Origin of the sequence: Streptomyces sp. NPDC058464 (genome assembly GCF_042721035.1) — a bacterium.
GTDB lineage: Bacteria > Actinomycetota > Actinomycetes > Streptomycetales > Streptomycetaceae > Streptomyces.
In genome coordinates this window covers 1-40,489 of record NZ_JBHXMA010000068.1, presented here as the reverse complement: position 1 = coordinate 40,489, position 40,489 = coordinate 1, and the positions used below count along the sequence as shown (strand labels likewise).

Genomic DNA, 40,489 nt, shown 5'->3' with positions numbered 1-40,489 from the left:
GCGGCACCGAGGCCGGCCCGGAAATGCGGGTCAGGATGCGGCCTGACCGACCTCGGCCTGGTCAAGCCGACCGGGCTTGGGGATCAGCAGCACCAGCAGCGCGGCTGCTGCGGAACCGCCTGCCGCGAGCCAGAATCCGTTGGTGAAGCCGGAGTCGCGGTAGAACTGGGTGCCATGCATGATCTTGCCGCCACGGGCCATCAGGGAGAAGGTGAGCGTGGTGAAGATCGCCTGGACTATTCCCATCATCAGGGCCTGGGCGCCATTGGCGAGAGCCTGTTCCTTCGGCGAGACCGCTTCAATGATCATGATCGGGGCGACGGCGACGATCAGGCCGGCGCCTGGGCCCGACACCACACCCATGATGATCAATTGGGCTGCCGTATGGTGCAGGTGCGAGCCGAGGCCGTAGCCGACGGCGGCCAGCACTCCGCCCGTGGCCAGCAGGATCCGCGCGTCGAACCGTCGTGCGAGCACACCGGTCGCGATGGCGGTCGCGATGATGATCAGACTCAGCGGGGAGGTAACCCACGCGTTGTGCGTCGCCGTCCAGCCCAGGCCGTCGGAGACGGTCGGGATCTTCGGCATCAGTGCTAGCAGTTGTGTGTCCGTGCCGACCGCGTAGGTTGCTGCTGAGCCGACGGCGGTGGCCAGGAACACCGCCCAGACCTGGCGACGGGTCATCAGCGAGGCCGGGAACAGCGGGTGCTCGATGCGACGCTCGGCGAGCACGAAGACCATCAGTGCCAGCAGGCCCCCGCCCATGTAGGCGAAGAACGTGCCGCTGGTCCAGCCCCAGTCCGTGCCCTGTCCGATCGAGTAGACGATCGCGGTCAGGCCCGCGCCCAGCAGCAGCCCGCCGATCCAGTCCATCCGGCTCTGCTCCTCACGGACCGGGCTCTCGGGCACGAAGGCCACCAGGATCACCACACACAGCGCGGTGGAGACCACCATGAACCACAGCGCACCGTGGAAGCCCCAGGTGTCCAGCAGCCAACCGGACAAGAACGGGCCGCCCAGGGCGACGATGCCGATACTGCCTCCCAGCAGTGCGCTGGCCGGCCCGACCAGGCGACGTGGGAACACGTCACGGGCCGTCGCGTAGGCCACGGCCGCTGCCGCGCCGTAGATACCCGCGATGGTTCGCCCTACCAGCAGCATCGAATAGTTCGTCGACAACGCTGCGATCAGATCGCCGACCAGGCCGAACGCGGCGACGACGACCAGGACGCGCTTCTTGCCGTAGAGCGCGGCCGCCTTGACCGCAAACGGCAGCACGAAGGTGCCCACCAGGGCCCCGGCCTGGGTGAACCAGACGATTTCGGTGGTGCGGAAGTGGATCGCGATCTGAGCCTGGGCGTTTCCACTGAGCAGAACGACGATCGGGTTCAGTGCCACCGCCCAGAGGAGGGAGATCAGCACGAGCGCGTGGCGCATGCCGAACCCGGTGCCTTCCTCTGTTGGTTGTGGAGCGGTCTCGGTGTGGGACATCGGTGTCCTTTCGAGCGGGCGGGGTGGAGCTCGCAGGGCCGGATGGCGGCTCTTACGGTTTCGGCTGCCGAGTCCATCGAGGCCCGCCGTATCGATGCGGACCTCGCTCATCGCGATCAGTCGGCTCAGCGGCAGCGACTCAGCTCTAAGTGAAGCGCATCACTGAAGCGCTTCAGTAAGCTAGCATCGGATGCATCGAAAGCAACAAGGCCTCGTAATGCTACGAATTCATAACGCCACGGCTGGAGACGCAGTCCACTTCACCGGCCCGACGGCATTCGCGCTCTCCATGGCCGTGACCAGACCCCGGCGCCAACGGTGGCCGACTCGCAGGAACAGGGGCCGGCCTGGGATAAGGTCGAGGACGCCGACAACCTCAGAGGACCATGACACGCCCCCCGAAACGGACCACCGGCGTCGACGTCGCCCGCGCCGCCGGCGTTTCCCCCACCACTGTGAGCTACGTGCTCAACGACCGGCCCGGGCAGTCCATCCCGGAAGAGACCCGGCGCCGTGTCGTGGAGGCCGCCCAGCGGCTGAACTACCGGCCGCACGCCTCGGCGCGTGCCCTCGCCGCCGGGCGGAGCGACATCGTCCTGCTCACCATCCCCGACCTGCCGATCGGCCCGAGCATCAGCCGCTTCGTGGAGGAACTCGCCGGCTCACTGGCCGGGCACGGCCTGACCCTGGTCACCCACCTGCTGGGCGCACACGGACGTCCCCTGCTCGACGTCTGCGCCACCCTCGGCCCCTCGGCCGTCCTGGGCCTGGCCCCCTTCGATCAGGACACCGTCCAGGCATTGCACCGACTCGGGGCGACCGTCGTCCTGCCCACGAACGTGGACCAACCCCCTCCCTGGGAATCGGTCGGCCGGCTGCAGGCCGAACACGTCATCCAGCGCGGACACCGGCGCATCGGCTACGCACTGCCCGAGAACTCCTCGTACCGGCAGATGGCCGAGGGCCGCCTGCTCGGCGTCACGAACGCCTGCGCCGCCGCCGGCATCGCCCCGCCTGTCGTCGTCACCATGGATCTGGAGATCACCAGCTCCACCCGGGCCGTGACCGCCTGGAAGGGTCAGGACGTGACGGCCGTGTGCACCTTCAACGACGAGACCGCGATCGTCCTGCTGGCCGGCATGCGCGAACACGGCCTCCACGCACCCGACGACCTCGCCGTCATCGGCGTCGACGACCACCCCATGGCCCGCTTCGCCAGCCCCCCGCTCTCGACTGTCTTCTTCGACGTCCTGGAGGCGGGGCGGCACCGTGCCGAAGCCGTGCTCGCCGCCCTCGCGGGCCGCGAAGGCAACTTTCCCATCTCGCCCACCAACCCACAGGTCATCGCACGCTCCTCCACCTGATACGCGGACAGGCAATCACGGGAATGTGGTTGCCCTGCCGTTCAAGAACGGGGGCGTACCTCGTATTCGCGGGCCATGCAACGGTATTTCATGTGCCGGCCCAGGGGGCGCTCGACGGTCCAGCGGCGTGGGACCACGCAATACCCCTGCCAGCGGGGGCGCGATGGACGGCGGAACACTCGCGACGACGCGTTCGATCAAGATCTGACCTGCGACCGGGCCGTGCACGCTCACTGCGGCGGCCTTCCCCACGTCGATACTCTGCCCAGTCGGAGGACCAGAGATCTTGATGCTCGCGGTCGACACCGGCCAGGTCGCCATGAGTCAGGTGCCCGCTTGTCCGAAGATAAGCGCGGACGCGGCCTCCCATTCCCGGACCAGGTCGGCGTTGTCCGGGTCGCGCAGCCATTGCAGCTCCAGACCGTCCATCGTGGCCAGGATCTGCCGGGCCAGCGATTCCGGGTCCCTGCTGAGAGGCTTGGCCAGCTCGGACAGAGCTGCGAGCGCTCGTCGGTGACGGGCGAGGAAGTACGCGTGCGCCGGGTGGCGTGGCTCCAGTGACTCGGCGGCGAGCACGGCGTGCAGCCGGACGATCTCGGGCTGCACCGCGTTGCGCCGTACGATCGCGGCGCACACTTGCGGCAGGTCGACCACACCCTGCGTAGTGCCGTCCACCGGGGCACCCGTCAAGTCGCTGTCAGCCGTGCCGAGTTGCACGGCCAGTTGCAGTGCGTCCTCGATCTCGGCGTGCTCCAGGACCGACGCGAGCAGTCCGTCCTTCGAACCGACATGGTGCAGCAGCCCCTGGACGGTCAGGCCGCAGCCATCGGCGACGTCCTGCATCGACAGGCCCCAGAAGCCCCGCTCGGCGATCAGGCGCCTCGTCACCTCCACGATCTGCCGCCGCCGCTGGGCGGCCGGCAGTCGAAGCCGGTCACGCCGGTAAGCCGGGACTCCCTCAGCCATGTTCACACGGGCCTTCGTATCAGGACATCTCTTGTCGGCACACATCCGATGTTGTAATTTACAGCTTACCTCTTACCTAATAGGTACTCGGTATCGATGGGAGTGCTCCGATGCACCAGTCCTCCCGGGCGGCCGCTCTGCAGGGATCCATCCGCCAGATCGGCTACGTCGTCCGCGACCTTGACGAGGCAGTGGGCAATTGGCTGTCACTGGGGGTCGGTCCTTGGTACGTGATGCACGGACAACCCCTGCACGCGCTCTACCGCGGTCAACCCTGCACAGCCCCCCTGTCCCTCGCTCTCAGCAACTCTGGTGATCTGCAGATCGAACTGATTCAGCCGGACGACGAAACGCCCAGCATCTACACGGAGTTCCTGGCCTCCGGGCGGGAGGGATACCAGCAACTCGCCTGGTGGGTCGACGACCTCGACACGGCGGTCCAGGCCGTCGTCCGGGCCACTGGCTGGCCGGTCGTATGGTCCAGCGACGACAGGAAGAGCCCGATTCAGTACGCGTACCTCGAAGCACCCACCGGCCCGGCACAGGTCATCGAGATCATGGAGCGTTCCGCCGGCACGGACGGCTTCGCCGAGATGCTGCGTACCGCCGCAGCCACGTGGGACGGCAGTGAGCCGATCCGCTGCATGTCCCCGAACGGCACGTCCTGACGTCGGCACCGTCACCATCGGAGGAACGAAGAATGCCTGATTCTCGCCCGTCCAATGAGGTTCGTTGGGCGATCGTCGGGACTGCCGATGTGTCCCGGCAGATCGCCGCGGACTTCGCGACCGTTCCGGGAGCGAGCCGAGCGGCGGTGCTGTCCCGCTCCTTCGACCGGGCTCGCGCCTTCGCCGCCGAGTTCGACTTCTCGCGCGCCTTCGACGACATGGACGCCCTTCTGGCCGACTCGCAGGTCGACGCGGTCTACCTGGCGACCCCGCACGCGCTGCATGCCTCGATGGCGCTGCGGGCCATCGAGGCCGGCAAGCATGTCCTCGTCGAGAAGCCGCTCGGGGTGAACGCGGCCGAGGCCCGGGAGATCGCCGGAGCGGCGCAGCGCCGTGGCGTGTTCGCGATGGAAGCGATGTGGATGAAGTTCAATCCGAGCTTCCGGGCCTTCGTCGACCAGGCCCGCGCCGGCCGCATCGGCGACATCCGCGCGGTACGCGGGTACTTCGGGCTCCCGTTCGGGACGGCGGACTCGGACCGCTGGTCGGCCGAGCGAGCCAGCAGCACCCTGCTCGACCAGGGGATCTACCCCGTCACGCTGGCACTTGAGCTGCTCGGCACGCCCAGCGGAATCATCGCCGACGGTGACATCCGGGCCGACGGCGTCGACCTGACCGAGTACATGACGCTGCGGTACGACGGAGGCCGGGTCGCGCATCTGGCCGCATCCATGGTGCAGTTCATCGAACCGACCGCCTCGGTGAGCGGCACCGCCGGATGGATGACGATCCCCGCACCGTTCATGAGGGCCACCCAGTACGCCACCCATGCCCTGGACGGCACGTTCACCGGCGAGCTCTTCTCGTCACCCGACATCTCGCGATTCGACCGCGAGGGCAACGGCTACATCCCCATGCTCCGCGCGGTGACGGAGGCGATCCTCCGCGGCGACACGGAACACGAGTGGCACCCCCTTCGCGCCACCGTCGAAGTCTTCGACGTGCTCGACGGTATTCGGTCCGCTCTGGTGTCCTCTCGGACTGCACGCGCATGACCACTGAGGCTCAGTCAGCAGGAAGCGGGTCTGTCGGGATCGCAGTCGGACAAGGCAGCGAACCAGGTCGGCGCCTGCCCCTGCGGAGGCCGACCAGCTTGCTGAAGAGCGTTACTGGCAATTACCGCCGCCTGTCCGGCCGAAGGCCCCAACATGACCGGCGTTTCCCGTCGGGCGCGCCTGACGACCTGCTCGTCGAACGACGTCCCGCCCAGGAACGTAGACCGGTCCATTTTCGTAAACATCCCGCACTGCATCACGCAGTCCGGTCCGCCTCGGAACGGGACTGTGTCCTGGATCCCTCGCCACGGGGGAGGGCAGCCCGCCGTCAGGGCTGAGCGGCCACAGAAGGGTGGGCAATGCACCGGACCCGGCCGTGCTCCGCGGGTCCGGCGCTCAGCTCCCCGTGCGATTCTCGGGCAGGTTGCGGCTGCGTGCGGCCTGCGACGAGGCTCTGACTCGCAGCTCCGGGTGGATCTGGTAGTGGCGCGCAGTCGTTCGCCGGCCGGAGATCCGCTCCATCAGCAGCTCGATCGCCATCGCACCCATCTTCTCACCGAACTGCGAGACGGTGGAAAGCGACACCAGCGGGTGGCCGGCGACCTGGATGTCGTCATACCCCACCACGGAGACATCCCTGGTGGTCAGTCCCAGATCCGCGAGCGCGCGCAGCACGCCGATCGCCAGCGTGTCATGCCCGGCGAAGATGGCGGTGATGGAGGGATCACGGCTCAGCAGTTCGCGTGCCACAGCGTAAGCGTCGTCCTGTGCGTCACTGCAGTATTCGATGATCGAGTCCAGGCCGGCGTCGGCGGTCATCTGCTCGTACGTCAGCAGGCGGAGCGAGTGCGGGGCGCGCGGCTGGACCTCGGGCTGCATCCGCATCGTGAGGTGCGCGATCCGCTCATGCCCCAGAGTGCGCAGATGGTCGAGGGCCAACGTCGTACCTGCGACGTCGTCATTGGTGACCGTGTCGTAGTTGACGGAGTCGTCGTGCCGTCCGATGAGGACGATCGGAAGCTCAAGGGCGAGGGTCTCAAGCCAGGCCGGCGTGACCTCGGGCGAGATCGCTATGAGACCGTCGACCTGGCGGTCGGCCAGATTCTCCAGGACCGGCGCACCGCTGAGCTCGCCGATCCCTGGGGCGATCATGAGTTGGTAGCTCGAACCGGCCAACTGCGCCGCCGCACCCTGCATGATCTGGGTCAGGAAGTCGTTGCCGAGGTTGGGGATCTCCAGGCCGATGCTGAAGCTCGACCCCCTCATGGCCCGGGCCGCGATGCGGGGCCGGTAGCCCAGCTCCTGGATCGCGGCCTCCACGCGCGTCCGCATGGCATCGCTGACCCCGTACGCGTTGCGGATCACCTTGGACACCGCACCCTTGGACACCCCTGCAGCCCGGGCCACATCGTCCATCGAGGGGCGCCGAGCAGCACCGGCGGACGCATCCGATCCCACGGTTGCCCTCCTTCTTGAAACCATCCGCGAGGCTACCACCGCGCATCCGGCTCATGCCTCACGCTTGTAGACCGGTCGCCGCCGAATCCGATCACGCTCGCCTGCGCGCCGCTGCTGAGCAGCGCCTTTGCTAGAGTCCTCCGCCCCATCGGCGGCCCCGAGGCATCGCGAACCAATTTTTGTGAACCGGTTGACACTCGCACTCCCGAGTCCTACGGTCACTAGCACATTGCCGGACGAGTCCTGTTTACGGGGCAATAACGTCCAGGCTCCACGTTTGGAATCCAACGGAGCATTTCATGCGAAGAAACCGTGCATTCGCGGTCGCCGGTGTGGGTGCGGCCGCAGCGCTGGCACTCGCCGGATGTTCGACCGACTCGAATTCCGCCTCGGGATCCGCCTCCGGCAGCAAGACCCTCACGGTCGCCGGCTGGTCCGGTGACGCCGTGATGAAGGCGGTCGTCGCCCAGTTCGAGAAGGACAACCCGGGAGTCAAGGTCAAGTTGACCGGCTATCCCTGGCCGGCCATCCTCACGCAGATCAACACCCAGCTCGTCTCGGGCACCGCAGCCGATGTCGACGTCGTCTTCCCCGGCAACGGAAACCCGATCACGGCCCAGACCCTGGCCAAGGGCAAGTACCTCGCAGACCTCTCCGCCGAGAGCTGGGCTTCGAACTTCAACGAAGCGACCAAGAACGTCATGAGCGCCGACGGCAAGGTGCTGATGGTCGCCAACAACTCGACGATCATCCCCGCCACATACAACACGCAGGCACTCAAGGCCATCGGCAAGACGGCGCCCACCACGTGGAGCCAGGTGCTCGGCCTCTGCTCGGCCGCGAAGGCCAAGGGCAAGGTGGCCTACGCGATGGCCGGCCTCGCCGGCGGTACTTTCAACTACCTTCCCTACACTCTCACCGCCACTCTTGTGTACGGACCGAACCCGGGCTTCTCGGCCCAGCAGGCAGCCGGCAAAGCGACGTTCAGCGATTCCCAGTGGACCACCGCGCTGACGAAGTACCAGCAGATGCTCAAAGCCGGGTGCTTCACCAAGGACTCGCTCGGCACGAGCCTCGATGTCGCGCAGAAGCAGGTCGCCACGGGTGGCGCCCTCGGCATCGTGACGGTGAGCAACCAGATCGTGGACATCCAGAAGGACGCGCCGAGCGGAACGACGTTCGAGACCGCCGCGCTCCCGGCAACGGACGACCCCTCGCAGACCGTCCTGCCGGTCGGCCTGGGGGCGGGGTACGGCGTCAACGCCAAGGGCAACGTCGCGTTGGGGAAGAAGTTCCTCGACTTCTACATGTCCAAGAAGGGGATGGACGTCGCGGTCAAGGCCGGATCCATCTTCCCCAGCACCACGGTGGAGGGATTCAAGCCCACGCCGGCTCTGGCGGGTGTCTCGGATCAGGTGCACAGCGACAAGACCGCCGCGTTCCCCGACCAGACCTGGCCCAACGCCAACGTGACGCAGGTCTACCAGGACGAGCTGCAGAAGCTCCTGGGCGGACAGGCCTCGGTCAAGGACGTGCTCGCCGCAATGGATGCCGCTTACAAGGGATGAGCTGGAAGAACGGGACGGCGCGGCGCGAGGAACGCGCACCGCGCTGTCCTTCTGCAAGAGACAGCAAGGAGTCTCGACATGGCAACAAGTGCTGATCCCGCGCGCGCTGACGCGCCGGCCTCCGGATCGAGGCGTCGGTACCGCAGTTACGCACAGTCGGTGTGGTGGTTCGTTCTGCCCGCAGCCGCGCTCTACGCGTTCGCGGTGATCGTTCCTGCGGTCCAGGGCAGCCTCTTCGCGTTCACCGACTGGGACGGTGTCTCGTCGGCCAAGCACTGGGTGGGCTTGCACCAGTTCCGATCGATTTTCGACGACACGAACAGCTTGACAGCGATCAAGAACACCCTGCTGATCGCAGTCACGGTGACAGTGGTCCAGAACGCCATCGGCCTGCTCATCGCCCTCGGTGTGAACTCACGGATCAAGTCGCGGAACTTCCTTCGGGTTCTCTTCTTCGCACCTGTGGTGATCACGTCGATCGCGGTGGGTTTCCTCTGGCAGAACCTCCTCGCCCCGGAAGGTGCACTCAACCAGGTTCTCAAGGACATCGGCCTCGGTGGATTGCGGCAGAACTGGCTCGGCGACCCGAAGGTCGCGATCTGGGCGATCATCGCGGTCGTGATCTGGCAGTTTGTCGGATACTCCATGGTCATCTTCCTCGCGGGGCTCCAGGGAATTCCGGACGAAGTGATCGAAGCGGCGGCGATCGACGGCGCCGGCCCGGTCCGGCGTTTCTGGTACATCGTCCGTCCGATGCTGGCTCCGGCGTTCACGATCAACCTGATGCTCTCCCTCATCGGGGGCTTCAAGCTGTTCGACCAAGTCTTCGTTATGACCCAGGGCGGACCCGGCGGTGCGACCGACACAATTTCGACGCTGATCTACAAGAACGCCTTTCAACTGGGGCGATTCAGTAACGGCGCTGCCCTGGCTGTCGTACTCACCCTGTTCGTGGCTGCGGCATCGGCGTTTCAGTATCGGATGATCTCCAGGAACGAAGGCTGAGATGTATCGCTACACATGGAGGACAGGGGTCCTCGAAGTCGTCATGATCCTGACGGCCCTGGTGTTCATTTTCCCGGTCGTCCTGCTCTTCAACATTGCCTTCAAGGCTCCTGGCGACCAGAGCTCGACCCTTGCACTTCCCAAGCATCCGACCTTCCAGAACTTCGTCGACGCATGGCATCAGGGCGCTCTCGGCGGTGGGCTCATCAACAGCGCGATAGTCACGATCTTGACCATCATTTTCCTGGTCGCCTTCGCTTCGTCCGCGGCTTACCCCCTCTCCCGGCTGCGCTCGCGGTGGTCCACCGTCAGCTACTTCGCGTTCCTTGTGGGCCTCCTGCTTCCCATGCAGCTCGCTCTGCTCCCGCTGTACCAGACGATGCGCGACATCCACCTGCTCGGCTCGCTCAGCGGCGTCATCCTCGCGAACGTCGGCCAATCGATGCCGTTCACGATCTTCCTGTACGCCGGCTTCATGCGCGCCCTGCCCCACGACTTCGAAGAGGCTGCCGCGCTCGACGGCGCAAGCGCATTCCGCGCCTTCTGGTCGGTGGTATTCCCGCTGATGCGGCCGATCACGGGAACGGTCATCATCCTGAATGCGGTGTTCACCTGGAATGACTTCCTGCAACCGCTGCTCTACCTGTCGGGTTCAGGGAACAAGACGATCACTGTCGCCGTCTACGGATTCGTGGGTCAGTACGGCGCCCAGTGGAACCTTATCTTCGCCGGGATCATCATCAGCATCGTGCCGATCCTGATTACGTACTTCGTGCTGCAGCGCTACATCGTCCAAGGATTTGCGGGCGGCCTCAAGGGCTGAGTTCATCGTTATCCCCCCACCGCGATTTAGCGAATTGGAATTTACGTGACCATCTGGACGGGGCGCTTCATCGCGCCCGAAAACGGCATCGAATCCGCCCCGCGGTTCCGACGGGAGTTCTCCACCGAGCCAGGGCACGGAGGACTGGTCGCCGCCACCCTGCGACTGTCCGCATTGGGCATATGTGAGGCCTGGATCAACGGGCGGCCCGTGACGGACGCCGTACTGACTCCAGGGTGGACCAGCTACGAGTGGCGACTGCACTTCGTCGAGCTCGACGTGACCGATCTCGTCGACGAGATCTCGACGCTCGCGATCACCGTCGGCAACGGCTGGTACCGCGGACGTCTGGGCTGGATCGAGACGAATCGCTATGGCCCGGACATCGCTGCCTTCGCGGAACTGCGGCTGACCTACGCCGACGGGCACGAAGCGGTGGTCGCGACCGATGAGTCGTGGATGTCCGGTCCCGGACCGGTGGTCGCCGACGACCTCTACAACGGCCAGGCCATCGATGCCCGACGCGAGGACGACGCCTGGCTGCTCCCCGGATTTCAGGCCGACGGCTGGGCCGGTGTCCGCCTGGTGGACTACGACAGCGCCCGCCTCAGCCTCGACCCGGCGCCGCCGGTACGGCGAATCGCCCACCTGCAGCCGCAGAGAACATGGCGCAGCTCCTCCGGCGCCCTCCTCATCGACTTCGGACAGAACGTCGTCGGCTGGCTCAAGCTCCGTGTGCGCGGACCAGAGGGGACGGTCATCACGGCACGGCACGCCGAGGTCCTCGAAGACGGCGAGCTGTGCGTACGGCCACTGCGTTCGGCTCTGGCGACCGACCATTTCACGTTGAGCGGCGGCGACGACACCTTCGAGCCGACGATGACCTTCCACGGGTTTCGCTACACCGAACTCAGAGGCTGGCCGGAGGGGCTTCCGGTCGATGGCGCGGTGACCGCCGTCGTCGTCTCGTCCGATCTGCGCCGGACCGGTGAGTTCGAGTGCTCCGATCCGGATCTGACGACCTTCCACGCGAACGTCGTCCGCGGAATGCAGGGCAACTTCGTCGATGTCCCCACCGACTGCCCGCAACGCGACGAACGCCTCGGCTGGACGGGAGACCTCTCGGCGTTCGCACCGACGGCCGCCTTCCTCTTCGACGTGAAGGACTTCCTCCTCGACTGGCTGCGTGACCTCGCGCTTGAGCAGTCCCACGCCGACGTCGTCCCACTCGTCGTTCCCGACATCCTCAAGCACGCCGTCGACGCGGCAGCCGACCAACCGGCCGGCCCACCCGCAGGCCACCCGGTTGCCCTGTGGAGCGACGCTGCTGTCTGGGTTCCCTGGACACTGTGGGAGGCGTACGGCGAGATCACGATCCTGAGCGAGACCTTCCCGACGATGCTCGCCCACGCGCGGAGGGTCCGCGCGGCGCTGTCCCCTTCGGGCCTGTGGGACACGGGCTTCCAGTTCGGCGACTGGCTCGACCCGGACGCCCCTGCCGAACACCCAGAACGCGCCAAAGCAGACCCCGGTGTGGTGGCAACGGCGTGCGCGTACCGGACGATGATGCTCGTCGCACAGACGGCACAGCTGCTCGGCAAGTCCGCGGAAGCCGCGGAATTCTCCTCTACAGCCGCGGACATCCGGGCCGCGTTCCGTCGCCATTACGTCGGCGATCAGCGCATCAAGAGCGACTGCGCCTCCGTTTACACGCTGGCTGTCGCGTTCGGGCTGCTCGACGAAACGGAACGAGCCTGGGCCGGCGACCGGCTGGCTCAACTCGTCGAAGCGAACAGCCACCGTATCTCGACCGGCTTCGCCGGAACGCCCTTCGTCACCGGCGCTCTGAGCTCGACGGGGCACATCGACACCGCGTACCGCCTGCTTCTCCAGCGTGAGTGCCCGTCGTGGCTGTACCCGGTCACCATGGGCGCGACGACCGTCTGGGAGCGCTGGGACTCCATGCTGCCGGACGGTCGCATCAACCCGGGCGACATGACCAGCTTCAACCACTACGCGCTCGGGGCGGTCGCCGACTGGATCCATCGCGCTGTCGGAGGCATCGCGCCCCTGACCCCCGGTTACCGCGAGGTCCTGGTGGCACCACTGGTTGCGGACGGCATCGACTGGGCTCGGTGTGCACTGCAGACCCCCCACGGCCGAGTCGCTGTGGAGTGGCACCGCCTGGACGACCGCGTGACGGTCTCGGTGACCGTCCCCGTGGGCAGCAGCGCGGTCTTTCGCTGGCCGGGCCACGCCGACCGCGAACTGCCGTCCGGACATCACACCCTCGACGTCGAGTTCTCGCGGTCGCCCGTACAGAATGGAGTGGCTGGATGAACCGCCCGCCCGTGCGCGCCGACGCCCCCGAACGCCCGCATCTCGAGCCCTACCTCGATCCGAGCAGGCCTGTCGACGAACGCGTCGCCGACCTGATCGCACGCATGACCTTGGCCGAGAAGGTCGGCCAGATGCTTCAACTCGACGCCCGCGGTGACCTTGACGACCTCGTCCTCGGCTTGTTGTGCGGCTCGCTCCTGCACGCTTCTCCCGAGAAAAGTGTCCATGCCCGCGAACTGGTGATGCGGACACGTCTGCAGATCCCCTTGCTCATGGCGGAGGACTGCATCCATGGCCACTCGTTCTGGCCGGGTGCGACGATCTTCCCGACCCAGCTCGCCATGGCATGCAGCTGGGACCGTGAGCTTGTCGGGCGCGCCGCGCGAGCGACAGCCGTGGAGGTGTCGGCCACCGGAGTGCACTGGACCTTCTCGCCCGTGTTGTGCATCGCACGCGACACGCGGTGGGGAAGGTGCGACGAGACCTTCGGTGAGGACCCGTACCTGATCGGCGAGCTGGGCGCGGCCATGATTCAGGGATACCAAGGGGAAGGATTGGACGACAGGACTGCGGTTCTTGCGACGGCCAAGCACTTCGCGGGGTATTCGGAAACCCAGGGAGGCCGTGACGCGAGCGAGGCCGACCTGTCTCCCCGCAAGCTCCGCTCGTGGTTCCTGCCGCCCTTCGAGAAGGCTGTGAACGCCGGGTGCCGCACCTTCATGATCGGCTATCAAGCGGTAGACGGTGTGCCGATCACAGCAAACAGTTGGCTGTTGAACGATGTACTCAGAGGCGAGTGGGGCTTCACCGGAACCCTGGTGACCGACTGGGACAACGTCGGTCGGATGGTGTGGGAGCAAAAGGTGTGCGCCGACGACGTCGAGGCGGCCGTCGTGGCAGTCACAGCGGGCAACGACCTCGTGATGACGACACCGGCGTTCTTCCACGCCGCCCAGGCCGCTGTGGCGCAGGGACGCCTCGCAGAGTCCGCGATCGATGCCGCGGTCGCCCGACTGCTCCGGTTGAAGTTCGAGCTCGGGCTGTTCGAAGATCCACGCCTCCCCGACCGCTCGCGGCAGGAGTCGGTCATCGGCTCCGCCGAACACACCGCTCTCAACCTCGAACTGTCGCGGCGCTCACTCGTGCTCCTGCGCAACACCGGGATCCTGCCGCTGGACGGGGGGACAGCACCCAGCGGGGCCGCGCGGGCGTCCTCGGCGACACCACGCACGATCGCAGTCCTCGGACCGCTCGCCGACGACCCCCATGCCCAACTGGGCGACTGGGCGGGCGCATCCGGACAGGTGGACTGGCTGCCCGACGGGCACCCCCGCGAGTTGACCACCACCGTGCTCGACGGATTCCACCGCGTTGTCCCCGGTGACTGGACCGTCGTCCATCGACGTGGTGCGGAGGTCGGCCGCCTGATCCCGGATCCGGCCGGCCCTGTACTGCCGGACGGCCAGCCGCGACCTGAGTTGTTCGTGCCCGCCGAGGTCGACGAGGCGGAACTTGCCGAGGCGGTGGCGGTCGCGTCCCAGGCGGACCACATTGTCGTGGTCGTCGGCGACACCGTCGGTCTGACCGGAGAAGGTCGCTCCACCGCGTCGCTGGAGCTCATGGGCGGTCAGATCGCCCTCCTCGATGCCCTACAGAAGCTTGATCGGCCCTTCGTCGTCGTCCTCGTCCAAGGCAAACCCTCGACGCTCCCCGCTTCGGCCCTGGGAGCAGACGCCATCATCCAGGCCTTCAACCCGGGGATGCAGGGTGGCCGGGCGATCGCCGAGCTCGTGCTCGGACACATCGAGCCGACCGGGCGACTGCCGCTCAGCGTTCCACGCCACGCCGGACAGCTGCCGATCTACTACAACCAGGTCCGGGGACAACACGGTTACAGATACGCCGATCTGACACAGGATCCGCTGTTCGCCTTCGGCGAGGGCCTCAGCTACACGTCGGTGCACTACTCGGAGCCGAAGATACAGAATCCTGTCGTCCCGTCCACCGGCACGGTGCGAGCCACGGTGACACTGACCAACACGGGCCGGCGTCCGGCGCGAGAGACAGTGCAGGTGTACGTCCGCGACCGCGTGACAAGCGTGACGTGGGCCGATCGCGAGCTGAAGACCTTCACTCAGGTCGACGTCCAGCCGGGTGATTCAGTCGAGGTGGAGATCCTGGTTCCGGCCGCTGACTGCAGCCTCGTCGATGCCTCGGGACGCCGTGTCGTCGAGCCAGGTGAGTTCGATCTCCTGGTCGGGAGTAGTTCACGCATCGAGGATCTTCGCGCCGCTACCTTCACCATCGAGCGTCCGGGCGGAGCGACTTCTTGAGTCCCGCCGCGGCGAGGCTGTTTCCCTCGTCAGACCAGTCGACTTGGTCCCGGACCCGAGGGATCACCTCGAACCGAAAGTGCAGACCGGCGAGTTCGCCGGAACCGATCCCGCGCAGGCACCAGCCATACAGGACACCTGATGGTGTTCCGTCTTCATCGATCTGGTTCGGCGGCGGGCCGCACCTGAGTAGCTGGTGGCGGTCGGATCTTGAGGGGTGCGCGTCGAACGGGAGTCCAGAGCGAACCATGAACAGGCTTGGCAACGACCGCCCGAGGCACGTAGGTGGACTGGGTCCGCCTGCACTGCCTCCGGGCGGGATGCGGACCTCTTCTCGTCCTCCTTCACAGCTGGTCGCGGACCTCGCACTGTCGGCATGCAGATCGACGGCCTGTCCGTCGGCAAACTGAGCGATCCGGCAGAAGGGCAGCATGTCGAGTCCGGTGGCCGTGGCATCGCCGTGCGCTCCGGATACCGGGCAGGGAATCGGTCGACAGTCCGGACAGGTTCTGGCCTGAGCTTGAGGTCTCAGGTCCTCATGAGCCGCCTCGCTTGGCGCGGAATGAGGTGCGGCCGTTTCGCCGCACCATTGCCACGGTGGTGGCGAGTCTGCCGCGACTCAGGTCGGGTTGCAGGCCGTTCCCGAGGCGGTGTATCTGGTCGGTGTGCCAGCTGAGGTCCAGTACTCCGTCGAGGGACTTGAGGTCGGTGATCCTTTCCAGCAGGCTTCGCATGCCGTAACGCAACTGGTGTGCCGTGAGTGCGTCGGCTTCGCCCGCGAGCATGAGCCGGGCTGCGTCTGGTGTGGTGATCGTCGGGCGGCCGATGCCGACCATGTCGCATTCGCCGTCCTGTACGGCTCGTTGCATGGCATCGCGGGTGCGGAATCCGCCTGTGACGGCGATGGGGATGTCGCCGACGAGTTCGCGAACAGTACGGGCGTACTCCAGGAAGTACGCCTCGCGTGCCCTCGTGCTGGGGGCGGCAGAGCCGCTCATCGCCATGGACTCGTAACTACCGCCGCTGACTTCTATGAGGTCGACGTGTTCGCGGGCGAGCGCGGCCAGCACGGCCTGAGACTCCTCCTCGGTGAAGCCGCCCCGCTGGAAGTCTGCGGAGTTGAGCTTGATGCCCACGGCGAAGCTGGGGCTGACACGGGCACGGATCCGCCGGACGACCTCAAGGCCGAAACGCATCCGTCGTTCGAGGTCGCCGCCCCAGTGGTCGTCGCGTCGGTTCGACAGCGGTGACAGGAACTGAGAGATGAGATATCCGTGGGCCCCCTGCACCTGTACCCCGTTGAAGCCGGCTGTCTCGCACACGGCCGCGGCCGCGGCGAAGCGTTCGATGATCTCCTCGATTTCTGCCGGTCGCAGCTCCCGCGGCGTCTTGGCTCCGGGTAGCTTCGGTGCGATCGGGCTGGGTGCCACCGGCGTGTGTCCGAGCGCCAACGGGTTGGCCTGACGTCCGGGGTGGTTGAGCTGTGCCCAGATCGGAACACCGGCGTCCTGGGCCGACTTGGCCCAACGTGAGAGGGCGTGGAGATCGCGCTCGTCCTCGATGACTATGTTGCCCGGTTCGCCGAGCTGGGTGCGATCGACCATGACGTTGCCAGTGATCATGAGGCCATATCCGCCTCGGCTCCACCTGGAGTACAGACGGCCAAGGCGCTCGTCCGGCGCGTTGTTCTTGTCTCCCAGTGCCTCGCTGAGCGCGGACTTCATCAGGCGGTTGGCCAGCACTTGGCCGTTCGGAAGAGTGAGGGGGGTGTCCAGCATGTTCATCGGGGCTTTCCTTGGGTGTGGCCGGCGCAGCCGGGACGGCAGGCAGGGTCGGGTTCAGGCCAGCGCGGGCCGATGGATCGTCACGCGAAGGCGGGAGGAGGCTGGTAGCCCTCGAGCTCTCGACCCAGGAGTTCCGCGAACTTGATGGTGGTGAGGTCGCCGCCGCTCGGACCCATCACCTGCAGCCCGACGGGCATACCGTCCCTGCCCGTTCGGACTGGGACGGTCGTCGCCGGAGAGCCAGCCACATTGGCAATGGCGCTCCACTTGACCTGGTCCCAGTAGGGGCGGGCCCGCCCTTCGACCTGGATCCGGCGTCCGAATCTGTCGATCGGCTTGTTGTGGTGAGGCGGTGCCGTGGTCGGAGTAACTGGCATGAGCAGGACATCGAATTCCCGGAAGAACTCGGTCCACCGCTGCCGGAGCTCATGGCGTACGACGTCCGCCTGCAGCCAGCTGTAGTGCGACTGGAAGGTTCCTCGCAGGGCGTACAGCGCCTCACCGCCAGGATGCTGGGCAACACGCGCGAGGAGCGCAGCGTTGGAGGCCGCTGTCAGTCCGGACCGGTCGTAGGTGAACGCACCGAAGAGAAGGCGCAGGAAAACGTCATGGCTGGTCGCCATGTCGACAGGGAGGACGGTGGGCTGCAACTCGACCTTCGCGTCGGCGGCCTTGAGGGCGCTCAGGGCATCGTCCACTGCGGCTTCGACGTCATGGTCGACGGGACACTGCGCGTCCTCGCTCCACACCGCGACCCGGAAATCACCCAACTTGCTCGCTCGGGGTGGTGCGAGGGTGTAGCTGAAGCCGCCGTCGCGCTCAGGCGGTCCGACCGTCGCGTGGAGGATGGGAACAAGATCGCGCGCCTCGCGCACCTGGGCGCCCGCACAGGCGAGGTCGATCTCCCCCCATCGCCCTACGCCTGGTCCGCCCGGCACGTGGCCGATGAGCGGGATGGAGCGCCAGGTGGCCTTGTGCCCGTAGAGGCCGCTGAAGTGTGCTGGGATCCGGGTCGATCCGCCGATCTCCGAGCCGAAGTCGAAAGCGGTGAGCCCTGCGGCTGTCGCCACGGCGCCACCCCCTGCGGAACCTCCGGACGTGCGGGCGGTGTTCCACGGGTTCAGCGTCGGCCCGAACACCGGGTTGTCCGCCTGGACGTCCTGGTTTCCCGCGGGCATGTTGGTCTTGCCGATGATCACCGCGCCCGCCGCACGCAACCGTCGTACCGCCTCAGCGTCCTGTTCGGGCACGTATTCCTTGAGGTCGGGCCGACCACAGACCGTCCGCATACCGGCGGTCTCGTAGCTGTCCTTCAGTGTGATCGGCAAGCCGTGAAGCGGGCCGATTTCCGCCCCGCTCGCGCGTTTCGCGTCGGCATTCCTGGCCTCGCGCTGCGCCCGCTCGACGTCCACGGTGACGATCGCGTTCAGCGTTCCGTTGTGGGCGCCGATCCGGCTCAGGTAGATCTCAAGCAGTTCCTCGCTCGAAACCTGGCCCGAGGCCAGCGCACTCAACTGGTCCGCGGCTGACTGGAAGGGGAGGTCATGCACGAAGAGCCTCATTTCTGTATGCGCGGATTCGGCGGGCCCAGAAGTGGAGATGTGGCCGCACCGGCGTCCCGAGAGGGAGATCGCGTCCGCGGTGTGCGCTCCATCGAGGAGCGCCGCTCCGCCGCGACCGCCCGAAGCGTGTCGATGCCGGCCGTCGACACCTGTCTGCTCGGAGCTCCTGGGGTGCTCGGCCGGAAGGTCCCTCGCCATGCGAGGAAGGGGGCGGGCGAGGTTCCGTGGCGGCGAGTTTTCGCCCCGACAGCACGAACGCCCAGCAACCTCAGGAGGTCAGGAGATCTTCGCCCTTGCGGGCGTCGAGGCTGGCGACGATGCTCTGGACCTTGCTGTCGCCGATCAATCGGGACTCCATCGCAGGCGCGAGGACGCCTCGCAGCGCCGAGACGGCGGACCAACGGCGGGGGCGGACGACGCGCGCGTCCCGGCGACGCAGTCCGGCGACGATGGCGCGCGCCGCCTGCTCGGGGCTGATGCGCTTGTGGAGTACTTTCGGCAGGCCGTTGAGGAGTGCTTGTGCCGCGGGGTCCTGGTCGACGCTCTGCCGGATCATGTCGGTGTTGATCATGGCGAAGTAAGCTGTCGTCACACTGGCCTCGTGAGCGGCGAGTTCAACTCGCAGTCCCCGGCCGAGTTGCTCGACGGCCGCCTTGCTCATCGCATAGGGGATCGTCCCTGTGCCGTTGACGTAGGCGAACACCGACGACAGCAACACCAGGCGACCCTTGCTCTCAATGATGTGTGGCAGCGAGGCGTGGACGGTGTTGAGTACCCCGCGGACATTGACATCGAAGAGCTGATCGATCACAGGAGGCGAGGAAGCGCGGAGTGTTGCACCCCTGGCCGCCACACCTGCGTTTGCGATCACGATGTCGAGGCAACCGGTTTTCTCCACCACGTTCTCGACGACTCTGGACATGTCGGCAAGATCGGTGACATCCCCGCGCAGCGCGGTGACTCCCTTGTTGACGCCCTGGCCGGCGCTCGATTGATGGAGGTCGACCACGAAGACCAGGGCCCCCTCCTCACTCAGGCGCCGCGCAGTCGCGGCACCCAGCCCCCTGGCACCGCCGGTCACGAGTGCGACTTTCCCTGCTATCGAGTCATCTCGCCTGTTCCCTGCCATAGCGCCTCCCTGAACATCGTCGTCCAGACCCTGAAGGCAAAACGCCGGCGGGTCGGCGGAGCTTTACATTCCAGTCATAATATTACGACCGTAAGACATTGCCAAGGGTGACGTAGGTTCTTGAGGGCATGTGACGGCCGCCACTCGTGTCGTCCGCTTGTCCGGCGCGTGCGCAGGGGAGCGTAGGCGACCAGCCGGAGAGGGGGCTTGTCGAGCCGCTCGCGTTGCCGAAAGAAACCGCCCGCCCGAAGGCCACAGGGAGACCAGAGAGCTCGCGCTGGCATCGCCACCGGCCAGATCCAAGGCCGGGTCGACCCCGCGCTCATCGGTCGCCGCCGCACGGCCCTCCCGAACGCGCCGAGATGGGCAGCGTCGGATTGCTCAATCAGTCCCCCTAGCTGCATCACATGGTCCTCTCCCTCCGTGCGCGCCTCCCCTTTCACGCCGCTCTTCGCAACCGAGCGGTCTCCACCAGGTCCACGAAGGCGATCGCCTCCGCGACATCCTTGGCAAACGCAGCAGCGCCCCAGCACCGCGGCTCGTCCTCGGACCGACCGAGACACCCGCCCACCGGCATGCGCCCGGCTCATCCGGCGGAGCTGGGGAAACGGCCATGGCCGCGGACTCCCCTGCCGAAACAACGCCCTCGGACACGGCAGCACCCGAACTGCCCGCCCAGTTATGAGCCTGCGGCGGATCCTTCCCACAGAACACCCCCCTCTGTCGCCACCCGCTGCCCGGCTGACCGTTCAACCAAAGGGTTGAACCGGAAGACAGCATCCGGACGACGCGCAACGGCGCAGCTCATCGGCAGACTTGCCGCGCCGCCGCATACGAAGCGCGACGGCAGAACCAGCAGGAGGATCCCCACCACCATGCCCAGGAACTTCAGCAGGCGCCGGCTGCTCACCACCGGAGCCGGTGTCGCACTCAGCGGTGCCGCCTCGGCGGTCACCACCAGCGCGCAGGGTGCTCCCCCGGTCAGCGCCTCACTCACCGGTGTCCGTGAAGAGACGCGCTCCCTCGACGAGCTCTACGAGCAGGCCATCGCCGAAGGCGGCAAGCTCGTCCTGTACCAGGGCGGGGACGTCGACGGCCAGGCGGCCGGGGTGCGGGCCGGCTGGGCCGCCCGCTTCCCGAAGGTCGAGCTGACGGCCGTCGTGGACTACAGCAAGTACCACGACGTCCGTGTCGACAACCAGCTCGCGACCGACACCCTGGTCCCCGACGTCGTCCAGCTGCAGACGCTCCAGGACTTCACCCGCTGGAAGCGGGAGGGCAAGCTGCTGCGTTACAAGCCCGCCGGGTTCTCCAAGGTCCACAAGGGTTTCAAGGACCCGGACGGCTCTTGGACCGCGCTCATGGTCATCGCCTTCAGCTTCATGTACGACATCCAGGCCGCCGGCTCCAGCGCGCCCACGACCCCACTGGATCTGCTCGACGAGCGCTGGAAGGGCGCCATCGCGTCCTCCTATCCGAACGACGACGACGCGGTGCTCTACCTCTACCACCTGTACCAGCAGAGGTACGGCTGGGACTGGGTGGCGCGATTCGCCGCGCAGCAGCCGCAGTTCGGCCGGGGTACGAACACTCCGGGTGTCGCCGTCAACAGCAAGCAGAAGACCATAGGTGTCGGCGGCTCGGGCAGCACGGTCTCGACATCGACCACCGTGAAGTGGGTCGTGCCAACTGGTGACCACCCCTTCATGGCGTGGGGGCAGCGGGCCGCGATCCTGAAGAAGGCCGCTCATCCGGCGGCCGCCAAGCTGTACGTGAACTGGCTGCTGTCCGAGGAGCACCAGATGGCCAGCTTCAACGGCTGGTCGGTGCGTACGGACGTCACCCCGAACGCGAACCTGAAGCCGGTCTGGGAGTTCCCGAACGCCCACGTCGACGGCTTCCCGCAGTTCATGGAGGACCGTGCCGAGGCCGAGCGGCTGAGGCAGACCTTCGCCCTCTACTTCGGCGAGGTCAAGGGCGACCCGTCGCCGGGCTGGCTCGGTCTGCACCCTGGGCGCTGACACCAACGCGTGGGATCACGGCCCCACCTGAGCGCTTACGGTGATCACACAGGCCACGGCTTACCATTCTGGCCCTGTTGTCGTCGCCGCCCGGCCCGCCCCAGGGAGCCGTAGCCGTGTCCCTCACCGCCCCTGCCGTACGCCGGCCCTCCGTGGCGGAGCGCTACCTCCCCCACCTGGTGTTCCTGGTTGCCCTCGCCGGCACCCTCGTACGGCTTTTCGAGCTCAACCACGAACTCTGCTGGCGTATCGCACCGCCCACCGCGGGGCTGGCCCTGGCGTACGCGACCGGGCTGGCCCAGTGGGACCAGCTGGGCCGCCGGGCCCGAACCGCTTGGCTGGGCCTCCTCCTGCTGCTGTGGACCTGGGTGGCCTGGAGCCTTCCGGTGCCGCTCGCCTTCGGATACGCGTGGCTGGCCGTGCCGTTGGCCGTCCTGGCACTGCGGATGCCGACCCGAGCGACACGTGCCACTGCGCTCGGTGTGCTCACGGCAGTGCTGTTCGCGGTCCTGTTGCGGGCGGGCGGCGGCCTCGATCCCGATGTGCTCGCACCGCCGGTCGCCGCCCTGTGGGCAACCGTGCTCCTCTACCGCACCCAGCAGCGACTGACCTGTGAACTGGCTTCCACACGGGGCGAGTTGGCGCGACAGCAGCAGGAGGCCGGGCGCCTCGCCGAGCGGGCCCGGATCGCGCGGGACCTGCACGACACGCTCGCCCAGGAGCTCTCGGGCAGCCGCATGCTGCTCCAGGCCGCCGAGCGGGACTGGGAGCGACGTCCGGAAGCCGCCCGCCGACACGTGCGGACGGTGGCCGGCTCACTCGGCGAGCATCTCGCACAGACCCGGGGCATCATCGACGACCTCACCCCACCTGTGCTCGCCCGGGAGGGCCTGGAGGCGGCGCTGCGCGACCTGTGCGCCCGCGCCGGCACCGCGACCGGGTCGCCCGAGATCTCCTTCCGCACCCAGCACGACCTTTGCTCCCTGCCCACGGAACAGGCCGTGGCCCTGCTGCGGGTGACTCAGGGGCTCCTCGCCAACGCTCGCGAACACGCGCGGGCCGGACACATACGCGTCACCTTGGTCTACGGCGACAAGGCGACCGCGGCCGTCGAAGTCCGCGACGACGGAGTGGGCTTCGACCCGACGGCCGTCCGCCCGACGGACACCGGCCGCGGATTCGGACTGACCGCGGCACGTGACCGGCTGGGTCTGTTCGGCGGAACCCTCACTGTCGACAGCGCTCCAGGACACGGCACCCGCGTACGGGCGGCCCTGCGAGCCGAGGGACGAGTCCCGGTCGGCGCTCCATGAGCGAGGCTCCCGATTCGCCGCTGCGGATCCTCGTCGTGGACGACCACGCCGTCGTACGAGCCGGGCTGCGGGCCCTTCTCGAAGGCGAACCCGGCTTCGAAGTCGTCGGCGAGACCGGCGACGGCATCGACGCGGTACGTCAGGCGGAGCGGCTGCGTCCCGACGTAGTGCTGATGGACCTCCGGCTGTCGGACGCGGGCGCCACGCACAGCGGCCGCCACGGTATCGACGGCATCGAGGCGACCCGCCGGATCCTCGCCGGCTCCACGAATGCCCGGGTGGTTGTGCTCACCAGTCATGGCCACCAGGCCGATGTGCTGCGAGCCGTTGAGGTCGGCGCTCGCGGCTACGTCCTCAAGGCGGGCCCGCCCGAGGAGTTGTTCCGCGCGGTACACGCCGCGGCGGCGGGAGGCATGGCGCTGGCGCCGGAAGTCGCGGCGCAGTTCGTCGGGCGGCCGGCCGAGCGGGGTCCTGTGCTCAGCGAGCGCGAGGTCGAGGTCGTCCGGCTCCTGGCTCAGGGACACAGCAACCGGTCCATCGCAGGCGCCCTGCACCTGGCTGAGGCGACGGTCAAAACCCACCTCATCCGTATCTACCGCAAGCTCGGCACCGAGAACCGCGCCGGCACCGTCACGGAAGCGGTCCGACTCGGCCTGATCGAACTCAACTGAGCCTGATACGGGCTTCGGTCTTCGGAAGAGCGGCAATCGCCGGAGACTCCGCGGAATCCGAAGCCACCGTCTCGTGAAGTTCCCGGCAGACCTGCCCAGCGCCCGGGAGCACGACGCACTGGCTCGCGTTCCAACTGAGCAGCCATCCAGTGCGACGACAAGGCCGGAGCCCTGCTCGCGATCAGCTCGAACGGCGGTGACGGCTCGCCAGTCGATCTGGCGAACCGTCGCGGCCCGCAGGATTGGGCACGTGTGCCGTTGACGCTACTCGTCGAGGAACTGGACAGCGTGCTTCAGGAACCGCTCGGGGTACTGGAACTGCGCTCCGTGCCCGGCATCGGGGTAGATGATCAGCTGGGCGTCGGGAATGTTCTGGGCAAGGTGCCAGGAGTTGATCGAGGGGATCATCACGTCGTCCTCGCCGTTGATGACCAGCGTCGGCTGGGTGATCGCGTTCAGGTAGACGAAGGGCGTCTCGCCCGGCCGCAGCGGCGAATAGACCGCGATCGCCTCCGCCTGCGCCATCATGAGTTCGGGCGAGCTCGGCGGGTCCTGGTCGACCCGCTGGTGACGCCTCTCCCAGAAGGCCTTGCCCGCTTCCCGCGCGACCTCCGAACGTCCGAAGAACAGGAAGAGGAAGTCGTCCACGGTCGGTATCGCATTCGTCGCGACCTCCGGCACCTTGGTGTTGGTGGACTCCTCCCCGCCCCGCAGACCGGTGCCGATCAGCAGGAGCTTGCGCACCAGCTCGGGGTGGCGCAGCACCACCTCCTCTGCCTGGACACCGCCGATCGAGAAACCGAGCAGGTCGACCTGTTCCAGCCCCAGCGCCCGGATGACCGCGGCGATGTCGTCGGCCATGTCCTCGATCCGGTTGCGCGGCGTACCGGACGACGAGGCGAGGCCACGACCGTTGAACAGGATGACCTCACGGCCCTCTGCCAGGCCGTCGGTGATCAGCGGATCCCAGTTGTCCATGCCACCGCGGAAGTGCTGGACGAAGAACAGCGGAACGCCGGAGGGCTTCCCCCAGCGCCGGTACGCGAACCGGTCTCCGTCTACCTCGATGTACTGAGTCGGTGCGGTCACATGTGTGTCACTCACGGCCTGGCCTTTCTGTAGTCGGCGCCACTTAGAATGATGGTCATAATCCAAAAAGTCAATCACTTTGATGTCGATCGTCATCTATGTATGGTGGACAGTCGGGCTTCGGCAGAAGGGCGGGCTGGACATGCGGGTCACCAAGGCGCAGGCGGAGCAGAACCGTGCACACATCGTCGCGACAGCCGGCAGGCTGTTCCGCGAGCGCGGCTACGACGGTGTCGGCGTGGCGGACCTGATGGCGGAGGCCGGATTCACCCATGGCGGGTTCTACAAGCACTTCCACTCCAAGGCCGCCCTGATGGCAGAGGCATCCGCGAACGGGCTCTCACGGACCGCGTCACTGACGGAAGACCTGGACATCGCCGAGTTCGTCGAGTCCTACGTCTCCCGGGAGCATCGCGACGGGCGCGGCGAGGGCTGTACCATCGCGGCCCTCAGCGGCGACGCCGCGCGTCAGCCCGAAGGCATCAAGACGGAGTTCGCAGCGGGCATAGAGAGCCTGACAGCGGCCCTTCAGGCCGGAGGCGACACGGCTGCAGACACGGACCAACGCACGGCCCGCGCCACGGTCATCGACGTACTGGCCCACGCGGTCGGCGCACTCATGCTGTCCCGGGCGTGCCCCGACCGCTCTCCACTGGCGGACGAAATCCTCGATGTCTGCCGTGAGGCAATCCTCGCGTCTCTGACACACGGAGACGGCAGCCGGCCAGCAGCAAAGGGCCTGGTGAATTGATCTTGAGTCAGGCCTGTGCCGCACAGAGGTCGAGGCCGTCCGCCGAGACGGAGTCGCCCACGACACGACGACCACCCGCTTCACAGAGCACCACAACCGGCTCACCGACCTGCTGAGGGATGCGACCGCCGTGCGGGGCGAGCGGCTCCGTTCCATGGGACCTGCGCCGCGGCACCAACCCGCCCCCGAGCGGCAGTTGCGCACGTCGGCGGCACAACGGTCCCATACTCACTCCTGAGGGTGCCCCGACGGGGCAACGCGCCAGAGCCGCCCGACAACAGCGCGGTCACCACTGCGCGCCACTTCGTCCCACAGTCCTTGACTACCGCGGTCGCGCCTTGGAGGACCTCGCCCCCCGCAATGCGCATTCGCCGGCACAACACTGTCGATAGATTCACATCCGGCACCCCGAGTACCTGGGCGACTCTGCTTGACGTTCGCCAGGGGCAAGGTATTACGGTCATCATATGGATATTCGAGCGCTCGTATTCGATGTGTTCGGCACGGTCGTGGACTGGCGCTCGGGCGTCGCGCGTGACACCCGTCGGCTGGTACCCGACGTGGACGCCGAGGCGTTCGCGGATGCCTGGCGCAGCCAGTACCTCCCCTCACTGGATCGGGTACGGCGTGGCGACCTGGCCTGGGTGAACCTCGACGCGCTGCACCGGGCGTCACTCGACGAACTGCTCGCGGAATACGGGGTGCCGGATGTGCCCGAGAGCGTACGCACCGAGCTCGTGCTCGCCTGGCACCGGCTGGACCCCTGGCCGGACTCGGTCTCGGGGTTGGAGCGTCTGAAGAAGCGGTTCGTCATCGCGTCGCTGTCCAACGGCCACGTCGCGCTGCTCGTGAACATGGCCAAGCACGGCGGGTTGCCCTGGGACACCGTGCTGTCGGCAGAGCTCTTCGAGCACTACAAGGGCGACCCCGAGGCCTACCTGGGCGCCGCGCGACTGCTCGGCCTCCCGCCGGAGCAGGTCATGATGGTCGCCGCACACGTCGACGACCTCGCTGCGGCCCGAGCCTGCGGCCTGCGCACCGCTTACATACATCGTCCGCAGGAGTACGGCTCGAAGGCTGTCCGGCCACCGAGCACCGATCCGAAGGCCGATATCTCCGTGGCCTCGCTGACGGAACTTGCCCAACGTTTCAATGCCTGAGGCTTCAGAGCCCGTTGGGAATCCACCAGTGACCACCACTTGCCGGCAACTGCGATCAGCCAAGTTCCGCACACCCGCTGACGTCACCGCATTCCTCTCGAACAGCAGCCCTGTCAAGATCAAGTCGTCGCGTTGACTCTCTGCGAGCCCTCAGAATTCGTAACTCGATCTTGCTGAGGTACGCGGTGCGACCGAGCACGTCACCTCATAGCAGCGGACAGCCCGCGGCGAGCCCGGGAAATGCCAGGTAGTTGCGGGGATGACGCTTGTAGCGGGGGCTGAGTCCGCGGTAGCCGGACAGCCACGACATCGTCTTCTCAATCACCAACCGCGACGCCCCAATCGTTCGCCGGACTCGATGCCTTGCGGGGGATCCTTGTGGCCAGGACGTGCCCATGCACCCTTCGGCCACGGCAGTTCATGGAGTGGGGGCCACGCTCCCGGCCAGGGCGCGGCCCGTCGTCTCACAGGGTCCGCTACGGCTACACCCAGCCGCGTTGAGAAGCCCGCATCCCCAGCTGGAACCGGCTCGCCGCCCTCAGCCGCTCCTGCAGCTCGCGCACCCGCCGCCGCAGGGTCCACAGACTCACCCCCAGATGGCGAGCCACCGCCTCGTCCTTCATTCCGGCCGCCAGCAGCCGGGTCCACGTCCTCTCGCTCTCGGAGAGTTCACTGTCGTCGGCGGCCTGGCCCAGTGGAGTCGCCTGCTGCCAGGCCAGCTCGAAGAGCTTCTGCAGGGCCTCGGTCACTGCCGAGTGCCAGACGACGACGGCACAGTAGCCGCCGGCCGAGGAGGCGGTCAGCGGCAGCATCGCCCGGCGTCCGTCGACCACCAGCAGCTTGAGCGGCACGGTCGGCAACACCCGGGCCTGCTCGCCGAGTTCGACCATTCTCAAGGCGCGGGACAGAACCTTCGGATCCTCCAGGCCGGTCGCCGCGTAGATCCCGCGAGAGACTATCCCGCGGCTGAGCAGATCGGCCTGGAGATCCACCTGCGGAGCGGGCGGGGCGAGATACGGCGGTGTGTCGAGAAGGCACACCTCGTGCTCCGCGCGCGCGTACATCTCCTCCAGGCGTGCCGCCGCGATGGCGCCCTCGCCGGAGGCCACTTCGACGAGCCGGGACGGCTCCTCGCGCAACAGCCCGGCCTCGTGCGCGGTCGCCATCTCCTCGGCGGCGGCCAGCAGTTCGGACTCGGTCTCGCGCCGCCGGATCAGCGCGCGGATCGCCACTCGGGGGTCGACCGCCCGTAACCCGCCCATGGAGTCGGATGGTTGCAGCAGCCCGAGCGCGAGCAGCCGGTTACAGGCCTCCCGGACCCGGGCCGGGGAGGCGCCAGTCAGCAGCGCCCAGCCGCCCGCGCCGGCGTCGGGCTGGTTGAGGATGGCCTGGTACAACAGCTCGTCGAACGCGGAGACCCCCACCGCGGCCCAGGAGCTCGCGGCAGGGGTCTCCCTTGCCGTGTCGTATGCCGTGTTCACCATGGCCCGGCACCGTAGACGATCTTTGTTAAGATCTTTCGCAACGCTTGGCTGCGGTCGTCTACTTCAGGGCGAACGCCCGTACGACCGTCTGGTCGACGATGTTGCCGTCCGGGTCGCCGGCCCGTACGCGCAGCGACACGAACCGGGCGTCCTTCTTCGGGTTCTTGAGCTCCGCCTTGCCGTGCTTGACCTTCACTTCCTTCCACGAGGTGCCGTCGTCGTACGAGACCCAGGCCTTCAGGGAGCTGGCGGTGACGACGCCCGACTGGTTCCGGACGGAGAGGCCGAGCTTCGACGTGTGTCCGGCCTCCGCACTGTTGAGGAGGTCGAGCCCGGCGACGTCGTAGTCGACCGAGAGCAGCCCGAGCGCCGTCTGCTGGTCCGTGTGCGCCGAGGCGAAGGACCATTCGGTGTGGGTGCCGGTGGAGTACGCCGCCCAGTCGGCCGTGCGCTGTGTGTCGAGCACGAGGCGGTACGAGGACTTCGCCGCCGGGACGGTGAAGGTGCCGTAGCCACCGAGTGCGGTGTCGCCGACCAACTGCCCGTCCGCGTACAGCTTGCCCTTCGCGGTGTCCTGGACGTTGTCCACGTATCCGTAGTGGCCCGGTGTGGCATCGCCCAACTCCGGGATGCGGAAGGTGAGTTTGTCACCGGTGCGCTGGGAGAGGCCGGCCTGCTGAGCGGTCGCCGGGCGGACGACCTGGCTCAGCCAGTCCTCGGCGGGCTGCTTGCCCGCCTTGTCGAAGGTCCGCACGGGACCCCACTGAGGCTGGTTCGCCTGCCAGTTGGGATAGACGGCGTGCCAGATCCGGTTGTCGGAGACGTTGTAGTACTCGGTGCGCTCCGTGCCGAGTTGCACGTTGGTGGTGGTGGCGATGTCGGCGCTCTGCCAGGGGCGGTACCGGTACACGGCGTCCTTGCCGACATCACCGGCCCGGGCCCCGTGGTAGCGGACCGTCTGCTTTACCGTGTTGGAGCTGTTCAGGTTGTACGTCTGGTTGGCCGAGATGGCTCCCACCTGCGGGAACATCACGTTGTACACATACGGACTGACCGGAGTGCCGGCCAGCTTCAGCTTGACCTTCTTCCCGCTCTTCAGCAGGGCGCCGAGCTTCGCGCCGTCCTCGCCGGTGGCGATCATCAGCGGGACGCTCGTGCTCTTCGCCCAGGCGAGCCAGTACCCGGGCGTCTCGCGATAGGCGAGGACGTAACCGGCCCCGGCCGCGGTCGCGTTGGCCAGCGCCTCGTCCGGCGTCCCGCCGGCGGCAACTCGGACGACCGCCACCTTGCCCTTGACGTCGAGTCCCGCGAAGTCGGCCGCGGTGCCGGCGCCCGCGTCCACCGCGCGCACCGTGTGGTCACCGCTGACCTTCACGGGCAGACCGATGTCGGTCTGCGCGTAGTCGAGGGGCAGCGCGTACTTCTCCGGGCCGGTGACGCTCGCCGTCAGCTCCTTGGCGTACAGCCGGAACTTCGAGGAGAACTCGAACGTGCCCTGGGTGACCTTCTCGGTGGGCGCCACATAGATGTGGTCGGTCCACCAGCCCTGGCTGTAGGTCACCCCGAAGCCGGTGCCCGGGCCTTCCCGGTGCCAGTTGGTGCTGAAGCCCTGGAACTCGGAGTCCTCCTTGGTCCTCGGCTTGATCTCGACCGCCTTGCGGGCGTCGAGGACGACCTCGGTGTCACGGTCGACCTTGATCTCCGGATCGCCGACGACCGAGGTGTTGACCTCCAGTCCGGCCGCGTCCCGCTGCGAGATCCAGGACGCCGTGGAGTACGTACCGGCCGGCACCTTGAAGGTGTAGCTCTTGCCGATGTACCCGTACGTGTCCGGGTAGGCGCCGTTCAGCTCCTGCAGCATGAAGATCGACGACGAGGTGGGCGGCTTGCCGTCACGGCTCAGCAGCGACACCTTCAGGTCGTAGGTCTTCGGCAGCTTCTCGAAGCCGATGGCCGTGGTGACGAGGACGCCGTCGGCGCTCGCGGTGATGTGGCCCGTGTACCGGCCCGTCGCCTCCTTCGCCGGGTCGACCGTGACCGCGACAGTGGCGGTGCCCTTCTCGGGGACGGTCACTGTGTCCGCGTTCAGTGTGGCGTCGCGAAGTGACGAGGACACCTTCAACTCCACCGCTTTGTCCGTGGTGTTGGTGTACGTGATGTCCTTGCCGGCGGCCTCGGTGTCGGTCTCCTCGTACTTGCCGAAGCTCAGCGTCGGGGTCGCGAAGACGCCCTGGTTCACGGCCCGTACCGCGTCCACCCGGCCGTCGCCCTGCTCGAAGACGTCGGCGTCCGGCATGGTCTTCGCCGTGGTCGCCAGCGCCTGCTTGATCTGCTGGCCCGTCCAGTCGGGGTGGGCCTGGGCGACCAGCGCCGCCGCGCCCGCGACATGCGGGGTCGCCATCGACGTACCGCTCGCCGTCGTGTAGTAGTCGTCGACCGGCGTACCGCCAGGCATGCTGGTGCCCGCGGCGCGGGCCGCGGTGATGGCCACGCCGGGCGCGGTGATCTCCGGCTTGACCGCGTAGTCACCGACGCGCGGACCGCGGCTGGAGAACGAGGCCAGCTTGTCGGACTTGTCCACAGCGCCCACTGTCAGCGCGGAGTCGGCGATGCCCGGGGTGCCGACGGTCTGCTCGGACGGGCCGGAGTTGCCCGCCGCGATCACGAAGAGGGTGCCGGTGGAGGCGGACAGCTCGTCGACGGTCTCGCTCAGGATGTCGGAGGGACCGGTGGCGTCACCGCCCAGCGACATCGACACGATCTTCGCGCCGGAGTGCGCCGCCCACTCCATGCCCGCGATGATCCAGGAGTCCTGGCCGTGGCCGGTGTTGTCGAGCACCTTGCCGACGCGCAGTTCCGCGCCCGGCGCCACGCCCTTGTACCGGCCGCCGGAGGCCGCGCCCGAGCCGACGATCGTGGACGCCACATGGGTGCCGTGACCGAAACCGTCCTGCACCGTCTCGCCCGGTACGAAGCTCTGCGTCTCGGCGATCTTCCCCGCCAGATCCGGGTGCCCCATGTCCACGCCGGTGTCCAGGACCGCGACGTCGACGCCCTTGCCGTCGTAGCCCGCCTTCCACACCTCGGGCGCACCGATCTGCGGCACGCTCACGTCGAGGGACGCCTGCACCTTGCCGTCGAGCCAGATCTTGTCGATGCCCTCGCCGAGCTGTTTCGCGGCCTTGGTGGTCGGTTCGGTGCCGAGGGCGGGGGCGATGTCGGCCCAGAAGGAGGTCGACTTCTTTGCGCTCAGCGCGGCCCCGTCGATCGCAGGCAGCTTGAGCGTCCGGCGAGCGCCCTCAGGGGTCGCGCTGCCGCTCTTGTACGTCGCGATGACCGGGGTGGCGCCGGTCTTCGAGTCCGCGTATCCCTGCTTCACCAGCTGGGTGACGTTGAACAGGGCCGGGTCGAGACGGCCCGCCTTCACCAGCGGGATCGCGTCCGCCGGCAGGACACTGACCTCGCCGTCGCGCTCGCTCGACAGGAAGGTGGCGGCCTCACGGCCCTTGCCGCGCTCGATGTCGACGGCGGACTTGCCGTCGGGCCCGGTGGTGACCGAAACCCTGTCGCCCGTGATGAGGGTGACGGTCTGGGTGTCGGCGTGTGATGCCCGCGTGGCGCCCGGCGGGTCGAGCGGGGACGCGGGACCGGCCGCCGCAGGCGTGACCGCCCCGGCGAGCAGCCCGGCCGCTCCTGCCACGGCCCAAAAGGCGTGGAGTCTTCGCATGTGTGGACGTCCTCCCCTGAACACTGAAATGCCTCCGCCCTCGTGGAGCGGCAGCCAGTGCTCAGAGTGAGTGCCGCGCGCAAAGCGACTCAAGGGATTGCTGTGGCCGGGGAGTGCCAATGCCTTTCTCGGCCACGAGGGTTGACGGGCGGATAGGGCGTCGGCGGGGCTCGTCCCGGGAATTACTGATCAGCCGTCAAAATATCTGCGCAGGTCAGCATCGGTGCAGGTCACGCCGAGGAAGCCACCGGCACGAACGAACTGTCCTGCCGGGAATGTTCGGGCGCTACCGGCATTCGGATCTGACCAGCACCAAAGCCCTTGCAGGCATCGCCCATTACACAAGGGTGCGGTTCCTCTCGGGGGACAGCCGCGCTGGGTAGAAACTGATTGGCATGTGGTCAGTGCCCTCACACTCCTACCGTGGTGGGGTGTAGGCAGGGCGCGATGGTGTCGTTGCCGGAGGAACTTCAGGCGCGGAAGCCGCGGATCAGCAGCGAGTGGAAGGGCTCCAGGCCGAGGATGCGGAGTTGGCTGTCCAGCCGAAGAGAGCCCGAGCGTTTCTGTCGCGGTCGGAGATTGCACGGAAGACCGTCGCACAGGTGCTAGCGGAGGTGGCGATCACCGACCTGGCACTGCTGCGTGACGAGCCCGAGGTCTTCGGCCCGGTCGCCTCCAGCCCCACCGCGTGGCGACCGCTTCCGGGCATAGATCCGGCCGCACTCGGCGCTCTGCGCGCGGCCCGTGCCACCGCCCGCGAGATCGCCGGGCTGTAAGCCCAAGAGAACCGGAAGGCGATACCGGCCTCCCGCTCAGGCGAACGCGAACTGCCCTGCCCGATCCCTGACATCGATGCCACGCTGGTCACCTGCCGCCCCGAGACGGAGCACGCGGCGCAGTCTCATCTGGCGAGTCACCTGCTGCCCGGCCGCCCTGGGCTCAGATGCTGGCGCTTGGAGATCACGAGAGAGCGTTTTACTACCACTCAATGCGCTGCCGCGGCAAACCGCGGTCTGCACCGGAGGATCAGACTGTCTTCTCGACCCATGTGACCTTGAGGATCTTGCATGCCCACGCAGTTCATGAACGCCCAGCAGACCGCCGAGTATCTGAACATGTCGATCACATGGGTGTACCGAGATGCACCCAAACTCGGACTCATCCCCTACAAGTTCGGAAACGGCCGCAGCGCCAAGCTGCAGTACAAGATCACCGATGTGCACGCCTGGGCTCAGCAGCAGAAGCTCGGCTGAGGTACGCCACGCTCGGTTCCTGGCCGCCGGCGCGGCCAGGAACCACCCCTCGCGTCAGGCCGCGAGTGCCATGTCCAGTACCTGCGCCGCCTTGCCGATCGATCCCGGCAGGAGATGCCGGTAGATCTTGAACGTGACGTCGACGCTCTTGTGCCCCATCCACTCGGCGACATCCGTGATCGGAATGCCGTTACTCAGGCAGTTCGACGCGTAGAAGTGCCGGTTCCCGTAGAGAACCATCCCTTCCGGGATGTCCACCTCGCCCGACGCCTTGATCCGCTTCCACTGGTTGTCCGTCCCCCAATACGGATACGGCTTGCGCGGATCGGTCGGCTGACGCAACAGGTAGCCGTCGAACGTGCCGTGCTTGTCCGCATACCACTCGATCGTCTCCCTGATGCGAGCGGGAAGGGGCACGTCGCGGTACTCCCCCGCCTTCCTGTGCTTGAGCGGACCGTACCGGCGCGTCGACTGCACGACCTGCTCGCTGACCCGGTACACGTCATCGGCCACCATGTTGTTCAGGTTCACCGCGTACGCCTCGCCGTTCCGCAGACCACACCCGCTCATCAAATCGGCGACCAGCATGAAGGCATCGTCACCTGCGGTTCGTATCGCGCGAAGCTGTTCCAAGGACGGGATCACCGCGCGAGCCGGGTCATACTGTGGCGGCTTGACGCCGTCCAGCGGGTTGTCGCCGTAGAGGCCGAGCCGATGCGCGTCGAGGAGGACCGCGCGCAGCTTGTCGAAGGCATTGGACTGGGTGGCCAGTCCAGCGCCGTTGCGCTCCATGGTGCGGATGAAGCCGTCGACCACCTTGTGGTCGAAGGAGTTCATCCGCCGGCTGCCGAGCGCCGGGTAGAGGTGATGCTCCAGAAGCGATTCGAGGTGCCGTACCGAAGAGGCAGCCAGATGCCGTTGACCGCCCTTCCACTCCTCGACGTACTCCTCGAACCGCATCGTTCCGTACTTCCTGATGCGCTCCGCCTTCGACTGGGACCGCCGGCCCGCCTTCTTCTCTTTCTAGATCTCCGTCAAACGCTCTTTCGCACTGTCCTGCGTCGCGAAGCCGGACTCCTCGCTCTGCATGCCCGCCGCGCTGCGGTACCGGATCTTGTACTCGTGCGGGCACTTCGACCAGCGGGACTCAGAGTGCTCGCAGTCCTTGAAGAAGGTACCCATGCCGCGGGCGAGCGTGCGTGCTGCCATGTGGTGGTGACTCCTCGGCGTCCGATGCTGACCTTTTGCTGACGCCCGAGGGTGTTCGATACCTCTGACCTGGGAAGAACCGTTGATCGCGTGGTATGTGGTGGAACTTCGTCGGGCGTACCCAGCAGGAGATCGAACAGGCCCGCGAGGACTGGTCCAAGGGCACCCGCTTCGGCGAGGTGAAGGGCTACGACGGAGCCCCGCTCCGGGCCCCGGCGATGCCCGAGACGCCTCTCAAACCGCGCGGAAGGACGCGCTGAGCTGCATCAGGGCGGCGGAACAGCGAACAGGCCCGACGAGGCGCTGTTCGCTGTCTTGAAAACGTGCAGGACCTTGCTGCCGACTGATGCAGCTCGGGGGGAGCCTCAGTGATCCGCGCTCGCGTGTGAGGCCGTCCGGGAGAAGCCGTCGTGCCATGCCGCCTTCGCACCCGAGTCCCCTATGCGGTAGACGTCCACCACGGCGCCCGCCGCCACGGCGAGCGAGAGGAGCACCGTGGCTATGCGCACCGGCGCTGCGGACCAAAGGGCCGTGCCCGTGCCGTCCGTCCGGGGCTCGGTGGTTGCGCGAGCGCCCCACCAGACCAGGGCTGCCAGGACGAACAGGCCTGCGGCCCACGGGAGCAGGCCGTCTCCGAGTTCGGCGTGCCGCTGCACCAGGGCGTTGTCCGTGACGTGCCGCTCCAGCCACTCGCCTGCCTGTGTCGTGAGCGGCACGCCGACCAGCGAGACCAGGGCCAGGAGCGGCAGCACCACGCCCATGCGTCGGGCGGCTCGCCGAGAGATCGCCGCGAGCACGAGCGCCAGCGCGGTCAGAGGAACGAGCACCACGACGAGGTGCACGAGCAGGACATGCGCGGGCAGGCCGTTTATCAGGGTCATGAACAGGTCCTTGGATCAGATGGGCGCGAACCGGTGACAAGGCGCGCCAGCGTCGCACAGGAACCTCTCAGTCACCTCTCAGGCAACCGATACCCCTCAGACACCGTCCGGGAGCACCGGCATCTCCAGCCGTACGCCCCAGTGGTCGCGGTGGCGCAGGGACACCGCGTACGCCGTCAGCTCGGGCAGCGGCACCGGGTCCGGCAAGAGTGCTCCTCACGGGTCTCCAGGCCGGTGAGCCCGCGCTGGACGAGATCGAGGGTGCCCGCCGACGCGCCGAGGTGGTTTCCCTCGCCTGCGGTTCCGCCCTGGACGTCGGCGATGTCGCCGCGCAGTGCCGCCTGGACAACCTCCACGTGTCCGCACGCCGTGCACGGGCCGGCACCCAGCCGCTGAGGGTGGAACCGTGGCTCGTGCGGCAGAGGTGGTGGTCGACGGTGCCTGCCCAGGTCGCGTCGTCCACGGCGTAGCCCAACCGCTCGAAGAGTGACCGGAGTTCGGCTGGCGAGAAGAGGTGACCGAGCATCAGGACGTCGGCCTGCTTGGACGCTTTGCAGCGGTTGGCGGTGTCGCCGTCCGCTTCCAGGATCCGGTCCAGGCGGCGGATGTCGCCGTACCGCCTCCGGTAGCCCTCCCAGTCGAGTTCGGCGAGGTCGCCACAGCCCGCGAACTGGCTGATGACGCCGTCGTGGAAGGGGACGTGGAGGGTGTGCGACACGTCCTCCCAGCGTGCGAACTCACTGTGGACAGGTGCAACGATCACTCTGTCTGCGGCACGACCGCCACCGGGCACTCCGCATGGTGAAGCAGTGTGTGAGCCACTCGGCCGAGCTGCAGGCCGATGTGTCCGTGCCGACGCCTTGCGCCTACGACGACAAGGTCGGCGGCGGCCGAACGGTCCACGAGGATCCGGTGGGCCGGTCCCTCGGCCGTCACGCTGCGGACCCTGACCTTCGGATGGGCGGACCGGGCTTCACCGAGCAGCGTGTCGAGCAGTGCCGTCGCCCTTCCCTCGTGCTGGCGGGCGATCTCAGCGAGCACCACCTGGTTGCCGACCTCATGGGCGGGGCAGCGCCAGGCCCGCACGACGTCCAGAGCGCAGTCCCGGACCTCGGCCTCACGGAAGGCGAACCGTACGGCCTCACCCCCGGTGACGGGCTCCCCCGCACCCAACAGGATCCGTTCATGGCCGCCGGCCAGGCCCGCTTTGTCGCCCCGCACCACGATCACCGGGCATCGCGCCCGGGCCGCCACCGCCAGGCCGACCGACCCGAGGAGCAGCCCGGCCAGCTCGCCCCGGCCTCGCGACCCGGTCACCAGGGCATGTGCGCCGTCGCCCGCGCTCAGGAGGGCGCGCACCGCGTCGTCGAGGAGGACATCGGCGGTGACCTTCACATCCGGGCTCCGCAGTGCCGCGCGCTCCGCCGCAGAGGCGACGACGTGTTCGGCCAGCACGCGTTCCGAGGGACGTTTCCCGCTGTCCGAGGGCACTCCTGCCTCGTAGCGCTCCCAGAGCGAGGCATACACCAGCCGTAGCGGAAGGTCGTGGCGGGCGGCCTCGTCCACCGCCCAGTCGACCGCGAGCAGGCTCCCGTCCGATCCGTCGACACCTACGACCAGGGGAAGGGTCATCGTCCCCACCGCCTTTCGTCAGACTGCCACGTCGTGCAGCAGGGGGCTCCGATTTCACCGTGACACGTTCCGGCGACGGGCAGGAGGGGCCACTCGGCCCGCTCGTGTACCCGGTCAGCCCCTGTCGGCGTGGAGCCTCGCGCCGGAGGCTGAGGGCCGGGCCGGCCGGAAGGGCGGGCTCGCGATGCGGCCCGTCTTCGCACGGGTCATGGCCCTGAAGGAGGCTCGGACATGAAGCCCACGAAGGTCGGCGCCGTCATGGTCAGCGACGTCGTCACGGCCGGGTACGGCACACCGTTCAAGGAGTTGGTGCGGCTCCTGGAGGAGCACCGCATCAGCGGCCTTCCCGTGGTCGACGAGGACGACAGGGTGATCGGTGTGGTCTCCGAGACCGACCTCATGCTGCACCAGACGCGCGACCCCGAGCACGACCGCAGGCATCCGATGGGCCACGGCGCCCGGCGCGAGGCTGTCAAGAGCAATGCCGGCGCCGCGGGCGGTGTCATGTCTGTGCCCGCCGTCACGATCCGGGCGGATGCCACCGTCACCGAGGCGGCCCGGTTGATGACCGGACATCGTGTCGAACGCCTGCCCGTGGTCGACGTCCAGGACCGGTTGGTCGGCATCGTCACCCGCGGTGACCTGCTTCGGGTCTTCCTGCGTTCCGACGACGAGATCGTCCAGGAGGTACGGCAGGAGGTCCTCGGCAACACGCTCTGGCTCGCCCCGCACGCCGTCGAGGTCACGGCGCACAACGGCGTGGTCACCCTCACCGGTCAGCTGGAGCGGCGCAGTGAGATCGCTGTCGCAGTCGGCATGACGCGCCGGCTCGACGGTGTCGTCGACGTCGTGGACCACCTCTCCTACCGGATGGACGACAAGCACCTGCGGCCGACCGAGCAGAAGCTGCACGGCGTGGCGGACGACTGGCTCCGCAATCTCTGACGGGCGGAACGGCATGGGTCCGGCGTCACCCCCCTGGGTGGGTGACGCCGGACCCGTTTTCAGCAGTGCACCGACGTTCGGTGGGCGGGCGTCGCAGGCCGGTGCGGTTCTCGCGGGGCCGGGCCGTGCCGCCGACGGCTGCGCAACCGGGCGGTGAGCGCGTCGAACGCCGTGGTGAAAACCGCGGTGAGGATCGCCGTCATCGCCAGCGCCAGCACCAACAGGACGGAGAAGTGCTCCCAGAACTCCGGTGTGAGGCTCGTGCCCACTGTCATCGCCCTCCCTCATTGGGGTCGTTCCCCTCACTCACAGCCAACTCCGACGCCCGTCGTGGGGCATGAGCCGGACGGTCCGCACCACGGCCCGGAGCGTCCTTGCCTCAGGGGCCGTAGGGCCCTGGTCCGCCCGACCCGGGCGAAGGACCGGACCCGCGCCGCCGGCGTACGCACCTCCAGCGTGCGCGGGTGGGCAGGCAGGTCCACGGGCCGAAGGGTCCCCTCCGGTGGGGGTCAACGGTCCGTCACACGGAAGGCCCGCACACGAGTGCGGAGGACCCGTACATGAGGCCAAACGACCCCTTGCCGGGTCCGGGCGGCCCGTGGCGGCCGACCCCGCCCGCACACACCCTGGGATCAGGGACCCCTCGGCCCCGCCCGTCCTTCCGAGGAGGAGACCATGCCCGGCAGACCGCACACCGTGAGCGATGTGATGACCCGCACCGTCGCCGCGATCGGCCGCGACGCCCCGTTCAGGGACGTCGTCACCCTGATGGAGGAGTGGAAGGTCAGCGCCCTGCCCGTGCTGGAGCGCGACGGCCAGGTGATCGGTGTCGTGTCCGAGGCCGATCTGCTCCCGAAGGAGGAGTTCCGGGACGGCGACCCCGACCGGTTCATCCAGCGGCAGCGCCTCGACGACATGGCGAAGGCCGGCGCGGTGACCGCCGAGGAACTGATGAGCACGCCCGCCGTGACCGTGCGTGCGAGCGCCACGCTCGCACAGGCGGCGCGCGCCATGGCCCGGCAAAAGGTCAAGCGGCTGCCCGTCGTCGACGCCGAGGGCATGCTCGAGGGCATTGTCAGCCGCTCCGACCTGCTCAAGGTCTTCCTCCGCGGCGACGAGGAACTCGCCGCGGAGGTACGGCACGAGGTCGTGGACCGTCTCTTCCCACTCTCCGCCGACCACATCCAGGTCGAGGTCACCGACGGCGTGGTCACCCTCACCGGCTGGGTGGACGACGAAGGCGTGGCCGGGGTGGCCCAGCGGCTGGCCCGTGCCGTCGAGGGCGTGGTCGACATCCGCTGCTGCCTGGTCCCGGTGTCCGCGCGGAGCGACCCATGATGACGGGTCCGGGCTGGCGACAGCGCCACTGAGCCGCGCACGTAGGCGGGCCGGGAACGGCGGTGTGCGCGGCCGGTGGTCACCGGCCGCGCACACCTGATGTGGGATCGGCTGCCTCCCCCGGGGCTCAGCCGGTCCGCACCGGAATGGTCCTGGTTCCCGCCTTCTCCTCCGGAACCGGGACCGTGACGGTCAGCACCCCGTCCTTGTACTCCGCGGCCGCCTCATCGCCCTTCGCTCCGGCGGGCAGCCGGACGGAGCGGGCGAAGGTTCCGTAGCGGAACTCGGTACGGTGCTTCTCCTTGGTCTCCTCGGTGCGCTCGGCCCGCAGGGTGAGCACACCCTCCGTGACGGTGATCTCCACGTCGGCGGGGTCGACGCCCGGAAGTTCGGCCCGCAGCACGTAGGTCCCGTCCTTCAGTTCCTCCTCCACGCGGATGCCGTGCAGACCCGGAACCCCGTGCGGACCGGGGAAGCCGGACTCGGCCCAGCCGAACAGGTCCTCGGGCAGCACCGGCCAGCCGCGCAGCCGCTCGATCATGCCGCTCATGTGCATCCTCCTTTCGGATTCTCATCTCCAGGCTCCCGCAGGGGTGTTGGAACAGCCGTGGGCCGACCGGCCCTGTCCTGGCTCCGATCGGCCCTCTCCTGCCGTCGTCCCTTGCCGTCTCTGAAGTTCCGCCATTGAGGCCCGATCCGTTGCCATTCCGTGTCCCATTCGGCGACGCGGCGGACGCCACGGCATCCAGAGCCGCCTCTCCTCGACTCATCGGTGGACCGACCACCCGGTCCCTGTGATCCGCCCATGCCTGAAGCCGACTTCCCGGTGGTGGCTGTGGAAGGCCGCGCCGCGGCGCAGGGCGAGGACGGTGTGGGTCATCACATCGTTCACGACGTGCGGAGTGCCGGTCATGGCGACCTCCAGGGTTCGGCTGCCGTGGTCCGACACCCCCAGAATCGGCCGCCGGCTCCCGGAGGGCATGGGTCGAACACTCCCCTTCGCGGTCCCGGACTTCCCGAGTCGGTAGGCGACGCGCTCTGCTGCTACGGCCTCGTCACCGGTACCCGCCACACCAGCGTCGTACCGCCGCCCTGCGGACCCCGGGACCCCTCGGGACCTCCGGGACAGTCCCACTCCAGCCGACCACCGAGCTCCGCCGCCCGCTCCGCCATGTTGCGCAACCCGCTGCGGCGACCGCCGGCCGGGATCCCCACCCCGTTGTCCCAAACGGTGAGAACCAGCTCCCGCCCGTCCGTCACCAGAACGATCTCCGCGCGATCGGCACGGGCATGCCGGGCAACGTTGGTCAAAGCCTCCGACAGAACAGCAACCGCATGGTCCGCGATCTCCTTGGGCACATCGGTATCGATCAACCCCTCCATACGCAGGCTCGGCGCGAACCCCAGCGCCGGCGCCGCCTCACCCGCCACCCGCACCGCACGCGCCCGCAACCCGGCACCCGCACCCC

34 protein-coding genes and 3 pseudogenes are annotated in these 40,489 nt (G+C 67.7%); 18 read left to right on the top strand and 19 right to left on the bottom strand.

Features of this window, described 5'->3' with window-relative positions:
• Positions 1 to 30 precede the first annotated feature (30 nt).
• Entirely contained in the window at positions 31 to 1,491 is a 1,461-nt protein-coding gene (locus ACFWPQ_RS48255) for an MFS transporter (RefSeq protein WP_384050568.1), read from the bottom strand.
• A gap of 386 nt (positions 1,492 to 1,877) precedes the next feature.
• Between ACFWPQ_RS48255 and ACFWPQ_RS48250 the strand changes: the two genes are divergently transcribed.
• Positions 1,878 to 2,855, top strand: a complete 978-nt coding sequence (locus ACFWPQ_RS48250; RefSeq protein ID WP_384050565.1) for a LacI family DNA-binding transcriptional regulator — start codon at positions 1,878 to 1,880, stop codon at positions 2,853 to 2,855.
• 324 nt (positions 2,856 to 3,179) lie between these two features.
• Here ACFWPQ_RS48250 and ACFWPQ_RS48245 read toward each other — a convergent pair whose 3' ends face one another.
• Positions 3,180 to 3,821, bottom strand: coding sequence for a TetR/AcrR family transcriptional regulator (locus ACFWPQ_RS48245; protein ID WP_384050571.1), 642 nt, complete (start codon positions 3,819 to 3,821; stop codon positions 3,180 to 3,182).
• Between the two features lie 110 nt (positions 3,822 to 3,931).
• On the opposite strand from ACFWPQ_RS48245, the gene ACFWPQ_RS48240 reads away from it, so the two are divergent.
• Positions 3,932 to 4,489 (top strand): VOC family protein, encoded by a 558-nt coding sequence (locus ACFWPQ_RS48240; protein WP_383718054.1) that lies wholly within the window; start codon positions 3,932 to 3,934, stop codon positions 4,487 to 4,489.
• A gap of 32 nt (positions 4,490 to 4,521) precedes the next feature.
• Positions 4,522 to 5,544, top strand: a complete 1,023-nt coding sequence (locus ACFWPQ_RS48235; protein ID WP_383718051.1) for a Gfo/Idh/MocA family protein — start codon at positions 4,522 to 4,524, stop codon at positions 5,542 to 5,544.
• Positions 5,545 to 5,940: 396 nt separating this feature from the next.
• Here ACFWPQ_RS48235 and ACFWPQ_RS48230 read toward each other — a convergent pair whose 3' ends face one another.
• Positions 5,941 to 6,960, bottom strand: coding sequence for a LacI family DNA-binding transcriptional regulator (locus ACFWPQ_RS48230; protein WP_383718048.1), 1,020 nt, complete (start codon positions 6,958 to 6,960; stop codon positions 5,941 to 5,943).
• A gap of 341 nt (positions 6,961 to 7,301) precedes the next feature.
• Here ACFWPQ_RS48230 and ACFWPQ_RS48225 point away from each other — a divergent pair, with 341 nt between their 5' ends.
• The 5 genes from ACFWPQ_RS48225 (at position 7,302) to ACFWPQ_RS48205 (ending at position 15,071) form a co-directional block, all read left to right on the top strand.
• Positions 7,302 to 8,570, top strand: a complete 1,269-nt coding sequence (locus ACFWPQ_RS48225) for an ABC transporter substrate-binding protein (RefSeq protein ID WP_384050562.1) — start codon at positions 7,302 to 7,304, stop codon at positions 8,568 to 8,570.
• Positions 8,571 to 8,648: 78 nt separating this feature from the next.
• Positions 8,649 to 9,575 carry a carbohydrate ABC transporter permease gene (locus ACFWPQ_RS48220; RefSeq protein WP_383718042.1) on the top strand — a complete coding sequence of 309 codons (927 nt, stop codon included), beginning with the start codon at positions 8,649 to 8,651 and terminating at the stop codon, positions 9,573 to 9,575.
• Between the two features lie 43 nt (positions 9,576 to 9,618).
• Positions 9,619 to 10,398: a carbohydrate ABC transporter permease gene (locus ACFWPQ_RS48215; protein ID WP_384050559.1), complete on the top strand. Its 780-nt coding sequence runs from the start codon at positions 9,619 to 9,621 to the stop codon at positions 10,396 to 10,398.
• 45 nt (positions 10,399 to 10,443) lie between these two features.
• Positions 10,444 to 12,738, top strand: coding sequence for a family 78 glycoside hydrolase catalytic domain (locus ACFWPQ_RS48210; protein ID WP_384050556.1), 2,295 nt, complete (start codon positions 10,444 to 10,446; stop codon positions 12,736 to 12,738).
• Positions 12,735 to 15,071 carry a glycoside hydrolase family 3 N-terminal domain-containing protein gene (locus ACFWPQ_RS48205; protein ID WP_384050554.1) on the top strand — a complete coding sequence of 779 codons (2,337 nt, stop codon included), beginning with the start codon at positions 12,735 to 12,737 and terminating at the stop codon, positions 15,069 to 15,071. The genes ACFWPQ_RS48210 and ACFWPQ_RS48205 overlap by 4 nt, the downstream gene beginning before the upstream one ends.
• A 536-nt stretch (positions 15,072 to 15,607) precedes the next feature.
• On the opposite strand, the gene ACFWPQ_RS48200 is transcribed toward ACFWPQ_RS48205, so the two are convergent.
• The 3 genes from ACFWPQ_RS48200 to ACFWPQ_RS48190 form a co-directional block, all read right to left on the bottom strand.
• Positions 15,608 to 16,855 (bottom strand): NADH:flavin oxidoreductase/NADH oxidase family protein, encoded by a 1,248-nt coding sequence (locus ACFWPQ_RS48200; RefSeq protein ID WP_383718032.1) that lies wholly within the window; start codon positions 16,853 to 16,855, stop codon positions 15,608 to 15,610.
• A gap of 80 nt (positions 16,856 to 16,935) precedes the next feature.
• Positions 16,936 to 18,417: an amidase gene (locus ACFWPQ_RS48195; RefSeq protein ID WP_384050551.1), complete on the bottom strand. Its 1,482-nt coding sequence runs from the start codon at positions 18,415 to 18,417 to the stop codon at positions 16,936 to 16,938.
• A 268-nt stretch (positions 18,418 to 18,685) separates the two neighbouring features.
• A complete protein-coding gene (locus tag ACFWPQ_RS48190) occupies positions 18,686 to 19,498 on the bottom strand; it encodes an SDR family NAD(P)-dependent oxidoreductase (protein WP_383718025.1) in 813 nt (270 codons plus the stop codon).
• A gap of 923 nt (positions 19,499 to 20,421) precedes the next feature.
• On the opposite strand from ACFWPQ_RS48190, the gene ACFWPQ_RS48185 reads away from it, so the two are divergent.
• From ACFWPQ_RS48185 to ACFWPQ_RS48175, 3 genes are all read left to right on the top strand, one after another.
• Positions 20,422 to 21,567 (top strand): ABC transporter substrate-binding protein, encoded by a 1,146-nt coding sequence (locus tag ACFWPQ_RS48185; protein WP_383718022.1) that lies wholly within the window; start codon positions 20,422 to 20,424, stop codon positions 21,565 to 21,567.
• A 116-nt stretch (positions 21,568 to 21,683) separates the two neighbouring features.
• On the top strand, positions 21,684 to 22,880 hold the full coding sequence (locus tag ACFWPQ_RS48180) for a histidine kinase (protein WP_384050548.1): 1,197 nt from the start codon (positions 21,684 to 21,686) through the stop codon (positions 22,878 to 22,880).
• On the top strand, positions 22,877 to 23,551 hold the full coding sequence (locus tag ACFWPQ_RS48175; RefSeq protein WP_383718016.1) for a response regulator: 675 nt from the start codon (positions 22,877 to 22,879) through the stop codon (positions 23,549 to 23,551). The genes ACFWPQ_RS48180 and ACFWPQ_RS48175 overlap by 4 nt, the downstream gene beginning before the upstream one ends.
• A 264-nt stretch (positions 23,552 to 23,815) precedes the next feature.
• Here the strand turns inward: ACFWPQ_RS48175 and ACFWPQ_RS48170 are convergent, their stop codons facing one another.
• Entirely contained in the window at positions 23,816 to 24,736 is a 921-nt protein-coding gene (locus tag ACFWPQ_RS48170; RefSeq protein ID WP_384050545.1) for an alpha/beta fold hydrolase, read from the bottom strand.
• Between ACFWPQ_RS48170 and ACFWPQ_RS48165 the strand changes: the two genes are divergently transcribed.
• Both ACFWPQ_RS48165 and ACFWPQ_RS48160 read left to right on the top strand, forming a co-directional pair.
• On the top strand, positions 24,723 to 25,391 hold the full coding sequence (locus ACFWPQ_RS48165; RefSeq protein WP_383718011.1) for a TetR/AcrR family transcriptional regulator: 669 nt from the start codon (positions 24,723 to 24,725) through the stop codon (positions 25,389 to 25,391). The two genes, ACFWPQ_RS48170 and ACFWPQ_RS48165, sit on opposite strands and share 14 nt — an antisense overlap.
• A gap of 467 nt (positions 25,392 to 25,858) precedes the next feature.
• Complete coding sequence (locus tag ACFWPQ_RS48160; RefSeq protein WP_384050542.1) at positions 25,859 to 26,551, top strand: haloacid dehalogenase type II; 693 nt, start codon at positions 25,859 to 25,861, stop codon at positions 26,549 to 26,551.
• A gap of 205 nt (positions 26,552 to 26,756) precedes the next feature.
• On the opposite strand, the pseudogene ACFWPQ_RS48155 reads toward ACFWPQ_RS48160, so the two are convergent.
• The 3 genes and pseudogenes from ACFWPQ_RS48155 to ACFWPQ_RS48145 all read right to left on the bottom strand — a co-directional run.
• A pseudogene (locus tag ACFWPQ_RS48155) lies at positions 26,757 to 26,928 on the bottom strand (IS5/IS1182 family transposase); the annotation flags it as partial.
• 105 nt (positions 26,929 to 27,033) lie between these two features.
• Entirely contained in the window at positions 27,034 to 28,035 is a 1,002-nt protein-coding gene (locus ACFWPQ_RS48150) for a helix-turn-helix transcriptional regulator (RefSeq protein ID WP_384050539.1), read from the bottom strand.
• Positions 28,036 to 28,093: 58 nt separating this feature from the next.
• Positions 28,094 to 31,762, bottom strand: a complete 3,669-nt coding sequence (locus ACFWPQ_RS48145) for a S8 family serine peptidase (protein ID WP_384050536.1) — start codon at positions 31,760 to 31,762, stop codon at positions 28,094 to 28,096.
• Positions 31,763 to 32,376: 614 nt separating this feature from the next.
• Here ACFWPQ_RS48145 and ACFWPQ_RS48140 point away from each other — a divergent pair.
• Both ACFWPQ_RS48140 and ACFWPQ_RS48135 read left to right on the top strand, forming a co-directional pair.
• A complete protein-coding gene (locus ACFWPQ_RS48140; RefSeq protein WP_384050533.1) occupies positions 32,377 to 32,538 on the top strand; it encodes a hypothetical protein in 162 nt (53 codons plus the stop codon).
• Between the two features lie 291 nt (positions 32,539 to 32,829).
• Positions 32,830 to 33,015, top strand: a complete 186-nt coding sequence (locus ACFWPQ_RS48135; RefSeq protein WP_383717996.1) for a hypothetical protein — start codon at positions 32,830 to 32,832, stop codon at positions 33,013 to 33,015.
• Between the two features lie 54 nt (positions 33,016 to 33,069).
• On the opposite strand, the gene ACFWPQ_RS48130 is transcribed toward ACFWPQ_RS48135, so the two are convergent.
• Complete coding sequence (locus tag ACFWPQ_RS48130; protein ID WP_384050530.1) at positions 33,070 to 33,975, bottom strand: tyrosine-type recombinase/integrase; 906 nt, start codon at positions 33,973 to 33,975, stop codon at positions 33,070 to 33,072.
• A gap of 63 nt (positions 33,976 to 34,038) precedes the next feature.
• A complete protein-coding gene (locus ACFWPQ_RS48125) occupies positions 34,039 to 34,224 on the bottom strand; it encodes a hypothetical protein (protein WP_384050527.1) in 186 nt (61 codons plus the stop codon).
• 95 nt (positions 34,225 to 34,319) lie between these two features.
• On the opposite strand from ACFWPQ_RS48125, the pseudogene ACFWPQ_RS48120 reads away from it, so the two are divergent.
• Positions 34,320 to 34,484 (top strand): annotated as a pseudogene (locus ACFWPQ_RS48120) (pirin-like C-terminal cupin domain-containing protein); the annotation flags it as partial.
• A gap of 105 nt (positions 34,485 to 34,589) precedes the next feature.
• Here the strand turns inward: ACFWPQ_RS48120 and ACFWPQ_RS48115 are convergent.
• The 3 genes and pseudogenes from ACFWPQ_RS48115 to ACFWPQ_RS48105 all read right to left on the bottom strand — a co-directional run bounded on the left by ACFWPQ_RS48115 (position 34,590) and on the right by ACFWPQ_RS48105 (position 36,737).
• Positions 34,590 to 35,105: a DUF2231 domain-containing protein gene (locus ACFWPQ_RS48115; protein WP_384050524.1), complete on the bottom strand. Its 516-nt coding sequence runs from the start codon at positions 35,103 to 35,105 to the stop codon at positions 34,590 to 34,592.
• A gap of 120 nt (positions 35,106 to 35,225) precedes the next feature.
• Positions 35,226 to 35,844 (bottom strand): annotated as a pseudogene (locus ACFWPQ_RS48110) (glycoside hydrolase family 65 protein); the annotation flags it as partial.
• A 20-nt stretch (positions 35,845 to 35,864) separates the two neighbouring features.
• Entirely contained in the window at positions 35,865 to 36,737 is an 873-nt protein-coding gene (locus tag ACFWPQ_RS48105; RefSeq protein ID WP_384050521.1) for a universal stress protein, read from the bottom strand.
• A 231-nt stretch (positions 36,738 to 36,968) separates the two neighbouring features.
• On the opposite strand from ACFWPQ_RS48105, the gene ACFWPQ_RS48100 reads away from it, so the two are divergent.
• A complete protein-coding gene (locus ACFWPQ_RS48100) occupies positions 36,969 to 37,682 on the top strand; it encodes a CBS domain-containing protein (protein WP_384050518.1) in 714 nt (237 codons plus the stop codon).
• 59 nt (positions 37,683 to 37,741) lie between these two features.
• Here ACFWPQ_RS48100 and ACFWPQ_RS48095 read toward each other — a convergent pair whose 3' ends face one another.
• The gene (locus ACFWPQ_RS48095; RefSeq protein WP_384050515.1) at positions 37,742 to 37,957 is read right to left on the bottom strand and encodes a hypothetical protein; all 216 of its coding nucleotides are present in this window, start codon (positions 37,955 to 37,957) and stop codon (positions 37,742 to 37,744) included.
• A 400-nt stretch (positions 37,958 to 38,357) separates the two neighbouring features.
• Between ACFWPQ_RS48095 and ACFWPQ_RS48090 the strand changes: the two genes are divergently transcribed.
• Positions 38,358 to 39,020, top strand: coding sequence for a CBS domain-containing protein (locus ACFWPQ_RS48090; RefSeq protein WP_384050512.1), 663 nt, complete (start codon positions 38,358 to 38,360; stop codon positions 39,018 to 39,020).
• Between the two features lie 127 nt (positions 39,021 to 39,147).
• Here the strand turns inward: ACFWPQ_RS48090 and ACFWPQ_RS48085 are convergent, their stop codons facing one another.
• From ACFWPQ_RS48085 to ACFWPQ_RS48075, 3 genes are all read right to left on the bottom strand, one after another.
• Entirely contained in the window at positions 39,148 to 39,570 is a 423-nt protein-coding gene (locus tag ACFWPQ_RS48085) for an Hsp20/alpha crystallin family protein (protein WP_384050509.1), read from the bottom strand.
• A 216-nt stretch (positions 39,571 to 39,786) separates the two neighbouring features.
• Positions 39,787 to 39,933, bottom strand: coding sequence for a hypothetical protein (locus ACFWPQ_RS48080; RefSeq protein ID WP_384050506.1), 147 nt, complete (start codon positions 39,931 to 39,933; stop codon positions 39,787 to 39,789).
• Between the two features lie 131 nt (positions 39,934 to 40,064).
• The coding region (locus tag ACFWPQ_RS48075; protein ID WP_384042090.1) for a sensor histidine kinase at positions 40,065 to 40,489 on the bottom strand (425 nt) is incomplete at its 5' end.

Bases quoted from the DNA above. Each gene is read 5' to 3' on its own strand.
- ACFWPQ_RS48135 (WP_383717996.1), top strand. From the start codon at position 32,830: ATGCCCACGCAGTTCATGAACGCCCAGCAGACCGCCGAGTATCTGAAC.
- ACFWPQ_RS48095 (WP_384050515.1), bottom strand. From the start codon at position 37,957: ATGACAGTGGGCACGAGCCTCACACCGGAGTTCTGGGAGCACTTCTCC.
- ACFWPQ_RS48255 (WP_384050568.1), bottom strand. From the start codon at position 1,491: ATGTCCCACACCGAGACCGCTCCACAACCAACAGAGGAAGGCACCGGG.
- ACFWPQ_RS48195 (WP_384050551.1), bottom strand. From the start codon at position 18,417: ATGAGGCTCTTCGTGCATGACCTCCCCTTCCAGTCAGCCGCGGACCAG.
- ACFWPQ_RS48085 (WP_384050509.1), bottom strand. From the start codon at position 39,570: ATGAGCGGCATGATCGAGCGGCTGCGCGGCTGGCCGGTGCTGCCCGAG.
- ACFWPQ_RS48125 (WP_384050527.1), bottom strand. From the start codon at position 34,224: ATGGCAGCACGCACGCTCGCCCGCGGCATGGGTACCTTCTTCAAGGAC.
- ACFWPQ_RS48200 (WP_383718032.1), bottom strand. From the start codon at position 16,855: ATGAACATGCTGGACACCCCCCTCACTCTTCCGAACGGCCAAGTGCTG.
- ACFWPQ_RS48240 (WP_383718054.1), top strand. From the start codon at position 3,932: ATGCACCAGTCCTCCCGGGCGGCCGCTCTGCAGGGATCCATCCGCCAG.
- ACFWPQ_RS48235 (WP_383718051.1), top strand. From the start codon at position 4,522: ATGCCTGATTCTCGCCCGTCCAATGAGGTTCGTTGGGCGATCGTCGGG.
- ACFWPQ_RS48080 (WP_384050506.1), bottom strand. From the start codon at position 39,933: ATGACCGGCACTCCGCACGTCGTGAACGATGTGATGACCCACACCGTC.
- ACFWPQ_RS48090 (WP_384050512.1), top strand. From the start codon at position 38,358: ATGCCCGGCAGACCGCACACCGTGAGCGATGTGATGACCCGCACCGTC.
- ACFWPQ_RS48185 (WP_383718022.1), top strand. From the start codon at position 20,422: ATGCCCAGGAACTTCAGCAGGCGCCGGCTGCTCACCACCGGAGCCGGT.
- ACFWPQ_RS48165 (WP_383718011.1), top strand. From the start codon at position 24,723: ATGTCGATCGTCATCTATGTATGGTGGACAGTCGGGCTTCGGCAGAAG.
- ACFWPQ_RS48220 (WP_383718042.1), top strand. From the start codon at position 8,649: ATGGCAACAAGTGCTGATCCCGCGCGCGCTGACGCGCCGGCCTCCGGA.
- ACFWPQ_RS48105 (WP_384050521.1), bottom strand. From the start codon at position 36,737: ATGACCCTTCCCCTGGTCGTAGGTGTCGACGGATCGGACGGGAGCCTG.
- ACFWPQ_RS48250 (WP_384050565.1), top strand. From the start codon at position 1,878: ATGACACGCCCCCCGAAACGGACCACCGGCGTCGACGTCGCCCGCGCC.
- ACFWPQ_RS48170 (WP_384050545.1), bottom strand. From the start codon at position 24,736: ATGACGATCGACATCAAAGTGATTGACTTTTTGGATTATGACCATCAT.
- ACFWPQ_RS48160 (WP_384050542.1), top strand. From the start codon at position 25,859: ATGGATATTCGAGCGCTCGTATTCGATGTGTTCGGCACGGTCGTGGAC.
- ACFWPQ_RS48225 (WP_384050562.1), top strand. From the start codon at position 7,302: ATGCGAAGAAACCGTGCATTCGCGGTCGCCGGTGTGGGTGCGGCCGCA.
- ACFWPQ_RS48150 (WP_384050539.1), bottom strand. From the start codon at position 28,035: ATGGTGAACACGGCATACGACACGGCAAGGGAGACCCCTGCCGCGAGC.
- ACFWPQ_RS48145 (WP_384050536.1), bottom strand. From the start codon at position 31,762: ATGCGAAGACTCCACGCCTTTTGGGCCGTGGCAGGAGCGGCCGGGCTG.
- ACFWPQ_RS48245 (WP_384050571.1), bottom strand. From the start codon at position 3,821: ATGGCTGAGGGAGTCCCGGCTTACCGGCGTGACCGGCTTCGACTGCCG.
- ACFWPQ_RS48130 (WP_384050530.1), bottom strand. From the start codon at position 33,975: ATGCGGTTCGAGGAGTACGTCGAGGAGTGGAAGGGCGGTCAACGGCAT.
- ACFWPQ_RS48230 (WP_383718048.1), bottom strand. From the start codon at position 6,960: ATGGACGATGTGGCCCGGGCTGCAGGGGTGTCCAAGGGTGCGGTGTCC.
- ACFWPQ_RS48115 (WP_384050524.1), bottom strand. From the start codon at position 35,105: ATGACCCTGATAAACGGCCTGCCCGCGCATGTCCTGCTCGTGCACCTC.
- ACFWPQ_RS48205 (WP_384050554.1), top strand. From the start codon at position 12,735: ATGAACCGCCCGCCCGTGCGCGCCGACGCCCCCGAACGCCCGCATCTC.
- ACFWPQ_RS48100 (WP_384050518.1), top strand. From the start codon at position 36,969: ATGAAGCCCACGAAGGTCGGCGCCGTCATGGTCAGCGACGTCGTCACG.
- ACFWPQ_RS48175 (WP_383718016.1), top strand. From the start codon at position 22,877: ATGAGCGAGGCTCCCGATTCGCCGCTGCGGATCCTCGTCGTGGACGAC.
- ACFWPQ_RS48215 (WP_384050559.1), top strand. From the start codon at position 9,619: ATGATCCTGACGGCCCTGGTGTTCATTTTCCCGGTCGTCCTGCTCTTC.